Below are 57,671 nucleotides of genomic sequence, written 5' to 3' on the forward strand. Positions count from 1 at the left end.
TAATCGTCAATTCGGTGAGGAACTCGTCGTACACGGTACCGATAACACTAACTACACCCGCGTTCGTACGGGCTCCTTCATCAGGAGAAGTCAGGATCAGACCCGGTTTAGTCTGATCGAGCGTCACAACTACCGTTTCGGAACGATCCGTTAATTTGCCGTATACCGCTGCTTGAACACTTAGCGGATTAGCACCTGGCTGAAGATCAACCGACAAACTGAACTGACGATCCTTCACTTTCGTTGTGCCAGCCAACTCCTTACCGTTAAAGAGCTGAATATCGGCTCCTTCTGCCGGGGAAGTTCCTGTTACGGTAATCGACTCTTCCTGCGTATACGTAGCCTTCGTAGGAGTCGTAATCGTTGGGGCATTTACCGGATATCTGACGATAGCCCGGATCATGTAGTTCCCTTCCTCCTCAGGTGATTGGCTCCATGCTCCGCTTACACCTTGCCAGCTGCGAAGTGCATTCGGGCCACTCTCATCTGTAGCAAGACCCGGCGACTGTGTGCCTACAGCAGACTGTGTATATACGATGTAGAAGTCACCTTGAACCGTTACCGGCTCTGGAAGCTGCACCGTCGTCCATTGTGTCTCATCCCTTACGGCAGTCCCATCGAATGGACCAGCCAATAATCGTCCAGGTGCTCCTGCCGCACCAGAGGCGTCATAGATAGAATATTGGAATGCCGTTCCTCCCGGATTCGGGAAGGCAGAGTTCCAGAACAAAAGCGATGCTCCTGTCACTTGAGCCACTTCCGACTCAGGCGTCATTCTGACTGCCCATGAATTGCCTGCCGCGTTAAAGGCTCTAGCATTTTCTCCTGTCCCGTCATCGTAGGCAATGCCTCCCTGGAACCCGATGAAAGGTTTCAACGTGACATTCGCTTCCACACTACCGTTCGCAGGAGCAGTAACGGATACACTGTCACTATAATAATTCTCAGCTGAAATGGACAATGTGTATGTTCCTTCCAGCACGTCCAGCGTAAATTCTCCAGCCTCATTCGTCTCTACCGGAGCAATACGCGCATCCTCCAGCACCAACACTTTCGCTTTTTGGATCGGTTCACCGGATTGCTTGTCGGTAATGACCCCGTGAATCGTACCGTGAGGTACGGCCTGAAGACTAAAGTTTGCTCTGATGACTTTGTTATTCTCAATCGTGACTGCTTTCGTTTGAGGCACATAACCATAGGCTTCAGCCTTCAGCGTATAGTCGCCCGCTACATGGGTGAAGCTGTATTTGCCCGTGGTCGGATCCGTTTTCACCGAACGTCCGGTTTCCAATACCGTAACCGTAGCGCTGGCTGGAAGACTGTCGAGCCCGACACGTCCACTATCCACCGTTGTTTCTGCCGGCTTCACTTTCTCCTGGAATTCACTCTTTTCAGTGCTTGTAATTTTGTACAGCGGGAATTGTTCTTCCGCTTTTTCCAGCTTGATATTCGACTCAGGTACGATGTCCTTGGTCACTGTCGTAGCTGGAATGCCCAGCACACGGAAATCGTCAATGTACCAGCCGTTCTTGTTCACACTGTTATCCGATTTCAAACGGAAGCGAATTTGAATCTCATTGCCGGTGTAGCTATCCAGATTGTAATAAACTGGAGTCCACTTTTTCCCGTTCGTGTTGTGAGAGAACTTGCCCAGCTCGCTCCACGTGTCGCCATTGTTTTTGGACACTTCCACATAACCGTAATCATAGCCGGCCTCAATTTCAAACCAGTGATTGAAGGTCAGTGTTGCGTTGCGTACAGCCTGCAAATTAATTTTGGGAGAAACCAGCGAAAATTCAGCTCCGTTCTCATAATTGCTATCAAGATCGGTTGCCCACACATTGGGTCTGGACGCTGCGCTCTCTGGTCCTACTTCCTTGGGAATGCCGCGTTCCCACTCATCCTTGGTACCGGAATGAGTCCAGCCATTATCCGAGCTGCCGTCAAAATGATCGCTATACAGCGTATCCGGCACGTCTACTCTCAGAGAAGCCTCATTCGACTTGATTCCTTCATTGCCACTATAATCCTCAGCCGCCACTGCATAATGATAGGTTGCTCCACCGACCGTGATGGTATCTGTGAGTGTCAGTGCTGAGGTTGTACCGATGGAAGTATAATTTTTGCCTGATTGGGTAGAACGATACACCTTGTACTGCTTTACATCCTCATCGGAGGAAGCATTCCATGCTAGTGTAACGTTGCCCACAGTATCTGCTTCAGCAGTCAAATTGCTCGGCGCAGCAGGTGCAACGGTGTCTGGCTCCTGAATCGACAGATCGTCAATATACCAGCCATCTTTCACAACCGTATTGTCACTCGTAAAGTTGAACAGGAGGTATACCTTTTGACCCGCGAATGCCCGCAAATCAAGATATTGTGTTTTCCAGCCGTTGCTGGTGCCGGTAAACGATAATACCTGCTCAAACGCATTCTGATTGTTTGTGGTTGCTACGTACACTTTGCCGAAATCAGAATTGTTTTCAAGATCGTACCAATGCTTGAAGCTGACCAGTGCCCCTTTTGAGCTCTCGGTCAGATCAATCGGAGGGGCCATAAAATAACTGTTGGAGTTGGCCTGATATTGGCCTTCGAGATTAGTCGCGATGACCTTTGTACCCGAATGTGCGTTTTTAGGGCCGCTTGTCGGAGTTCCCCATTTCCAAACACTGCCCTGTCCACCGATATTAATACCGGCAATGTCTTTTTCGAAGTCTTGTGTGTAGCCTGGTTTTACGCCTTTGGAGATTTTAACCTTGTATACTTCAGTTTCAAATCCATTATTACCATAATCATTTACACGAATATAGTATTCCAGACCAGCGCTGTCCACCAAAAAAGTCGGGATAGACGCTTGATATGTACCATCTTTGCTGTCGCCGGAGGTCCGTTCTAACGGAATATATACATAGTTTGACGTACCTGCTGTTTTGGCAAATGCCTCAACGGCTGTCACGCCGACATCATCCGTTACATGAGCAGTCAGAGGTATATCAATACCCTCGAATGCCGCTGCGGGCGGTGTATGCTCGAGAACAGGTGCTTCCAGATCGTCGCCCCCCGTTACAACTTTACCAGACACGGAGCCCAGACCTTGCATGACCGAACCGACTGCATCCAGCGCATTAATAACACCATGTCCGTAGCCATTATTTGGCGAAGTAGGATATGTGCTGTCCGTGCGCGGTGTAGCTGTGTTCATCAAAATTTCCTCAAGCTGATCTACGGTAAGCGAATGATTCGCTTGCAGCAACAGAGCTGCAAGGCCCGCAACATGAGGTCCCGCCATGGAAGTACCGTTATACCCGCCTTTATAGGCGCCACCAGCGACAGATGACCGGATATTAACACCCGGTGCGGAAACTTCTGGCTTCACCTCACCATAGGGTGATGGTCCTAACAATGAGAAGCTGGCCAGATTATCATTGCTATCCGTGGCTCCAGTAGCGAAGGATTCCGGATAGTTTGCCGGATTGGCTACCGAGGCAGGTCCGCCCGGATTGGAAAGAGAGGTATTACCTGCGGAGAATTCGGGGAAGATTTGAGCATCCCGCCATGCCTGAACCACAGGCCGGAACCATTCATCAAGACCCGGTCCACCTCCCCACGAGTTGTTCACTACGTCTGGAGCAAGCTCGGGATGAAGATTCCCTTGGGCATCTTTTGGCGCAAGCAGCCATTGACCGCCATCCAGTATAATTGCATCCGTCGTTTCCGGATTAAAAATCCGAACCGCAATCCACTTCGCACCAGGTGCAACGCCAACTCGATTCGTTCCGTTTTCCTCAGAGCCGACCATCGTGCCCATCGTATGTGTACCATGGGAATCGTCTTCCTGATCGACCGGAAGCGTCGCATGACTATGCGGATCGTACCAGCTCAGCTCGGGATTGACGACATTGCCTGCCGCGTCCAAACCCCGCCATTTACGATGAAGGGCCGGATGTGTATAATCTACACCTGTATCCAGATTGGCAACCACGATTCCGGTTCCGTCAATTCCCTTTTCCCACACTTGTGGTGCGTTAATATGGGATATGTTCCATTCCACCGTAGATGGGTCTACAGCGTTCTTACCTGCATTGCCAGGTTTAGCCGATGTTTTGCCATCGTCCTTCTCCAGCTCTACAGCCTTCTCTACCGTTGCAGACTTTGCCGTTGCTGCTGTGGCTGTTTCAGCTGTTTCAGCTGTTTCAGCTGTTTCAGCCGTTTTGGCATTTGCTCCCTCTGCTTGCTTGTCAACCGTCACCTTTTGCAGATAACGCGTTTCATTCGGCAAGACTTTATCGACCTCAGGCAACTGCGAAATATGATCCAGCACCTCCTTGGTGCTTGTTACAGCCAATGCATTCACAATAAAAAAGCTTTTATATTCCTTCACTCCGCCGCTCTCTGATTGCTTATCCAAATAATTTTCAAGCCCATATTGGGTTCTTGAAGCCGTTTCACGCAGAGAACTGATCACATGGCTGCGCGCAGCCATTTTTGCAGCGGAAGGTGTTATTTTCTCAAGTGAGGCCTTTTGGAGTGCATTTTTAGAAACCTTGTTGGTGTCTACCTGTTCTTTTAATTTGACCAGATAGGTAACATAGTTATTTTCCTCAAACTGTTTGGTCAGTTTCGGGGATACCTTCGCGGTCGTGACCTTGTGCGAGGCGGATTTCAGCTCCAACTTGGAGCCATCCGGTGTGTTATTCGCCAAAGCAGGTTGAACAAAGGAAAAGGCCATTAGCAAAGATAGTCCGATAGATAGTGGTTTCTTGAATCGTTTAGGTTTAATCAATTACTTCTCCACTCCTTTTACTAGGTTTAATGTTTCTGGAATAACCTGTACAGAGTAAGACCTCATACCTTACACATCAAACACACGGGTTGCGCAACACGATATGGTTGGCGACCACCTCCTTCATAGAATATAGAGGCACAAAAATATTTGGCTGTTCATAGGTGTTGGTACTTCATAGGTGAGTTTACTATCCCAATAAGAAGCGATGAAATTCAGTAGAAACCAAGGAGAAAAAGCAGGAGAACTTCGAAGAAAAACATGTTATATCATTACAGTTTATATTAAAAATTGATATATAATCATATATTATGGAATAGTATAAAGTTATCAAAACAGATATACAAGTCATTTTTTTGCATTTTTCTTGAAATTCTATGACTTTTATATTCTTTTATGTACGAAAACCCCTTTTTTGCGGCTACGTAATAGTGCATTACACGGTTAACAGGTGTATGCAATCTCTGTACGAGCCGCTCAAAGGGATTTTGGGGGTCTTTCTTAATCCTATCTTTCGCTCTATATCTTGTTCATTGGAAGTCGCTTATGGGATTTTTGCAAAATCCTCACTTAAGTACGGAGTTCACCGCAGCAAGCGCGTCGATCAGACCATATCCGTAACCATTGTTCGGTGAAGTCCGATACTGGCTATCTGTCAGCGGCGTCGCTGTTTTTGAAATAACATCCTCCAGTTGATCCACAGTCAAAGATGGCTTGGCCTGAAGCAGTAATGCTGCTAATCCAGCAGTATGCGGACCTGCCATGGAGGTACCGTTCCATCCCCCCTCATACACCCCACCCGGTACAGAAGAACGGATGTTGACACCAGGAGCCGAGATTTCAGGCTTCACCTCGCCATAAGGAGAAGGACCGCGCAGCGAGAAGCTGGCCAGCTTGTTGTTAATGTCCGTGGCTCCTGTCGCATAGGCTTCCGGCAGATTTGCCGGATTGGCTACAGACCCAGGTCCGCCCGGATTGGACAATGTTGTGTTGCCTGCGGAGAACTCAGGGAAAATCTGAGCCGCTCTCCACGCCTTGGTGACTGGTCGATACCATTCATCCAGGCCAGGTCCACCGCCCCAAGAGTTATTCACCACATCCGGTGCAAGCTCAGGGTGCTTTTTACCGTTTTTATCTACAGGAGCAAGAATCCACTGTCCACCGTCCAGTAAGATGGAGTCGGTCGTATCTGGATTGAATACTCGAACCGCAATCCATTTGGCGCCAGGGGCAACACCGATTTCATTCGTACCGTTGCTGTCCGAGCCAACGCTCGTACCCATTGTATGTGTACCATGTCCATTTGAATCAGTCGGCAACGATGCTCCATCAACCGCATCATACCAGCTCAGTTCTGGATTAACGACCTGACCGGAAGCATTCAGACCACGCCATTTTCTTTTCAACGCCGGGTGAGTATATTCAACGCCTGTATCCAGATTGGCGACAACAATGCCTTTGCCGTCAATGCCTTTGGCCCAAACCTGTGGTGCTTTGATTTTAGAGATATTCCACTCGACACGGCTTGGCGTTACCGCATCCTTATACACGGATTCTTCCACCGATTTTTGCGCATTCTCTTCCGTCACAGCCGTATCTACAGCGGCCTGATCTGCAACCGCTTGGTCAGCTGTAGATTCCTCAACTACGGGCTGGGCATCCTTATCTATTTCTACCTTTTGCAGTTCCCGCTTTTCATCCGGTAAAATTTTGTCGATCTCAGGAAGTGTGGCGAGATTATCCATGACCTCTTTGGTGCTGGTTACCGCAAATGCGTTCACGATAAAGTAACTCTTGTACTTTTTGACGTTTCCGTTATTGACTTCCTTCTTTAAGTATTCCTCCACGGATTGTTGCGTTTTTTCTGCTGTATCCATGAGAGAGTTCACAACCGTTGTACGTACAGAAAGCTTAGTAGCAGCGGGTGAAATTTGCTCTGCAGAGGCCTTTTGGAAAGCATGCTTGGCAACTGACTCCGTATCCACCTGATCTTTTAATTTAACCAGATAGGTGACATACTCACTGGCACTGAATTGTTGGTTCAGCTTGGCAGAAACCTTGGCGGAAATCGTCGATGCTCCTGCTGAGGTGGTTGTGCTGGAATCACCATATACCGGAGAAATCAGAGAAAAAGCAAGAAGAGCGGTAAAACTGACCGACAGCGTCTTTTTGATATTTTTCGACTTAATCAATACTTTTCACCTCCCTTTACTTGGTTTTTTTAATTCTCAAGGACAACCTTCCAGGCAGCTACGTCAAAAGCTCACAAAATAGCCTCTGGTACTCACCTCCTTTAAAAAATATAGATTCCGCTGGGGTGAAATCCATAGGTCATCATTCTGAGGTGAACAATCCTTGGTGCAGACCGCAAAGAACAAGCATCGGGTAGAAACAGGTGAACAAGTTTGAAAATAGTAAGTGAAAAAAATGAAGAAAAAGGTAGGGTAAGAAACTAGAAGTGATCGAGGAGGTTGATAAGCAAGTATTAAAATACAATTTAAAACAAAAGAATGAAACATATGGTATCTTTTGAATCTAGTATAGGGTCATAAAATCAGATATTCAAGCATTTTTTTTGAATTTTATTCCTTTTTTTCTTTAAGAAGAGAAAAATCTCTTCCATTTTCGAAGCAAATGCAAGTCTTCATTATGCACTTGGTTTCGGGGATTAGAAGAGATTTTTCGGCATTCAGCAACAAATTTAAAAGAGTGTTATCTGCCGCTATTTACAGGTATGGGAACCGAAACGGCTCCATCTGGAAAGGAAGATTTGGTTTGCTGCGATCTGCGGCACAGACTCGTACATTCTCGGAAAGCCATTTGCCTGCATCCATAGCAATGATCCTGATTCACCAGCGCAAGGGCAGCCGTCAGGGCCTCTCCTGTATGTTCGAAAAAATGCTTTTGTCCAATCATGTCGTAGCATCCGGTTTTCTGTAGTAATGCCAGCGGTTGAGGCTGGAGCCCGGAAACAAGCACCGTTCCGCCAGACTTCCGGTATTTCTGAATTAATGCGGTAAAGTTACCTTCTCCCGTCATATCCATAAAAGGGACCTTCCCCATACGCAACAACAAAATCCCTTGTAGGTGGTCAGTCCGACCTCCCACACCTGAGTTTTCCAATACCGAGGCTGCACCGAAAAATAAAGGGCCTTCCACATTGTAAATAGCCACCTGTGGACAATCATGCTGATCTGTGACCATATGGGCTCCTACTTTTTCATGTTTTACAGAAGGATCAGGAAGTACCTTATCTACTGAAAGTGTACTGCTCATACGTTTAACAAACAATACAACTGCCAGAATTAAACCTACCTCCACAGCCGTTGTCAGCGTCGTAAAAACTGTCAGCAAAAAGGTGACAACCAGCACAATAGAATCCGCTGTCCGCGTTTTGAGAATGTGCGCAAAATGCTTGCGCTCACTCATATTCCAAGCTACTACCATCAGCACCGGAGCCATACTGGCCAACGGAATGTTAGACGCATAAGGTGCGAAAAGCACCAGGATGAGGAGCACCACGAACCCATGTACGATGCCTGACATAGGAGAAACAGCACCGTTACGGATATTTGTGGCGGTGCGGGCAATTGCACCTGTCGCAGGAATGCCACCGAACAGCGGTGTCAGCAAATTAGCTATCCCTTGTCCAACCAGTTCACGATTGCTGTTATGCCGGGCTCCCGTCATACCGTCAGCTACCACCGCTGAAAGCAAAGATTCAATAGCTCCCAGCATTGCAATAACAAGTGCTGGCGGCAAGAGTTTCACGATCAAATCCCACGTCATCGCAGGAATATGTAGCTCAGGCAAAGATGCTGGAATTGCGCCATACGCAGAGCCAATCGTAGCCACCTGCCCTGGAAAAAGTAAAGCTGCCACCAGTGTTGACAAGAGTAGACCAACCAGTGAGCCGGGTATCTTGGGCCATTTTTTAGGCACCAAAATAAGCGCGGCAAGACAGATACAAGCCGTCAGGATACTATATACATTCAGTGAAGGAAGTCGATGGATGAGCTCTGCCATGGAAGGCAGAAAAGTTTCATGCCGCTCTACCCCGCGCAAGCCGAGAAAGTTAGCAATCTGACCACTGAATATCGTCACGGCAATTCCGGCCGTAAAGCCAATTGTTACTGGCTTGGGAATAAACTTAATCAGTGCCCCCAGCCTTAGCACACCCATTAAAATGAGCATAATGCCCGCCATAAAACCGGCTATGAGTAAGTTCTCATAACCGTATTGCATGACAATAGCCAGCAAAATCGGAATAAATGCACCTGTAGGTCCTCCGATCTGGAATTTGGACCCTCCCAACAGCGAAACCAAAATTCCCGCAACAATGGTCGTATACAGCCCATATTCCGGCTTTACTCCCGATGCAATAGCAAACGCCATACCGAGCGGAATCGCCACAATCGCTACAATACTTCCGGAAATGAGATCCTTTCGCAAAGCCCCTGCGTTATAGCCTTCGAACCTTCCTATCCACTTCATTCCTGTAACCCTTCTTTTCTGTAATAGCATTACTTCTCGTTACGTATACCTTCCAGCAACGAGATCGCTTCGACCAAATGATTGTCAAAAATCCGCCGCGCCACCGCAAGCAGCTCCGTCAAAAGCGGATCACGTAGTGAATACACAACCGATGTACCTTCCTTGAAGCTGTTCACCAAATTTTTGGCCCGTAAAACGGCCAATTGCTGCGATACGGCAGAACCTTCGGAACCTAGCGCAGTCTGCAGCTCGTTCACATTCCGTTCTCCTTCACTCAGCACCTCCAAAATGCGGATGCGCAGAGGGTGAGCCAATGCTTTGAAAAAGTCGGCCTTAAACTTCTGGAGATCTCCTTCCACGCCTGCTCCGTCCCCCTCACAGAATTGTCCTATAAACGATCAACAATATCTGAATATTTGAATATTCAGTACAATAACAGCTTTGGGCCAATTGAACTATGATGTTACTCACACTTCACCATGAGTAAAGGCACATTCTCCCACACTTCTATCTTTCAGGGTTGACAGCTTCCACAGGTTTCCATTAACATAGCAATTAACTTTAAGAAAAGGGGGCCGACAGACATGACTGAGCTTTACATGATAACGACAGACAGACAGCACGATACAACCACATATTTGAGTTTTCGTCTCATCGGCCCCGTTCGGGCGACATGATGGGTGATATCACGCTGTCTGACGGCGTGATTAGCCAGGCTTTTTTATTTTTTTATGCTATTGGAAGAACAGGTTATTTTACGTATTTATGATGTGTTGATCATAAAATGTAATGACACTTTCGGTGCAGGAAGCCGTAGACGACAAGTCTGCGGTTTTTTTTGTTTTTTTAATCTTTTATGCAAGTATTTATGAATTTACTTGAAGAAGGGAACTACCCATTTATATGAATATACAACATACAACCGACTCGTCCTTGCATGAAGGAACATACAGCCATCTGATGAAGCTTCCGGCAGGTGATCTGACCGTATATGCTTCTCAGCAACTTTTCTCCTCACTGGATTACAAGGTGTTCGAGATGGCTAATAACAATTTACAAATTCCAGGTATCCGCTATATGGGATACACACCAGATGTACATGTAGGCGTCGGAACCTGCATCGGTACGACTGCTGTATGGGGAATGGAGGACGGCTATGTATCTCCCTCCATCGTTGGCAGTGATATTGGCTGCGGCATGCGCGTACACCTGACCAATCTGCACAAGGATGCTTTGAAGGAAACCAAGCTGCGCCGTAAGCTGGTCAAAACCATTGACAAATACTTGCCCATGGAAGCCCACCAGCGCGGGCATTATTCGGATATCCGACTGGGGCATATTGTACGCAAGGGTCTGCACGGCTTACCCAACAAATATATTCCGGACAGCTACACTCCTAAGAAATCCACCTCACTCACCCATGTAGAGCACAGTAAGTTCTCCTTTGACGAGGAGGTGCTGAATCTTGTCGAAGATCGTACATGGCATCGGGCTCACCGACAGCTCGGCACGCTGGGTGGAGGCAATCACTTCGTTGAAATTCAGGCGATTGAAATCGCGGAGGAAAACCGCGAAACAGCTGAAGCTTGGGGGATGTTCGACGGTCAGGTGGCTGTGATGATTCATTCGGGATCACGGGCTTGGGGTGGAGCAGTCAGCCAGGCCAGCTCATCTGCCATTGCCAAGGCAATGAGCCGTCTCGGGCTCGGTACCTCCGACCCAAGACTAGTATTCGCACCGCTGGATCACCCCGAGGCTGCACATTATGTCGATATGATGTATTCGGCACTGAATTACGCTGTGGTGAACCGACATCTCATCGCATACTCGGTGCGTGAAGCCTTCCGCGATGTCTTTGGTACAAAGTGCGAGTTGCGTACTTTGTACGATCTAATGCACAATTATGCTTGGGAGGAATCCCATCCGGATCACGGCAGCGTGTTTGTGCATCGTAAAGGTGCTACGCGTGCTCTTCCAGCAGGACACCCCGACAATCCGCGGCCTTATCAGGCGACAGGGCATCCAGCCCTGATCCCCGGCTCTATGGGGACAGCCTCTTATATTATGGTAGGTTTACCGGGCGGTCAGGATAACTTCCACTCCATTTGTCATGGAGCAGGCCGTATTCGTTCGCGTTCTGCGACCAAACGACTCGTCAGTGTGGACGATTTTGCAGGGGCCCTGGGTGTAGGGACAGACGACGAAATTGTGGTCAATCAGGCATCACTGGAAAGCATTATCGACGAATCTCCGCAAGCCTACAAAAATGTAGATGATATTATCGAAAGTGTCACCGGGGCAGGACTCGCAGCAGTTGTAGCCAAATGCAAGCCGCTAGCCGCCCTGAAAGGAGCCAAATAATTTGAGTATAGACATCCCAGCTATTTACGAATTTGATGAACGTACAGATGGACGCATTACCGGTTATGCCGCTTATGCCCGTCTGATCGACGGTATCAGTGAAGCACTCTATAACCGCTACGGCGTAAAATACGTGCTGTATGCCAGCGATGATCCCAATATTGAGTATTGGGATCTGCTGGAGGAAGATATTCGTTCAGGCAGTCCCGATCTGGAGCATGTGGCACGGGTCTTCGATCGTTTGGAGGAACGCACCATCCAGTATGACGATGACGGACCGACTCCTGAATACGGCGTGCATCTGTCGATGCGTAATAATGTATTCGCCTACCCCAAGTGGGGCATCGCGCTGGCGCGAGTTCCCTTTTTCCGTGAGAATGGCGTGTACAATGAAGATTACGTATTTGCGATAGGCGACCAGGAGCTGCAAGGCTTCCTCGCGGGAGTACGCGGTCGTGAACGTAAGCAGAATATGAAGCGTGTCACCGTTTTTACCGACACAAGCCGTGGACTTTCTCGGCAGGCAGAGCCGATAACCCGCGCAATTACGCGGGATGACGTGATTTTGAAAGCGGAAATCAAACGGGATATTTTCCGATCACTTGATCAGTTTTTTGAAGCGGATCGTACCTTCTATCAGACTTATAACATTCCTTATAAGCGTGGTATTTTGCTATATGGCCATCCGGGCAACGGTAAAACAACACTTGTAAAATCTATTGCCAGCAGTGTACCGGGCCCGGCAGCCTACTGGCAAATTACGGAGTATACAACCAGTGAATCGGTCAAAGAGGTGTTCGAGGCGGCTACTCGCCTGGCTCCAATGGTGCTAGTCATTGAGGACATTGATTCCATGCCTCAGGAGGTGCGTTCCTTTTTCCTGAATACCCTCGACGGTGCTACATCCAAGGAGGGCATCTTCCTAATCGGAACGACCAATTATCCCGAAAAAATCGACCCGGGTCTGATGAACCGGGCAGGGCGTTTCGATCGGGCCTATGAAATCAGTTTGCCTGACGAAGCGCTGCGACTGGCATATCTCAAGCTGCGCAACTTCCTTGTTTTTGCAGGGGAAACAGGTACACAGAAGGCGGCAGCCATGACTGACGGGTTTTCGCTGGCACAGCTCGGAGAACTGTATGTCAGCACTGCTCTGGAGTGGCATGAGCAGGGAAAAGCCGATATTGAGCTGATTATTAAAGGTATGCGAGGCGAGCTCGATAAGAGCCGTAAGCAGGACTGGTTAAAAAATGTGGCCGAAGGACGTGTTGGGTTCTTCTGATTTATCCTTTCATTGCCTTATAAAGAAATTTATGTTATGTTGATAAACAATAAAGTATCGAAAGGGTGACCTTAAGCCAATGATCTACTAATCCTATTCCACCAAAGAAAAAATCGTAATTTTACGAATTTTCTGGATAGGATTAGTGTAGGCTTTGGGTATTAACAATAAGCGCATTGCTTCTTTGACGGGAGCAGTGTATCTTCTTGTTCGTACGTCTACCTCCTATCCAGAAACCAATGGATCAGGAGGTTTTTTGCATGAAAAGAATACTTGGAATCCTAATGATTAATATCTTCATCGTTATGGTGGGCGTTGGTTTAATTACCCCCATCCTGCCAGAACTGATCATTGAATTTGGTGCCAGTGGGCGGGCGATCGGTTTATTGGTAGCAGCCTATGGAGTGACACAATTCCTGCTCTCTCCAATGACTGGGCAACTGTCTGATCGATATGGGAGAAAAGCATTCATCGTCGTAGGTGGCATTATTTTTGCTGTAGCTAAATTTATCTTTGCTATCGGAGATGAGTTATGGATGCTGTATACCTCAAGACTTCTGGAAGGAATGGCAGCAGCCCTGATTATTCCGCCCATGATGGCATATGTGGCGGATATTACAACAACCGAAGAACGAGCCAAAGGAAATAGCCTGCTAGCCGCAGCCATGTCATTCGGATTTGTCATCGGTCCTGGACTTGGTGGTCTTCTTGCAGGATATGGAACGAGAGTGCCACTGTATATAGCAACGGGTGCGGCTATTATTGCAGTTATTTTTTCAATGATTTGTTTACCTGAAAGTTTGACGAAAGAACAAATGAAGGCAGCTCGGGCAAGAATTACTCGGAAGGAATCTATGTACAAACAATATGTGAGATCGTTAAAGTCAAAGTATGCGATGCTCTTTGTACTTGTCCTGGTGATGACCTTTGGGCTCGCTAATTTTGAATCTGTTCTTGGTTTATATGTAACGAACCGCTTCCAATTCTCGCCGCAAGATATTTCAATTATTCTAACCGCAGGTGCTGTGATCGGAGTCGGTATGCAAGCACTAGTTGTTGCTAAAATAATTAATAAGTTTGGTGAACAAAGGGTGATCAAAGGTTCGCTTCTTTTCACCTCAGCTGCTTATATTTTGTTTCTCTTCACCATAGATTTTTGGAGTATCTTCCTTCTCACTTCCCTTATTTTCTTTGCTACCGCTATGCTTCGTCCAGCTCTTAATACACAATTATCGAAGATGGCAGGGAATGAGCAAGGATATGTAGCTGGTATGAATAATGCCTATATGAGTGTCGGAAATATTGTCGGCCCCACTCTAGCGGGATTTTTATTTGATACAAATATGTTCGCACCATTCATAGCAGGCTGTTGTATTCTATTGGGTACTTTTTTGCTTACATTAAAAATGAAATAAAAGAGGACAACTGATGAGTAAAAGGCAGCTACGGGTGTGGGGCTTATTTTTCAACGCCCGCCTGTAGCTGCCTTTTTATTCAGTTAATCGCTTATATTTAACAAACACTCAAATTCCCTTTATTCTGCTTCCCCGCTTAGACGATTCAAAAACTGAATAGCCCGTGGACTGGTGGGTTGCTCCAGGACCTCATGCGGCGTACCCTGCTCAACGATTACACCCTGATCCATCAAAATCACATGGTCTGCCACCTCGGCTGCAAATTTCATTTCATGGGTGACAATAACCATGGTCATCCCTTCAGCAGCCAGTTGCTTTATGACCTTGAGCACCTCGCCTACTAACTCAGGATCAAGCGCAGAAGTCGGTTCGTCGAACAATAGTACCTCAGGTTCGACCGCCATTGCCCGGGCAATACCGACCCGTTGCTGCTGTCCTCCCGATAACTGATGCGGATAGGATTCCGCTTTATCAGCCAACCCCACTTTTTTTAGCAATTCCAATGCACGTTTGCGCGCCTCGTCCTTGCTCTTTTTCTGAACCGTGACTTGTCCCTCCATCACATTTTGTACGGCTGTCATATGCGGGAAGAGGTTGTAGGATTGAAATACCATCCCTGTCCGCTTGCGCAGCGCCAATATGTTTTCTTGCCGGAGCTTCGTTCCTTTCGCAAAATTCAGTGCAATATCCCCTACTTGGATCTCTCCTTGGTCAGGAACCTCCAGCAAATTCAAGCAGCGTAAAAGCGTTGTTTTACCAGAACCGGAAGGACCGATGATAACAAGCACTTTCCCCTTACCCAACGTCACGTCAACACCCTTAAGCACTTCCAGCGAGCCGAACGATTTGTGTATATTCCGAATTTGGATCACCGGTACAATCTCCTTTATCTGACGGAAAAACGGCCTAGTCGCTTCTCCAGGTAATTTTGCAGCACAGTCAAAATGGTGCTAAATAGCAGGTAAATAACTCCCGCCTCGGTATACACCAATAGCGGTTCGTATGTGGTAGCTACAATCTGGTTAGCCGTTCTGAACATTTCCACATAGGTGATGGTCGCTGCCAGTGAGGTATCCTTCACCAAGCTGATGAATGAATTAGCCAACGGAGGTACGGACACACGGGATGCTTGCGGAAGCACGATACGACGCAATACTTGCCAGCGCGTCATCCCCAGAGAGTACCCCGCCTCCCATTGGCCTTCCTGAATGGATATGATAGCCGCACGCATAATTTCAGAGCTATAAGCCCCTACGCTGAGGGTAAAGCCGATCACTGAAGCAATAAACGGGTCCAGTGTAATACCTACGGAAGGTAAACCATAGAAAATAATATACAATTGCACCAGCAAAGGAGTTCCTCGAATCACCCATACATAGAAGCCGAAAATCAGCTTGAGTATTCTCCATTTGGACAGCCGGGCCAACGCTGTAATCAGCGCCAGCACGAGTCCAAGAGCAAAGGAGATAAGCGTGAGCGGAATCGTAAAAGAAACCCCTGCTTTTAGCAGAGGCAATAATGAATCGATAATGATTTGTATTTGGCGATCATCCATTGTACAGACATCCTTTGAAAAGATAGGTTTGAGAAGATTCGGTTCGACTTGGCGAACGTTGGGTCTTCATTTATTATTTGGATACGTCGGCTCCAAAATATTTTTCGGAAATTTTCAGGTACGTACCGTCAGCCTTCATATCAGCCAGCGCTTTGTTTACTTCCTTGATCAAATCTTCGCTGCCCTTATTGAATACAGCTGCGCTGTGTGAAGCATCTGAAGATTCGTCCACCTTTTTAATTGGTGCGTCAGGCTTTTGCTTTTTCAGATCAAGATAGGATAATCCATCATTGACGGTCGCATCCACCCGCTTGGAAGTCAGGAGGTCAATGGCTTGGTTGAATCCCTCTGTTGCCACAATTTCTGCTCCGTTGCTTTTCGCGATTTGAGTCAGGTTACTGGTCAGGGATTGCCCAGCCTTTTTCCCTTTTAGATCAGCAAATTTCTGGATATCTGTATTGTCTTCGCTTACGATCAGAACTGCCTTGGAGACAATATACGGATCAGAAAAATCATATTTTTGCTTGCGCTCATCTGTAATGGATACTTCATTGAACACCGTGTCAAACCGCTTGGAGTTCAACCCTGCGAATATGCCGTCCCATTGCGTCTCGATAAACTCCGGTTGTACACCCAGGCGTTTGCTCACTTCAGTCGCAATATCGACATCGAAGCCTGTCAGTTTACCTGCAGCATCATGGTAGGTAAACGGAGCATAGGTGCCTTCCGTGCCAATTCTCAGCTTGCCGCTTGCTTTTACAGATTCAAGAGTAGCTGTAGCAGTAGTATCTGCTTTTCCATTATTAGATCCGTTATCTCCGGTAGATGCATTATTGGTACTGGCGCCTTTATCGTTGTTACCGCAGGCCGAAACCAGCAATGCCATCACGATGAGTACAATCGGCAAAAAACTAAATTTTTTCATGGTATCCACACTCTTTCCCTTTTTCTTGATAACCTAGCACGCGGCTGGTCATTGAATAGTACATCATTCATTTTCACGCGTCAATGCTTTTATCCAATAATCCCTATGCAAAAGGTAAGCTATATATCTTTTCAGCCTATAGTTATTCTAGGTTGACTCTTTCATTGGCAGGCTATTCATTACAGCTCCCCTCACAGCAACTTTTTCTGTACCCTTACGTTAGAGATTTCGTATAATAGGTTTTAATATGCAGTTTAGAAATATACCGGAGTGTGATCATGGATACCCAAAATTCAACCTTATCCTCTACATCACCTGAAGGAAGTCACTCGGCCTGGGCTACCTTCACTTCACCTTTAAAACAATCCAAAGCGTTCACCTTGTTGTGGCTTGGACATTGGATCGCAATGTTGGGGAGCTCAGTCACCACAGTCATTTTGCCACTGGTTATCTATTCCCTAACAGGCTCAACTACTATCATGGGACTGGCGATGACTGTTTATATGCTGCCTAACGTACTTATTCTGCCTTTCGCAGGCATGATCGTGGACAGAATTGACCGAATCCGTCTCCTTCTGTTTACGAATATCGCCCGGTTTGGACTGATGTTCATTGCGGCGGTGCTGATGTTTACAGGCGGGATGAAATTGCCGCTACTATTCGTTGGCCTAGCGTTGTACGGATTGATGGACGGTATCTTTAATCCTGCTTATTCTGCCTTACGTGCACAGGTGTTCACACCGGACATACGTAATGCAGCCAACGCGCTTAGTCAGATCAGTATACAAGCCGTCCGTCTACTTGGCCCTCCGTTAGGAGGCTTCATTGTATCTTTTTCCTCACCTGGTGTCGGCTTTGGACTGGATTCTATCGCTTATCTCATATCTTTTGCCTGCTTTTGGATGCTGAGCGCTCATTTGGCCTCCATCATCGGCAAAGGTCAGGTAGATCCAGAACAGCAAGATCAGGGTGGACAGCATTTTCTCAAGGATTTTATCGCAGGCTTTACCATTCTCAAAAGCCATCCTTGGCTATGGATTACGATTCTTGCCTTTTCCTTCATTAATATTTGTTATTCAGGCATTATCGCTGTACTCATTCCGTGGCTGTTCAAGGTTCATCATGGCTACAATCCAGTCGTATACGGCATTGCGATGGCAAGTAGCGGCATTGGCGCTATGCTGGGGGCCTTTGTGTATGGATCACGTAAGCATTGGAAGCATCGCGGTCTGCTCGCTTACTTAGGAGCTTTTGTCAGCGGTCTTGCTTTACTACTGTTGTCTGTAGTCACCTGGATGCCAGGACTGATTATGAGCATGATGCTCGAAGGATTTGGCATTATGATATTTGCGATTATCTGGGAGACAAGCCTTCAGGAATTAGTCCCAGCCGAGTCCTTTGGACGTGTAGCTAGTCTGGATCTAATGTTTTCCTTTGCCCTGCTCCCTGTCGGTTATCTGGCAGTAGGTGCTGTGGCGGACAAGCTTGGTGGTATGATCACAATTGGCATGTTTGCAACCATCGGCATGTGTATCGTACTTGGCGTCCTAAGTGTTCCGCATATCAGGCGGTTTCAATAGGAAAAATTCGTAATTTCCCCTCAAAAAAAGCTGCTCCCACAGGTTCATTTTCGAACCTTGCGGAAGCAGCTTCTTTTCCATTTTAGCCTTGCGCCCCATAGGGCTAGTCTATTCAATGATTCGTAAAGTTAGCCTCTACTCCGTCCAACGGAACGGAAGATCAAGCTTACAATCACGACCAGCACAATCGCACCAATTAATGCAGGAACGATGTAGAACGATCCGATCTCAGGACCCCAGTTTCCCAGAATCAAGCTACCCAACCATGCGCCGATAAAACCAGCAATGATGTTACCGATCACGCCACCCGGGACATCACGACCTGCAATAATTCCTGCCAACCAACCAATAATACCACCAACAATCAATGCCCATAACCAACTCATTTTGCGTCACCTCGTTTAAGTTTTTATCGTTGTGTTCTATTATTAACCACTCGAACTCCTTTTGAACACACAAAATACAATTGGTTAATATTACCACAGAACGGAACACTAATTTAGGGACTTGATACCATCTTACGTGCCTCTACGACTATTTATACCCCTTGTGTGAAAAGTGTGTCTAATATGCGTTTATCCTTGTATTCCTGCTTTTTTTGTGCCATCCTCACATTATGGCTTCATTAATGCCACTTCATGCATAAGTTACAAAAATAACAGATTTTAAGGAGTGACCCCAACTGGAGTGTCGAGTAGGATGTGCCGCGTGCTGTATTGCCATTACGATTTCTTCCCCTATTCCCGGCATGCCAGATGGAAAACCAGCTGGTGTTCCTTGCCCTCAGCTCACTTCCGATTACCGTTGCCGATTGTTTGGCAAACCTGAGCGCCCAGTTGTATGCAGTGGATTCCATGCTGATGAGGATACGTGTGGAAGCACTAATGAAAGAGCATTTGAACTGCTGAGAGAGCTGGAGGAGTCAACTTTACCGGGTAAAGCTTAAGGAGAAGTTCATTCTATATGAAGGAGAATTTTAATTATGAATGTTATTGAAAAAAGAATTGCCGAATTGAAGCAATATCGGCCCGATCTTACCGCCCCGAAGGATATCGATTTATTCTGGGCCAAAACATTGGAAGAAGTCCACACCAAACCTGTACGTGCGTTCAAAGCTCCCGTAGAAACACCATATCCTCATATCCTTGCCTATAGGGTTACTTTTGAGGGTGTTGATGATACGCCTCTGCATGCCTGGTATGTACGCCCCCAATTTGCCGGAGATCAAAAACTGCCGTGTATCGTTCTGTTTCATGGCTATACAGGCGGAAAAGGCTATCCTGAAGATTATTCCTCCTGGCTCATGCTTGGCTTTGCGGTATTGGCCGTAGATGTGCGTGGCCAGGGAGGAGAAACGGGAGACCGTCTGGGTGATCCTCATGGTACGGTTAAAGGCTGGGTAACGAAAGGAATATTGGACAAGGATACCTGCTACTACAAAACGATTACAACCGATGCCCTTAAAGCCGTAGATTGGGTAGCGGAGCAGTCGGATGTCGATTCGGCTAAAATCGCAATCAGTGGCGCCAGTCAGGGCGGCGGACTTTCATTAATGGTGGCTGCGCTCAGCGATAAAGCTGCCATTACGGTAGCGGATATCCCCAATATGTGTCATATGGATTTTGGTATGATGAATTCTACCAGTTCACTGACGGAAGCAGCTGAATTCGCCAACCGATTTCCGGAGCATTTGGAGCAGGTACTACATACATTAAGTTATTTTGACGTGATGAATCTGGCTCATCGCATTCGTACCCCGATCATGGTATCGGTAGGGTTCAAGGATACGGTGTGTATGCCAGAGACGATTTTCGCCGCTTATAACCGTATTGAATCACCGAAAACGATTGAAATTTATCCGTTTACCGGACATTGGGTTGAAGGCTTTCAAAGACGCAAAACGGCAGAATTTTTAGTTCAGCATTTTTCATAATTCCTCCGGTGCACAAAAAAAGAACACCACGCATCAAACTGCGTAATGTTCTTTTCTACTGCATCGGGGCCAGTCCCGCTTACGATAGACAAACTCCTCGACACTTCACACGAAAAAATCTTCTAAGATTACGATGCAGCCCGCTGTTCTGCTGCCGAATCCCCTGTCCATTTTCGCACCCAAACAAAATCCATAATCATCAGACCAAACGGGATGAAGGAGGCAAACATAATAAAAAGAGGCCGCCGTATAGACCATTGCAATGCTGTTTTTCCATAGATTAAAGCAACGAGGAGCAACAAAAAGCTTACTCGGTATATGTTACCAATCACCATAACCGCCTGGGTCATGCCCGCGGCTTGCAGGGGCTGGTGGGTGAATAGTATCGCCAAATAAGCTATAGCTTGAATCCAGAGCATGAGTCGGACACGCCCCAAAGGTGTTCTTAACACAAATTTAATCCCCTCTCCATAAGCAAGGATGTTCTCTCATCCTTTACACATCCTTTATTATAACGAAAAGATCCCCAAACTCCAACCTATCCATTTTTGAGTTTTGACCTAATGAGTTGTGTCTGATACAGTTGTGTAAGAGGTGATTATAAATGCTTAAACTGGGTATACTGGACCAGTCTCATATTCCTGAAGGCGGTACTGCTCAGGATGCATTATCCAATACAACAGATTTAGCGCGTGAAGCTGAGCAACTGGGATATAGCCGTTATTGGGTATCCGAACATCATGCGTCCAAAACACTAGCGCACTCCAGCCCTGAGGTGCTGATTGCGCATTTGGCTGCTCACACATCACGCATTCGTGTGGGTTCAGGCGGTATTATGCTGCCACACTACAGCGCGTATAAAGTCGCCGAAAACTTCCGCTTGCTGGAGGCGCTCCATCCAGGACGCATCGACCTGGGAATAGGACGTGCTCCCGGTGGTTTACCCCTGGCTACTCGTGCCCTGCAGGAAGGCAAGTATCAATCTGTCGAACAATATCCACAGCAGATTCTCGATTTAATCGATTACTTCCATGATTCGGTGCCTGACAATCATCGATTTGCCGGTCTTCATGCCTCCCCGATGATATCGACCGTTCCTGAATTATGGTTGCTCGGCTCCAGTGGAGAAAGCGCTAGATTGGCTGCGATGATGGGTGCCTCCTATGCCTTTGCCCAATTTTTCGGGACTCCAGGTGGTGTAGAAGCTACCGCACGTTACCACGAGCAATTCCAGCCTTCGATCCTGGGTGATAAGCCCCATTCCATGGCGGCAGTTACGGTGGCCTGCGCGGAAACCGAAGAGGAAGCTGAGCAACTGGCGTCCAGTGCTAGTTTGTATTTCCTTTTGCTCATGCAAGGTAAAGAAATGAGTTCTCTTCCGTCGGTGAAAACAGCAATGTCTTATCCGTACACGGAGTTGGATCGTGAGCGGCTGCGTCAGTCCGCAGCCTGGCGTGTTGTTGGTACCCCTGAACAGTGTAAAGAACAGCTACTAAGACTGGCTGAGCAGTATCGTACCGATGAGTTACTGGTCGTTTCATCCATTCATGACTTTGATAAACGTGTTCAGTCCTACCGTCTGCTGGCCAAAGCTTTTGCTTTGGTATAGACGCAATTGAACGGAGGCTGAGCTTCAGAAACATAAAAACCCCCGCCTGCCTATGATGGCAACAGCGGGGGTTTGTCGTAGAGAGGGTCCATTGGAACCAACCCCTCTGCACTACGGAAGTAATTCAAGCACTACAAAAGTCGAATATCATATGGTACTTTGGTAGTACATAAACCGACACTGAAGGGTGGGTCGTCCCCTCCTAAAGTTCCAGTATCCATATACCAAAGACGTATGCTTTATACTCCAAAGCTTGGAAAGATTGTACCCTAAAGTCCCATATCTTTACTCGTTCCGATAAAGTTAGTACCGGTTGGATTCTAAGGTTCTATGCCCCAAACCAGCTTACCCTGTTGATATACGGTGCCATGGTTCCAGTCTACGAATGCTGTTTGGGTAGCGCCATAGGAGTAATCGTTGGTCTCATCAAAATTGCTCCAATTTGCAGCATGAATACGGGGTTGAATTTCTCCACTTTCCCCGCCGGGCTGAATCGTTCCAGCTCCATCTGTAAAAGAAATCTCCACATATTTATCAGCCTTGGCCTTTGGATTTGGCAATGTTACAAATGTTGCTTTTACCTTTTCATTGCCAATCCTGGCCCAGTCTACAAAAAACTGCTGAGCTTGTTTGCTTTCATCTGTGTAATAGTAGCGAATTTTTAGATCACTCAACTTCACAGCTGCTTTTCCTGTGTTTTTGATATTAAATTCAGGACGGATTGCGTTATCCTTGACATTTGTGTCACCGCTGCGATACTGAAGCACAATTCCTTGATCGTTACTGCCTGGTGTACTTCCTCCGTTGCCGTTATCGCCGCCGTTGTTGCCACCACCGTTATTACCGCCAGTGTTGCCATCTCCACCGTTATTTCCGCCTCCACCATTGTTGCTGGAGCCTTCCAGAATCGCCTGTTTTACGAATTTGCCAGAAGCGGATAATTGTGAATCAGGCCATCCGCCTTTACGGTCAGCACCAGGCAACAGCGCAGCAGAGGTCTCATTTTTATCTGCCAGCGACCAGTTAGTCCAGCTGATTCCACGGCTTGCAAGAAAATCAGTCCATATTTTGGATTCATTCAGGAACGGACCACCGTTACCCGAAGCATCGCTTGTACCCCACTCGGTAGCAAATATGCCCACGCCTTTGTTCAGCGCATAATCGACCCGATCGCGCAAGTACTGTCCATGCGTACCCGCATAGAAATGTACGGTATACATTGTATTCTTGTCTGGAAGTGGATGGTCTGCTGCATCATGTACATCCTGACTCCATGTGCCTGTTCCTACAATAATAATATTGTCCGGGTCCTTAGCTCGAATAACCTGAGATACCTCAGACGCATAAGGTCGGATTTGATTGTTCCAGTTCACATTCCCATTTGGCTCATTGGCAAGTTCATAGATTACGTTAGGCAAATGGCCGTACTGAGTCGAAAATTCATTAAAGAAAGCTTTGGCTTCATTTTTATGAATGTTCGGATCGCCATCTGAAAGAATGTGCCAGTCAATAATGACGTACAAGCCCAGTTTCTGTGCTGCCTCAATCGCTTCCTTCACTTTATTTTTCAAAGAAGGGTTGGCAATATAACCATTTTCTTCAGTGTACAGTGCAACCCGGAATACGGAAATGCCCCAATCGTCCCGTAGCCATTTCATAGAGTCCTGATTTACCAGATCCCCAAACCATTGGACACCGTGAGAGCTAATACCTTTGAGTTGTACAGGTTTACCGTTTTTATCCACCAGTTTACCATTCTTTACCGAAAGTTGTCCGTAACGTTCCACAGGGGTCGTCCCGGCAGCCTCTGCTGTTTGCGTATTCCAGTTGAATCCGTTCGTTAACGTTAATAGCAATACTGCTGTTAGCATCACCGCTACTCTTTTTGCGATCCTTGGCAGGACCCATTGCCCATTCATCATTTACACATTCCTTCCTTTTTATAAAGTAGATGAGACTTATCAGTACGTTGTTCTCCGCTCTTTCGCCCCCTCCTTCATACAACAAGAGGATCAGGTCCAAACATCGATGTCACTTACCTGTATATGGATGATACTACTATTATAGTTAGTTTCATGTTACATTTCGACTTTATGATAGAAAATGAACAGGAAGTCACGGTTTTGGGATGTGTTCTGCTTAGTTGGCTACTATAGAGTACTAAAGGGACAAAAGACTCATTTACCAATTGCGAAATTTGGATAATTTTAGTTGTTTAATAAAAAAAGACTGCTTCCCGATGCCTTGGCTCGGTATAGCAGTCTTATAAATGATCTTATATGTGATCGAATAATGTTACAAATTTCGTCTTAACGTAGGATCTCCCTATTACCCCTGAGCAGTTGCTTGAGGTTCTTTGGTCGTCTGATCTTCCTTCATATCGCCGCCATCCGTCGCTTGATCTGTCAGTACAGTCTCAGATGAGTTACCTATTACCTTGTCAATAAGTTGCAGCCAAGGCTCTTCACTACCTCCACAGCTCTCAATATCACCGAGCAGGGACTCTAGCGTGGTTCCTTCTTCTGGCAAATCAATAACTAAACTGTCTTCGTCAACTTGGATGGTGCAGCAGGTTTTCATTGTAAATCCCTCGCTTAATTCATATTTGAGCATGCAGTAAGCTAGCTCAGATGGGATGAACTCCCATGGATTCCGGGATAAGCCCTTTGAATCCGTCTGAAATTATAAACCTAATGCACATCAATTGCAATGAACAAACCTTGAATTTTTAAGAATTAGCGAGTGTTACAGGCAGGAAGGATATCTAAACGAAGTGTTCGCGCCAGTAATTTTAGATTTATAGAATTAGTTCAAACATGCAGCAAGCTCCGTAAAAATCACTCCAAGCGCATAAGCCCCCGCGTCTGGATAACCAAGGCTTCTCTCTCCTACCGTTCCAGCACGGCCCATGCGCGCCACGATGTCTTCCGTCTTTTTGGCCCCTGATACAGCGGCTTGAGCACCTCTTATAAAGGCTGTCTTCACGTCAAAATCTAATTTCGCGCTCTCCACCCAGCTATCCGCACATGGCACTAATGCATCTATAAGCGTTTTATCGCCAACGGCGGCTCCTCTGCCGAAAGAACGTTCGCCTGTCGATTGTATGCCTTGCACCGCATCCTGCATCATATCCGCGAATTCAGAAACGGTGAGTTCGGTTCGTTCGCCCGCAGATCGTGCCGCTGCCCGAAATGCTGAGCCCCAGATCGGACCCGACGCGCCACCGCAGTACTCCATGATGACGAGCGAGCATGAATGAAGAAAGGCTCCCATCGTCAAAGAATCTTGATTCAGGATGTCTCTCCATTCCCGTTTCAGCTGACGAAATCCCTTAGCAACGCTCATGCCAAAGTCTCCGTCGCCTGCATGAGAGTCAAGATCGCAGAAAGATACCTCATTCTTGATTATAACCTCACTCATCTTATCGACTAGGTAGATAAGATTGTTCAACGTAACTTTGTTGTTCTTAATAACCGCGAAGGCAGGGTCCGTTTCTACCTCAAAGGATACTTGCCGATTTTCGTCTGCTACAGTTGAAATATCCGTGAATACGACATGATCAACAGGTCCAGCCACCTTGAACGCAGGTGCGTTGCTTTCATAGGAGAGGAGCGTTTTCAGTTCGTTGTCCAGCTTCATGATGGAAACCGAGATACCTGCCATATCGATACTCGTCATATAATTGTTGACAAAAGTGCGATCGATCGTGATCCCCTTCGCTGCTAGTTCGCGAGTGACCGAATGGTTGAAAAGGTACAGTTCTTGCAGAGGCGTACCGCCGAAACCATTGATCAACAGGGCGATTTCTCCGCTGAAGCCAGTTTCGATCTGCATGTCTCTAAGGAGATCGGTTACCATTCTGCCTGCCAGCGTATCCGCATCCGTCAGCTTCTCGCGGCTGGTCCCAGGCTCGCCGTGAATGCCGACGCCGTACTCGATTTCATCATGCCCGAGCTCTAATGTTGGCGTGCCCTTCGCCGGCACGGTACACGAAGTCAATGCGAATCCGATACTGCGTACATTCGCAGCGGCTTTCTCGGCCACTGCTTTAACTTCCGCCAGACTCCGGCCCTCTTCCGCCGCTGCACCCGCGATCTTATGGACGAGTACCGTTCCCGCCACCCCGCGCCGTCCGACTGTATATAGGCTGTCTTCTACAGCGATGTCGTCCTCAACCTTTACATAGTCCACTTCCAGACCGTCTTCAGTGGCCAAATGGGCGCCGTTTCTAAAGTTCATAATATCGCCGCTGTAATTTTTAATAATCAGCAGCGCACCTTTTTTCCCGGTTGTCGCTCGGATGGCCTGATATACTTGAATCTGTGAGGGAGAGGCGAAGACATCACCGCAGACCGCGGCATCGAGCATCCCTTTGCCAACGAAGCCGGCGTGGGCGGGCTCATGCCCGCTACCACCGCCGCTGATGAGCGTTACTTTCTCCGCGTTCAATTCCTTTTTCTTGAGCACTTTGTATTTTGGCAGAAATTCCAATTCGGGATGAGCAAGCGCAATACCACTGCACATCTCAAGGACCAAATTTTCCGCACGGTTGATGACCTTTTTCATGCTACTTTACCTCCGCTTTGTACTGGCTCCCGATACGGTCGGCCGCAGTGATTGCCGCTGCAACCTGCTCCACTGTGACCGGAAACGGCATGGAATGAATCGATTCCTCCAGAATGCATGCCTTTGCAGCTACTTCCATGAGTTCTTCCTGGCTGATATGATCGACGCCGATATCAGCCAAGCAGACCGGTAAACCGACGGCTAAACAGAAATCAAGGACCTGATGTAATTCTTCCGTCGGTGCGTTTTCGAGCACCAGCTGTGCGATCGTGCCGAATGCAACTTTCTCTCCATGATAATAATGATGTGTGCCTTCCAAAATCGTGAGTCCATCATGAATTGCATGGGCCGCCGCAAGTCCGCCGCTTTCGAAGCCGAGGCCTGAGAGTAAAATATTAGTTTCAATGATATTTTCGAGTGCTTGCGTAACTTGGTTTTCATCACATGCCGCTTTTGCTTTGGCACCGTCTTTCAACAGCATTTCATAGCATAGCGTCGCAAGTGCAATCGCCGCATTTGTACCTACTGCTGGCGCACACTGTCCTTCGCGCACTCCGTTAGGCAGTCCGGCATTGACCCTAGAGTAAGAACGGGAGGTCGCACGGGCTTCAAAGTAAGTCGACAGTGCATCACCCATACCTGATACAAGGAATCGGGTTGGTGCATTAGCAATTACGGTGGTGTCGACTAATACGACACTCGGACTTTGCTTAAAATAGGCGTAATCGTCGAAAGCGCCTTCTGGGGTGTAAAGAACGGCCGAGTGACTTGTCGGTGCATCCGTCGCAGCAATCGTCGGACAGATGATTAGCGCTTCCCCTTGAGCCACGCATTTCGCCGCGTCGATCGCTTTCCCACCGCCGAGACCTACGATACAATCGCATCCATTCGCAGTAGCAATTTCCTGAAGTCTAGACACTTCCTGTCTGGAACACTCACCCATAAAACCGCTTTCAATAAAGGTTACGTTATATTTACCCAAAGTGGAATCAAGCTTATCTTTTACCCGCGCCACATCATCAGGATGCGCAATCAGTAAAGCGGATTTGCCGAAAGTGCTCACATAGTAACCCAAATTCAACAATTCGTTTTCACCTTGTACATATTTGCTTGGGCTGATAAAAGCTTTTCTCATCTATAATTCCTCCTTATGATTGTGTTGGCTTCGTTCTGATTAAAACTATAACCGAACCATGTAAACTTTACATTGGAGGAATCAAGGAATATATTATAATCTACAATCGTATTTTTTTGCACTGAAGATCACAAATTGTACTTTTTTGTTATCGCTTACAGGATAATTTACCATTAAGGGATGAGAATCTTGATACGTGAACATTTGAGCATCCAGAAAATCTTTGATTTGAAAAAGTGGGAGCAGTTGCAGGATTCATTAGCATCCGTTACCAAATTAGCCATTCTCACCGTCGATTATAAAGGGAATCCCGTAACTAGCCACAGCCAATGCCAATCGTTCTGCAAAAAGGTTCGCCAGGATGAGAATCTCCTTCCTTACTGCCAAAAATGTGACTCTCGTGGTGGACTTGAAGCGGTGCGTTCCAACAAACCTTATATTTATCTCTGTCATTATGACATCGTCGACATCGCGGTACCGATCATTATCGACGATAAGTACATCGGCGCCGTCATGGCAGGTCAGGTCCGCTTAGCCGATCCTTCGAGCGCCTTACAGCTCGAGCAAATCCTCACCTCAAAAAATGAAAAACTGTACAGTTCCAAATGGGAAGAACTTAAGAACGACTACGCCGATCTGCCATCCATGACCTATCAGGAAATCCAAACGATCTCCAGCATGTTATCCTTATTGTGTAATTATATTGTTGAAGAAGCGATGAACAAAAATCTTCTCGCAGAAATGTTCGAGAAGGCGTCGGCCACACAGTCTACTCCGCAGTTGTCCGAGATCCTTCCTGGCTACTCGCTGGAACATATCGAAAACCTTAAGAAAGAAATGAATAATTTCTTAGCAGATGCCTATCTGAATTCCTCAGGAGATGTGGATATTCCGTGCGGAAATCCCGTACTAAAACCCGCCTTTGAATATATTTTTGAGCACAAGGGTGAAACTTTTTCTCTGAAAGCCATGGCTGACTTGTGCCACATTAGCCCAAGCTATTTTAGTCGGCTGTTTGCGAAGGAAACGGGGGAGAACTTTTCCAGCTATCTTTCCCGCCTGAAGATTAAATGGGCGAAGCAATTGCTTGAAGCTACAGATATTCCTGTATCTCAGATCAGTAGCGAGCTCGGCTTCAATGAGCCGGGATATTTCATTAAAATATTCAAAAAATATGAAGGCACAACGCCCGCGGTGTACCGAAAGTATTACAAGGGATAAAATAAACGAAAAACAGATGATTCACGGGTCTAAGGTCACCATGATCATCTGTTCATGTAAATTAGTTCTGCTCAGCTACTTATGTCCTGGTGTGCTTCTCAAGCTGCAAGAGATGGTGATTTGCGCTCAATCACCATCCCCTTTTTATCAGCAATTTTATGTTGGAGTGTTTTTTATCTTTACTGTAGTGTTTCTGACTGATCCTGAGCGTTCATTTCATTGTGCATGGATTCCGATTTTTTCTTACGAAATAATTTGGCAAAAAACTTGCCTATCACACCAAACATACCTGCACAAGCTGCACCGATAAGTATGATAACCTTAATTCCCGCGCCCTTAAAAAAAGCAATGAGTAATGCCAACAAGCCTACTTTTTTAGCTACTGCCAAGCCTGCTCCTCCCAAAATCAATCCGGTTAGGCCGTATTCGGAAATTTTGTCCGTTGAAGCATTAAAATCCTCGTACCGCTCACCTGATTTGACTGTCAGCTTGGGTAATATGTTCTCATTCAAAAACTTCTTATCTGCGTCCAAATGCGCAGGATCGGACACTAATATTGCAGAGATATAACCCTGACGAGTGAGCAAACGAACATTATAATTGATCAGCTTTTCCTTGTTCCCATCCTCCGCCAGCATAGACCAGGTTAGATTATGGGTCGCTTCATTATAAAAAGGCTCCACATCCCAACCCGTAACATACAGGCGATCACTTTCCGCTTTTTCCTTGTTACTCTCTTCCGTACCCTATTTATAACTATCTAGAATGCCATCCGCATCGATGTCTTCTTTTTCATCATCCTTGATGTGTCCAAGTTCATAGTATTCAAAAACAACTTCCCAATTTTGATTTTCATCTTTCGGAAATATACTCCCAATCTCCTTACCAGATGGCTTCTCATGATTCATCTCGCTTACCTTTGCTGTGTTAGCTGCATCCAAGAAAAGAAGAGATGATTCCAGTTCAACCGTAGCCATTTTTCCCAGGTCTATCTTTCGGCCACCCTCAATCCATTTTAATTGTTCATTGGATGAGGCCCACGCCTTGCCCCCACTGAGCAACACCAGACTAAGCGCCAACAGCGCTCCAAAAATCGTTTGGCCCCATTTCATTTTGTTACTACATGTGTTATCTAGTCTCTTGTTCAAAACTCACTACCCCTTTATAAATTCCAATATCTCCCGTGTTCCCAACCATATTAGCCACTGCTTCATATTTTGTCAATTATCAGTAGAAAAGGGAGTTTCTGAGACTTAATACTCATTTTTATACATATGTATGCAAATATTCTAATCTAATCGAACTGAATTAATAATATGTGAATGAGCGATAAGAAAAACTCATAAAGGACAAGCACAATTGCGCAATGGCACTACTTCTCCGTTCCGGTTTCTACTTATGAATTCCTAAAAAGGGCTTATTCCTTGATACGACAACCCCATTGACTTCTAGCTTAATTTCGGACAATCTATCTAGCATAAAAAATTCCGAATTTCATCAGATTAAGGAATGCATCATTCATCTAACAAGTGAATTTAGTCTTAGTGACTTTTTTCCTATTTCTAAATATATGTCAACTTTTTTATTTAAAAGAATGTATAGGCTTTCATAAGATTGATTGATTAGAAATAAGCTAATTATTGAAAAGCCCCCATACAAGTTTACTGCTTGTTTTGGGGGCTAGGAGTTATTCACCAGTATTTGAATGAGCACACAACTGGTCATTCTCTACAAGTAAAAAACTTATTCCTCTCATTTTTCGAGTGAAATAAGTTTTTTAAAGATCAATTATAATTTTTGGAGTCAATTAATTGTGTAACTTCATTTCACAATCTGTTGTTTTTGCTCTCTTTAATTAGCTATTAACATCCTTGCTTACATGTATTTAATCTATTAACTTTAACAATATCATTTACGTTATATTCATCAAACTTTTCAAGAAGAGCACCAAAGCCTTGTGATAATTGATATTTCATTTCTTCCCGATATATTGGAAAAACAACCAAAAATTGTATTGTTTTATCCTCACTTAACATTAACGAACTAAATCCTTCATCTTCACGAATTGGAGGTAATAATAGCATACAAGTAAAATCATTGTTATTTGCAATTGGTTCTGGAGGATCCCCATTAGGTATAGTGTCTCCATAACAAAACCAAGTGCTTCTTTCATTCGGGAACTTGCCAAGTTTTCTTAGCCAACCAAATGGCCAATAATCTTTAAAATCTTTAATGTCTTCTTTAGCCACAGGCCATGATGTCGGAAGATACATGATGAGTTCTGTATATTCCCAATCTTTATTATCCTCTGAAACTTGTGCAGGTAATAAGCTCATTCCTGACGTTATAATAGTATGATAGTCTCGTTGTTCGTTTGCTCGAAAAATTATTAAGTTTATATTTAGACTTTCTGAAACGGTCTCTATGTTTATTAAATCTGGCTCACCAATGTATTTCTTATAATGTTCTAATAATTGATCATTTATATCCAATATTTTCACTTCCTCTTCTAAGCAATCTCTTTATATTAAAGTTCCCCCATAGGTTGTTAGAATACCAACAGGCTTCCTTGAGGCCACTTACCTTTCCAACCACAAGGTATATGTCCTGAATTATATATTTCCAATAATTCTGTATGAAAACCTGGTTTTACATACGTGCTATATGCATATTCCATCAATGCAGTAAGCAAATCCCACTCAACGCTCTCATATATACAATTATTTAATTTATTTTCTTGTATAAATGTAGAAATATTTCTAAGGACTCCTTCCTTAAGTAATAATTTAGCCTCCATAGTAATATTATTCCACTGTCTGTATTCTTCTCGCCAGTTCTCATGCAGAGTCGAAGTTAATTGATTTCTTATTTGGAGTCTAACATTATCCCAAGTAGAATTAACTTTTTTTTCAACATCAACCCAGTTGCGTACTTGCGTAACATTAACATTGAATGTAGCATTAATAGCTTCCCCACAGTTACTGAAAAAGTTAATTTTAGATATTTTATTATCATAAAAATCCTTTACTTCGTTCATTGTCTTCCCCTTATTTTAATTTTATTTTTTGAAACAAATATTTATATATAGAATTTATTTGACCTGGTATTTTTGGTATTGGATCATCATCTTGCAAACCATATTTTAATCGTTGGTTCCTGGCTTTCTCAACCACATCTAACGTTTGTTCTTTAGTTAATCCTGCCTTTCTCAACGATTTATATAATGCTACGTTATATTCAGCATTTGTAGGGATTAAACCTTTTTTATCCCCTTTTCTATATCTATTAAAAAATTCTTCCATAGTTTTATGTGCCATAAAATGTGGTGAACCAACATCCTTAAATGCGTTGCCCTCTAATTCTATAGTATATCCTTCATCTGACGGGATTACCTGTTTTCCATTTCCATCTTTTTTAAATGCAGCATCTTGATTAAGGTGATGCTTTTGCTTCCCTGATTTATCATATTTCCATTCACCATACTTCTTAACAGTTACTTTTTCTTTACTTCCTACTGGCCCCTCAACCTTTTTCGCCGCGCTCTCTTCCATTTCTTTCATGACCTTGTTGTAATTCTTCTGCACATCCGTCTGTGGAAGTGGTCCGCTGTCCATCTTATTAACGTGCGGAACTGGCGCTCCATTGGCTGTGGACAACTTACCTGGGCTGAGGCCGTCTGCCATTTTACTTAGTTGCTCATTGAACTTCTGACCCAGTTTACTGCCGGTCTGCTCCAGTTTGGTTACAGCTTTACCAAAGCCTGCCCCGACTGCATCTACACCTTTGCTAATCCATTGCGGTGTAACTTTACTGCTTACCTTTTCCGCGAATCCGCCGATGGCCTTGCCTACTTTGGAATCCAGTACGCCCACGGTGACAAAGCCCAGTCCTGCGTCTTTTGCTACTGAACCCCAGTTGATCTTTTCACCACTTAGCACCTGACTCGCCAAATTTTCCGCGGCATTTGTTACACCGCCGATCGCTGCTTTTCTTAGCAACGTTCCTCCTACACCGAGTGGACCAAAGATCGCTCCAGACACTGCCCCGATCCCCGCTTCTTTTAAACCGGTCAGGGCATAGTCACTAAAGTCGCTCACTTCTCCTCGGGCGATATCCGATGCCGCCAAACTCGCTACGCCCAAGCCGCCTGCAAGCAGTGCTCCTCCGGCTACCGCCGCAATGACCACCGTACCCGCTCCAAGCGTCGCTACCGTAACGGCCGCCACCACGGCTACAGCTGCCACAACCGCCAAACCGCCCAAAATATTCATCCCCAGCTTGCCCCAGTTAAACGGTTCAGGGGGTGGCGGCGGTGGAGGTGGCTCGCCTTCCTTCGGTTCATCATCAAACGGCGGGTATGCAGTTCGGTCGCTACCGTCCGCCCAGACGTTTCCTCCCAACACGTGGTATTCGTTTTCTACCGAAAGCCCCGTGCTTCCTCCCGACTGATACGCCATGACTTGACTAGTTCCGTCAATAATGATTTTCTTCGGCGTATTCAGAATGATTTCCTGCTCTGCTTCTAACGATAGCTTCTTGGGACTAGTTATTTCAATCCCAGTAGCATCGTCCAGACTCATCTGCAATGTCCCACCCGGATCACCCATGATATGGATGCGACCCGGTGCCATTTTCAGCTCACTTCCATGCTCCGTACCAAAATATCGATCATTGGGATTACTCGTTTTCGCGCAACCGTCTCCATTTGTACGAACCGCACCCAAAATCATTGCTCTGGAACCAGACGCATCTGGAAAATACAGGCTTGCCTGTGTTCCCACCTTCGGCATACTGTACATCGCACTTCCCGTTGGGGGAGCGAACGGGTACCAATGCGGCTCAGATACCCCGTCATCCTTATCAATCGCCAGCCGCAGCTTCACTTCCTCTCCCCGTACCGCCAGAACCTCTCCTTCCAGAGAAATTCCGATTGTTTTGGGATTGGGGATGAAATCGCTGCGAATGCCCTCCGCGCGGGCCAACACATAACTGAATAGCAAATGCCCCTTTTCCATGCGGCTTCGCAATTCAGTTACAATCATCGTTTTCTGGCGAAATTGCACCTCGTCTCCAAGAGCATACCGTTCTCCGCTTTCGATCTCGTATTTGAAAAAGTCGGTATCATGTAGCCCGGCTGACGTTCCGCCTGCCCGCTGATAGCCCTTTAAATCTTTACTTGCCGTATAAGGCATATCCTTCCGAATCGTTCGCTGGGTGCCAGCTGGCATGCCGAAATACAGCTTCGGCGCTGCGGACTCCCATATGTCGCTGACCACCACTGTATGTAAACGGCTCGCCATCCGTTTCATAAGCTCCCAGTCGGTTTCATCATATTGTAAAATGGCTTCGCCTACCGACTGCTCTCCGGTCTGGAACAAGACATCACTTCGCTCATAGCCTTGAGCAAGCTTATTCACTAACTGTTTATATGTTTGTTTTTCCTCAGGAAAAGACCGCTTTCTTTTAACAATATCCAGCTCAAATGAGCCACTGATTCCTTCCAGGGTAAGTGTATATACTCCATTATGGTTCTCAACTTCCACCGTATGGACGACACCCTTAAATATGCTGATTTCCTCTTGTCCATTCTGCGCATACACATGTAGCTGATCCTCTGAGGTCGCATCTAGCGCAGCCGTGGCATGACTCGACTCCTTACAAATGCCTGTGAGTGTAATACGCCCATGCTCCCCCGGCTTCCACTCGATCTGAACATCCTTTAAGACCTGAATGGGGTAAGGGGAATCTATTCGAATCTGATCATATCCTATCATGTTTTCAAACCTCCATTCCAGCTACTCCTCCTGCTGGCCATTCGTATGAAATTCGATAAATCCATGATATAAACAAGTCTGAAATGAAGAGGTCGTCAAGGCTGGCTGGCCTTCCACCTTTGTCGGTTCTTTTGTGTTTTTCCACTTATCCGTCAGCATCGGCAGGCATGGCTTCCCTGAGATTGTGGAGCCATCTTCAGCGATCAGATATATAGTCTCGGCACTCGGCTGTTCCGGACTGTTACAAATTCCAAAATGAGGGACATTTTCAGGAGAATAATCTCCTTCATTCATCATGGGTTTACCATTAACAAAAGCCCCGTGGCTGTTCGGCAAATTGATCTTTCGAGGATGCGTCCCGCAAGTGCAACGCATACAGGCCCCCCGTACGACATAATACTCATTATCTGACATGTTCCATTTCCCTCCCTATTTCACCTGGACTTGTTCCAAAGCGATCCCGGTATAATCACGCCGCAATATACTTTCCGCCACGTCTAAACGGACAATGATCATCGAGGTAGCACTCTCCTGGATTCTAAATATCTTGTGGCCCCGAATAGCATCTGCACGTAATACCAGCTTTCGAAGCACACTTTGATCCAAATTCCATTCGCTTTCTGGATGTACTGCTGCAAGCCGCTCCATAAAAGGAATATAGTAATACTTCTGTATCCTCTGTTCGATCTGAGTAAGTATCGTTAATTTCATAGGCATCTCCGGCACATAGGCCTGGACAAGACGCTTTAAAGCATCTGAAATAAGAGGAATGGGACCTTCTAGATAATCAATAAAAATACTTTCTGCATCTGCCTTCACGTGAAACATCAATGGCTTGACAATATCCTCCGGCTGCAAATCATACAGCTTCCACGGATCAATCGTTTCCATCACCTTTTGTAGCCTAGGAACATTGGTATACCGCACATCCTGCTTTAAGAGAAAATAATCCATGAAGATTCCCCCTCTCGTGTCTCGGCTCCCTCACTATGCGTAAAACGGCACAATATTTCGCTATCATCTCGATACTCTCCGGCAAATATCGTGCATATGTCAGCTTTCGGCAACCTTTCTAGTGAAGGGGAAGCAACGAAGGCGGGCATCTGACTTTTCAGAAACTCAACGGTGAGCAGATGGTATTTAACCGCTTCAATTTGTTGAATTTGCTCAATATCCATCGTGGTAATCTTACGGGCATAATCGGACTTGAGCTTTTCCAGCTTAGCCATGCGATTGAACAGAGGCTCGAAAACAAAGTTTGCCGACCATTCCACAGCGCATTCAGCCTTATCCAGAAACCAATTCTCATCATAGGCATCTATACGATAAACCGCTTTATTTTTCATAACACGAGTTCTGAGCAAGGAGATATAAATATATCGAATATCCCCCTTACGACCTTGCTCGTGCTGAAGGGTAGCGAGCTGGCATAGCGACTCTAAAGCTGCTATAAGCTCGTCTTCAATGGCTTGCTGGCGCGTCAGAAAGTTGTTTTCAATAAGAGCCAAATCATGTATCCATTCCGTAAATACGTGCTTTTCCAGCAAATCCTGCAACGCAGCATCCCGATCCATGAGCTTCATTCAATGTTCACCTTACCCCCGGTTAATCTCACATCGTCCATGATGTCGAGTTTGGCTCCGGATTGAATAAAACTTACGCCTTCTTTCCCCTCCATAATAATTTTCGCTCCCCCTGTAATTTGGATATCTTCCTGAGCAGACAGGGTTATTTTTTTGTTACTGTTAATTTCGATCCCGCCTTCATCCGTGAGACGCATGAGCATTTGCCCACTGTTGATAATTTCTACTGCACCAGGCTTGAAAACGACTTGTTTGCCGTACTTGGTGCTGATACTTTTTACCGCAGGATCACTTCTTTTAACGGGATCAGAGGAGGCAAGATCGACAGAACTGGCGGCAAAAGCATTCTGCTCCCGTTCATCCGGAAAGTACAGACGAATTTGATCCCCTGCTTCCGGCATAACATACCAGCCGCTGCCATCAGGAGAAGAATAAACCGTAGAATAGGGAAACCACATAGCCCCGGATGCAGTCGAGCCTTGATCAATTTCCAGCTTGATTTTCACTTTTTCTTTGGAAATATCAATCACCTTGCCAAACAGAGAGGCTCCTGACAGATCATAGGCATAGACGGTTGGGCATTTTAACCCATGTGCATCCCGTAAAATGTAACGATTCACGATCAGATTTCCTTCTGTGGTCGTCTCCGCCCTAGTTATGTAAAGCGTTCTTTTATGAAAAATGACGGAGCTACCGAGCTCTAGCACTTTGTTGCTGGTCACTTCATAGCTCAAGCTGTTAGACTCGCCATATTCCGGCAGTCCGTTACGGGACATGAGCTTGTGCTCCTTCAAGTCTTTTTTTATGGAATAGTTATGTTCGTTCAGCGGTTGAGGGGCACTAGAATGGGGGACACCAATCACATATTTCAGTCCTTGTTGCATCGTAATTGGAATTAAAGCAGCATGTAGCCGAGAAGCAATTCTTTTGACAAAAGCCCAGTCTGTTTCATTGTATTGCACTAATAATTCACCGATAGCTGCGCCATGAGAAGCCTCATCAATCACTTCTGCATCAGTATATGAACTTGTAACATGCGAAAATAGATTGTTATATGAATCCTCTGTTTTTTGGAATGAACGACGTTTGGGGCGAATGTCCATCATTAAGGTTTCACTGCTAGCCTCAATCGTAAGCTCGCGTACTCCGTTTACAGCTTTTACAGCAATATTCGTAACGATTCCCTGAAAAAACCGGATCTCCTTGCCTTCACTTTTTAAGAAGACTTCGATGCGCTCATCTTCATCTGCTTTTTCTACGTATTGATCCAGCTTGTCCTCCGAAACAATTCCACGTATGCAGAAGCTCACATGTTCGTTTAACTGTTTAATGAGATGGATACTTAATACACGCTGAAACTGATAAGGGGCCACCTGAACATCTGCTGTGGTGTAAATGGGGTTACTCATTCATATCCCTCCTTTTCTGCCTCGTCAACCGTTTGAATGGTACGAATCATCTGCAGGGCGACATCCCGCCATTCAGCATACTGCTTATACGGACAACAAAATGTTCCCATGACCGTCTTTCCTTCCAGCTCAAAGTAGAACATATTGTGGTAGATGGGCTGGTCCAGTGCAGGACTTTTAAAGTCAAAATAGCCAATCTGCTTACCATGTACCTCTTCTATTTTTTCTTCATAAAATACATGGGCAGGATTCATATTTTTCATCATTGCCTTCATGCCAGAAGTGAGCTGTTCCACCCATTCATCTTGTAGCGTCTGGTCCACCCGATTCAGGGTAACATCCACACTGCCCAAATCATTCGTCAAAATCATTTCTGGACGTTGCTCATGAGGATATTTAATCTTTTGCAAATGCTTGGGCATTGGACTAAAGATAGAGGGGACATGCATTTTCAGCCGATCTTTAAAGAAAGATCGCTCTTCAAACACATAGGTTTGACCGTCAATGATTATGGGTCCTGCTAAAATATTGTTAGGCCTCTTCAGCTTCTCCATCTCGCGGAGCTGATCCAAAATCTTTTCATCCTCATATTTCATAATGCACACTCCTCTACCTGATTTTCTAATCCACAATCATCCGTCCGGCTCCGCCGCCCTGCCAACGGCCTGCTGTTCGTTTTCCACGTCCGGCGCCTTCTAGAATAAGAACTAGCTGTCTATGCAACTGAGCATGAGAATAATCTCTGTATTCCGCACCATTTCGGTTTGCAATGTAATGCTGAATGGAATCTCTGTCTACGGCTTCTGAGTTCAGGCATATGAGCGCAAACATACAATCCATCGGATCTGTGGCACCACTTTTAAGCAGCTCGGATGCGAAGTAGCGCATCGTCTCTGGCCGCAATGTACTCTGCTTCAAACCCGCAAAAGGAGCATGGATATCACTCCATGTATTGAATTCGGTTGCCATGTCGGCAAAATCCTGATAATCCGAGCGAAGCACGGCTCCATCTTTGAGCTTGAATCGGCCCAGCTCCATCTTATCCAGACCAATCTCTGCCTCATCCTCCAGCACGATATCTGCATGATGGGCTGTGAAATCCGGGCGATCTGTTTGTTCCAAAAAGAGCAACTTCAACACCGATAGTCGGCCTGTAGCCGCATACGGCACTTCCTGCTCCTGCTCCAGCAGGTATAGTCTATCCTTGTGCTTCACGATGCCTCTACCAACGGTCAGCGTGTTCTCCCCGACAGTTACGTTCATTCCGGTGATAATGCCATCCGAAAAATCCTGATACCGGATATCCAGAAAACTGCGCGGGTAGTCTCGCAGGTTCTCCAGCATCTCGGTTTTTAGAATACGGCCCTTCTCAAACTTCGGAACGATATGCGTTAACATGGTGCTCCCCTCCTTTCTCTATTCTTCTTTATTTAGGGGAACTGATAGCCGATTCACACCGGGCGCAGGAGGTGGAACAGGAACTGTATCATCGATGGGTTGAGCTTTGCTTACTCCAAGTAGTCCAGTAAATAGGCGAAAATTCTTTTCTAAAAATCTGCGTATATCCATCTTGCTCCCCCTGTTTGAAGACTACGGTTCATTATGATCTTAAAATCTATTTATCCACCTTTACATCCCGGCTCCGCGTTGAGCTTGCTCACGAAGGATATAGTCCAGCTCGCGTTTGTCCACAACATAGGTACGAGCGATTAGATCGTGGAGGGCCTGTTTTCTAGCCGTAAAGGCTGCCATGATAAAACCGATCCACAAAATGATACTCGATAAAATTTTACTCCAGTAGCGGGCACTCGCACGTCCAAAGCTCAGCTTTTGGTTAAATTCATCTACTACAACGATACCAAGAGCCAGCTTGCCCACCGTAGCTCTGCATTTGGACGATTCCATGATCGCAAAATACAGCCATGAAGCCCCCAAATTCATCAGAGTTTGCCCCAATAATTGCATGGTGAAAATAGCAGTCGACCCGTCTGTCAGCATAGAGGTTTCTGCCGGAGATGGCGCCCAGTTCCCAAAAAGCTGAATTACACCCCAGATCAATCCAATAATCATAAATACAAATCCTAAAATAAGGCTATCAATGATATAAGCCAAAGTTCGCTTCCAAAAACCTGCATACAGCACGTTATCCCCTCCAATGTGTTGTGTACTTTTCTGATTTCAGCATTTTGTGAAATCCTTAATTTACTATTTCGTGCCGTCAAAGAAATCCAGCTCGGAGAGATCATTTTCGAAAGCAAAAAAGCGTTTGGGTCCCAGATGCAGCAATTCATCTCGGCGGGTAATCGGGACTACATAAAAGCCCCAGCGGCTATCCCCGACAAAAACAAAATATTTCGTTTCCCCATTACGAATGGAGTCCGTATCATCCTGCGGGATATCCCGCCCGTACAGCACGGCAATTTCCTCATACGGCATGGGTTCAAAAGCTTCTGGCCGACTACGATACACATGGCGCTGACGCAGCTTGCCACCGTCGGCCGTCAGGAAGAACTCCACCTCAGCCGCATGAGACGGCCGGGAAATAGAACCGCGTACCCGGTTGCTTTCCAAACTCGCAATCAGCTCCTTCTCGCGTCCCGTATGTGTCCATGCGCTGACCGTGTACGGAATGGCCGGAATATGATTGGTAATGACAGGCTCAATCGTGCCCATTTTTTTAGCGTTCAGGTAACGGATAGCCCCGCGCAGACAGGCCATTTTCAACTCAGGTACCCGGCTGAGGTCCTCTGCCTTTTGACGGAACTCAATACTGCGCCCTGGTACAAATTCCTTGAGTGCTTCGCGAAATACGTCAATCCGGCAGGACTGCCCGGTTAGCTTGATAATCGAATAATTCTGCAAGCGCCCCTCCAGATAAAATTCATCCAAAAACTTGCGCACAATATTGTAGATGTCTGCCTTAAGAAGCTGCTGTATTTCCCGAATGTTAAACACTACATCAGGCAAACCATATTCATCACGAAACCGTCCGTTCTCAATGACTGATACCAGCCAACGGTCCATCACTGCAATGTTCAGGTCGCTTTCAGCAGATAATACCTGCTCAGATTCGAAGCGACTGCGCAAGATCCCCGTACGTAGAAAAAATTCCTTTTTCATATTTTCTGCCGCGCTCCATAACAGATGAAAATTACTCAGTACCCGCTGATATTCATCCCGTGTAGCATGCTCATACTGTTTGAACTCGGTAGGCAAGATGGCCTCTGCCTCTCGGTAGCGTTCCTCCAGTCCCGCATATACAGCATCTACGCCAAACTCATCCACATGACGGTACAAATCTCCCGAAGGAATGCCGATCAGGGCATCAATATCGGTGTCAGGCAAACGAGTCTCGGCAGCATAATAACCTGCAAATACAATTTTCATAAACTGCATAATCCGATACGTCAGATTGTTTCCACCAAAATTGGTATCCCCATTTTCATACGTTGTGTGAATATCCAGCTTGTAAGCAATACGTCCGTCCTCAATTCGGAATCGGCAGGAAGACAAATCTGTCGTGCCTCCTCCACAATCAATGACAAGTGCCTGATACTCCTCACCGTCCGCAAAAGTCCCTCGTTCCATCTGGTCTGCCAGCGTGTTGTACAGCACAGCCAGCCCTTCGTCCAGCGCATCCTCCGCTTCAATCTGGTAATCCGGCAAAATATCACTAAACATCTCTATAAACTGGGGCTGCAGCTTTACGGGAGCAGAAAAGTGCAGGTTGCGAAACCGACACTTAAATTGCTGCTCGGCTGTGGCAATCACATAACGGATAAAAGCAGCTAAAATATCACTGCGGGAAGCGGTTGCTGTATTCCCCTCGGAATCCATTAATTCCTCGATTCGCTTATAATCGTTGACCCACCGCTTGATCCCTCGCAATACTGTCGCACGGCTGCCTGCCACGTCAGATCCACGTAGTGCATCCTCCCCAAATACATAAAGGATATGTTCTGGATTGGAGCAGTCTGCGACGCGAATAACAGTCGGCAATACTTCGATCCAGTCGCCTTCTGCCCCTTCTGGGCCGGGGAATGACACATAATTGATGGCGTTCAGCCTTACCGTGCTGCTCATACCTGTATCAGGGGCCGTAACGTAGGAACTATCCAAATAAGCACCTGCTGTGGTGTTCGAGGTGCCAAAATCAATCGCAAGTACCGCATCTGTTGTTTCCGTACCCCGAATGATCAACTCTGCCACCGGAACCCGGTGACCTTGAAGCTTCAGCGGCAGCATTGGCTTATCTCCATAGTAGAGGTTATAAAAATATTCTGATTCCTGTCTTCGCAGAAATAATAGGCTATAACTATGATTAGACGTCTCTCGCAGTTCAGCATCACGATGACGAGAAAGATAATATACGCCTGTTCGTCCCTCATCCTTCACCAAATTCAAAACACCGCACAGTTCTCCTGTCGCATTCACCAGCAGCACATTAGATGAGCTCAGCCAAGGCAAATCGGATTCAATCCGGTAGTTGTCCATGCGACCTGTGCGTACACCCTGATACAGTGTGATTTTGGCGGGAACCCGGATACCGCTGCTCTCCTGCCGACGGTCGTTCCAGTTTCGCTGTAGTGCCGATTCCATGCGTTCAAAACCGACAGGGTTCGGCCTTGTGATGAGTAGATGCTCCTCCGCACTCCGAAATCGCAAAATCACGCGAATCAATTCTTCACGTGCCAGGCGATTGGCAAATCCCTCGACCAGTCGTTCCTTATCGCATATCCCGCGTAACTGAAAGGTCGTCATTTGCTCCAATTCCGCCCGCGTGTATTTCGCCGTGAAGCGTATGCTTTTTCGATCGGTGAGCAGGTCTAGCAACCTGTATGTATAGGGTCCGTTCATCGTTCACATGTCCTTTCTTAGCCATTTAGCCTTAATAGAGGGCGATAGCGTCTATTTTCATCGTAGGATCTTCCTCTAAAATGCCGAAATGACTTGTCCAATACAATTCCGTCGTAAAACGTGCCGGAAGAAACAAATCCAAAATCAAATCCACTTTAATCCGTGACAATGGCGTCTCCTCTTGGCCGATATAGATGAGTAATTCGTCTTTTTCCTCACAATTGGTGTAAATGATTGAGCGATGAAAGACGCGCCGCATCGTTTCTTTTAGCAGATGTACGGCTTCTCCCGTCTCATACAGGCGCAGCAGTCCTTCAGCAATCGCGTCCTGATCCTCACGGTTTAATTGTCCAAAGCCTTCCTTTACCTTCGGGCCAAAAATGCCCTCTGCAATATCACGCCGAACAAACTGGATATGGTACTCCCGCCGATTCATCCCTTGATACAAGTCCATTTCCGCCAGAAAATGCATCATAATATCAAATAGCGATTCTCTCAGCTCCAGATACTCTTCAGCATCCGGTGGAAATAGATCCCGAAAAATAGAATAAAAGCGGTAGTACGGATTGATTTCCACTACCTGCTCCAAATGGGAAGTATTCAACTCTGCCAGACTAAGCTCCATATACGGAGAGTAGCTGACAGCGGGTACGAAGCGGAATTTATCTACATCCAGCCCCTGTTCTCTCGCTCGCATGAGCAAATCCCAGACGTAATTCACACCCATTCTCCTTCACACTTGTACTCTGGAAAATACATCTGCACTTCCGATACCAGAAAGCTCATTAAATCGGATAAAATATAAGCAGGCGCGGTGGGCAAAACATCGTCTGAACCACGTCTGAACCCCAAACGCATGATCTGCTTGCCTTCCTCTGTCCGTACGTTATCGCTGACAAACGGATTTAACGGATACGTCTGGGTTTTGGTTAAAAGGTTGCTTACATCATTTCTCCCTGCACCTCCCCAGATTTCCACACGTTCCAGCTCCAGCCCCTGCGCTGCTTCAAACGAGTTTACGATGCGCATGATTTCCGCCTTGGCACGGACGATCACGGCCTGTTTTCCTGCATAGCGGCCCAAAAAGCTGTCCTGTCGCCGATTGGACAATAACGGATAAGTCTGACGACTAAGTCTCGTTGTAACAGGCTTCGTAACCTTCAACACATTCCATTCGCCAGACTTATCACGTGGTGTAACAATCGTCAGTTCCTCTTCTGTACGCTTGATATACCGGATATCGCCTTCAGTCCCGTCAATCAAATAACCATGCTCAGGACCTGTTTTTCGCAAAGGCAGCACATGCTCATAATTCACACGATCCGTAGCGGGTATAGGAAAACCGCTGTTCTTTAGAGATAGCCTTTCAATGTTCCAAAGCGGAAAAACGTCGCCCTTCTTAAAAACGTCGAATTCCTCCAATGAAATTGTAATTTCATGAATTTCTTCGTGGGCAGCCGGCTCGCCGTCTCCACCAATCAATACACAGTCCACAAACTTATAAGCGTACGGGTGATTAATTGTTTTCCACGGCATGCCATTTTGCATAAACGTGTGATATAACTGTTCAATCTCCAAAATATAAGAACGGTTATGCTCCAGACGAAAACGAATCGGATAATTGCCAGTTTCCGTGACCAACATTCCCGAGAAAATTCGCTTGCTGCGCACTAACGCTGAGATTCGTTCGGTCTCCATCTCAAGAAAAAGCGTAAACAACGGCATCGCACCGCCTTCGCGTACCACCTCTGCCACACGGCTGATGTCCATCTGCTTTTCCTCCGTATCAGACGGTAACACAGGATATAAAAATTCATGAATCGGGTCATAGTCCTCACGCGATGTCAATGACACGTACACATCAATCTTTTCTTCTGTATTCTCAATTTCCTCAAATACCCGCCGTTCTAGCTGGCGGGTCATTTCTTCCTGATATTCGACGAGGTTCATAAATACCCCCGCCATCATATTTTTCAGTAAACGTCTCTGCTCTAAATCGTCCATCTTGCTCAAACGGTCCTGTACCAGCTCTTTCACGACGTTTCACTCCTTTCCGGCTCCAGCATTCATTGAACATGAAAAACTTAACTTCCGTTCGCAGCAGCCCGATCTTGATTCTCTGAATCAGACGCCCCTGCTGCTTTAGAAGCGGAATCAGCAGTTCCTTGCTCTTTGTTGGTATCCACCTTGGCCGAAGGGGCAGTTCCATCGCCTGTACCCATGCTCTTTGCAGCCGAAGTGGCTTCCTTCTTCGCGGGTGTAGTTCCCGCTGAAGCCGTTGGCGCAGCCTTCGTTTGCGATTCTGCAGCAGGGGTTGCAGCAGTGGAAGATGAAGCTCCACCCGCTGTGTCCCCTGCGTCCGTGTCGTTCAACGCTCCGTCAGACAATCCCAATCCAGCAGGAAGCTGACCATTTTTCTGCTGTTCCGCGCTCTGCTTTTCCTCCGCCTTGGCAATGTTCCGCTCCAATGCCAGAACACTTTCGAGCTTATCAATCTCCTGATAAATTTCCTGTGCCCCGCTATAGGCATCAATGGCCCCTTCATAATCGAGATCCTTCATCATCCGATCCCCTTTGGCCTGAAGTTTTCCAGCTTGAATCTCCTTGAGCTGCTGCTGAATAGCTGTCAATTTATCGTTGGCCTCGGTAATTTTCTTCTCCAGTTCTTTTTGCGCGGACGTATAACCGGATTCCATCGCAGCCTTGTTTGCTTTCTTGTATAGCTTAAGCGCATTCGTGTAATCGCCGCCCTGAAATTTTAAATCTCCGTCCTTCATCCAGCTCGCTGTCTCGGCATAGCTGTCCAATTGATCGATTTTATGCTCAATATCCTTCACATTAAATGGTGGATATAGCCCGGCGCTTTTCCGTGCTTTCTCGTAGCTGGCTTCAGCTTTGGTAAAGTCCGCCTTTTCCACGTAGCCGTCTCCGTCCACCAGCAATTGAGATAGTTTCTGCTCGGCTGTATACAGTCGCTTATGAATCTTATCGTTAATTTTAACCGCCGCGTTTTTCGCTTCGCTGTAGGACTTGAGCGCCTTCGCATAATCTCCTGTCCTTGCATAATCGTCTGCGGCTTGGGCTGATTCGATCATCGTTTCCAGTGCAGCTGCCTTATTCGCAGCCATACGAGCCAGCGTAATCCATGCTCCCCCGCCCACAACAATAAAAACAAGCAACGCAAGCAAAATCCGTTTGATCAACTTGCGGCGGTTTTTAGGCTTTTCCTGAAAAACTTTATTTACATAAATGGCCGCAGCCGTGTAATTATTCACCGTCCGGTGCTGTTTGCTTAGCAGAACCTCTTCCAAGGTGTCCGTCAGCATGACCGGGTCCTTCGCTTCCTCCAGCGCCCCCAGCATTTCCGCCAGCTCAACGTCCTCCCACATCCCTGAGGTGGCAAGCAGGATTACATCTCCATCTGCAAGCTGCGTCTTTTTGGCGTAATGGGCATGAACTCCATTCGGATTTCCCAAGTATTCCAGCAGATTACCTCGTTCCTCATGTGTGCTGGTCGCTTCGTCTGGAATGCGTCCATCATCTGCCAATGACTGAGCCAGACTATGATCCTTACTGCGAAAATTAAGCCTTCCATTACGAAAATGATAGAGCCGCACATTACCGCACGAAACATACACCATTTTGTTATAGTTGGTCACTACCATCAGCAGACTGGCTTTAAGCCGAACACGACGGCTTTCAAATTGCAGCCATTCCTGCGCTTCACGCAGATCTCTCATCAAGCGCCGTTTGGACATCGAGGGCTTCTCCATGAAGTTTTCCAGCACCGTTTTGACAACCATTTCTGCGCTGCGCAGCTCCTGATCCGAATCCAGACCGTCTGCGAGGACATAACAGGCCATGTCGTCCGTCTCCATGAATGCAAAATAGTCCCGGTTGTCTATGTAAGAGCCCGCTTCCGACACAAAGGCGGTACTAAAATCGCTGTTGTCCTTGCGCATCGCTACCCCCGTCTTTCTTGTTTCATCCTATCGCCAAAATAAGTACTGTCGCATTATCCTGACTTTTAAAGCCTTTATCATTAATGGCGTCGATCATGGCATCCGCTGTTTCCTGCGGTGTTCCACCCTTGCGCATAATCTCTTCCAATTCAATCTCCGTCAGCGCCTCCTGAATGCCATCGCTGCACAGCAGCACATGATCGCCTGAATACAAACGAATCGGTGCATTACCCATTTCCATGCTCTCAAAGCCCTCATAGCCCAAGTAGTTGACCAGTTGATTGCGCACTGGACTCGTTTTGGCTTCCTCCGAGGTCATTTGTCCAGCAAGCACTCGTTCCTCCAGTAGTGTTTCTGCTGTATGCTTGGAATTGACTGTTTGGAAATGACCATTGCGGTAAATCGTAATCAAGCTGTCGCCCACCGCTCCGTAATACAGCTGATAGCCGCACACAATGACCGCAGCCAGCGTCGTTCCTCCGCCCTGTCCGTTCAAATTTTGCAAAATGCCGCGATTGCTTTGAGTTGCCGCCTCTGCAAAATATCCATTCAAATTCGTTGCATCTTCCAGCTTGGCAAACGCCTTCGTAAAAGTCGTCACAGCCAAGGTACTGGACATACGCCCATTGGCCAGCCCACTAATACCGTCTGCGACAACAGCCAGCGTACCGACAGGTGTCGTCATACTGGAAAAATAATCATCCTGCTCGCTCCGGCTCCCGATCGTTTGACCATTTCCGATCTCAATTCCACTCACGGTACGGCTGCCGGAACTTCGCGTCAGTCGTATACGGATCATGAGCAGAACAGCGAATAGTACCGCAGCTCCACTTACAACAAAATAAGGCTGCATATCGTTACCTCCCTGCACCATTGCCCAATTCCGTCCTAGTTTTCGTTATCCCACTCAAAATGGGCGCCACACAGCGGGATAAAGATAAATTTGCTGTGTCCCAGCTGAATCACGTCATAGGCAGCCAGCTCTGCTGGTGAATATACCGCCTCGTTATTGTGGTACGCCAAACCTGATGAATCGCCTGGCAGCAAGTAAAAGTTACGTTTCTTCGGATCATACACAATGACCGCATGATTTCTACGGGAAATCGTGTTGTCCCCGATAATGCGGACATGCATTTCCTCTGCGCGCCCGATAAAGTTTTTCTCCGCCATAATGCGATAATCCTGACCCACCTGTGCTCCTTCGATGCATACCAGCCATCCGGTTACCGGATGAATGCCCACCGTCTCGCCCAAATACGGCATTGTTTTGTCGTTATCTCCTGCGACGTTTGTTTTCGCCACTGGCTCTGCGCTCTTGGGTGCAGCTACATTTACTACCGTGTTGCAATAAGGACACGTATTTCCGTGCTTTCGTGTACTGAACATGTGTCCGTTCGGGCATCTTGTCAAACTCATAGTCGGTTCCTTCCCCCATTGTCATGATTGTCTTTTCAGCGATCTGAGGATTTTGCAGCATCCTCATCTATTTAACGAGCAGTCTCGTATTGGCAATATATAATAAATCACCTGAGTAAATCCGGTATGGCTCACCGCTTTCCAACTTCTTGGTTACACTTTCGTTGGCAGACCGCAAGCCTGTACCATTACCGGAATCCACATCCTCCACAAACCAGTCGCTGTTCACCCGGTTGAGTACCGCATGCTCCACACTTACCAGGGAGGCATAATCTGTACCTACCAAATCAATATCCGCCTCCGAACGCGACGTTGTTTTACCAATTAAGAGCGACGTTTCGCCTTCGATATACCATTCTTTAATGGACTCGCCCTCTTCATCAATCAACACCAGCTTGGCAATCCGCTGACGTTGCGCCTTTGGCTTGGCCACGGGTACAACGGACACCAGATTGCGCAATATGTATACAAGCACGCCGATTCCAATACCTATCGCGACCACGGTTTTCAAACCGCTGTAGCCTGTACGATTAAACACATAAAAGGCGATCGCCAGCATCAGCCCGAACATGGCAACATCTATGATGAAAACCCATCTGTTCTGCGCCGTTTTCACTGCTTGCTTCCCCCATTTCTATCCTGAAATCATCACTTTTTACGAATACCGAAAAATTGGTTAAACATCGCTGAGGTATCCGTCGGATCACCGGGTTTTTTCGTTTTTTTCCCTGGTGAGCCCTCCTTCGTTTTCGGATGAAAACCAAAAAATTGCTCAAAATCAGTTCCTATATCAGCCGGATTGAAACCTTTGGCTGCCGTACGTGCACTGCCGGAGGATGCAGCCCCTCTCCCTCTCTCTTGCTGTTCCCCGCCAGCTCCCTCAGTTTTTCGGATGAGCTCGGCATCGTATGCCTGCCGCAATGCTTCGTCACGCAAGGTATTGTAAGCCTCGTGAATCAGCTTGAACTTGCGCGTTGCTTCCTCGCTTCCCTGGTTGGTATCAGGATGATACTTTTTGGCCAGTTTACGGTAAGCCTGCTTAATCTCTGCCTCCGAAGCATCCCGGCTGACACCGAGCAGCTCATAGTAGTTGGTCATTGTGTGATGTTCCCCTCTCCGAAAAAAATAAATATTAAGAGACCCGTAGGCCTCTTAATATTTATCCACCCTGCACTTGTGTGCCGGATGAGTGTGTGTTTAAGCTGCACTTAACGTGAAGACGTTAAGCTTAAACCGGATATCCGCCGTCGATTGTAGCCAACTCGGTTTTGTCTTTCTTTTGTTTGATGTAGAGTGTAAATGCACCTACACCTTCTGTGTCGCCGAAGTGCTCGGTGTAGTCTACAACGAAAGCATTCGGGAAGTGGATTTTACGCACAACTTGATCAGCTGCGATAACTTCCAGTGTTACTTTACGGTAGCTGTCTGCTTTTTCAGCAGGAACCAGAGACCACAAAGCCAGTTTCAGCGTGTCATCCGCGCTGTCACCGTCTACTGCTGTGATGATTTTACCGCTGATGCGCAGCGTGGAGCCTACGTCAGTGGAACGTGCATTGGAATCGTCCGGTGTATCGGTGTCATAAATAACCGTTTGGATGTTATCCAAGCCCAGCTCGATTGTTTCTTGTCCTTCTACTTTCAATCTGAATCCCATGTGTGTTGCCTCCTTGAAATTAGGTAATATGATGGCGGGAGATGCAGAGCTTCTCCGCGATTTATGTATAAAGGCGGTTCTGGATAGAAACGCCTCTAACATCTTTCGTAGTGCTCGGATCATGATTTGACCGAGCTGGTTCCCTTAGTGATCATGACTTCCAGGTTCTTCACATTACCGTTGAAGACCAGATCGATATGGCACATATTGCTTTTCTCATCAATAATGAAGCTCATATCGTCTCCGTCCTGAATGATCGAGTTAACAGATCCTCTGCTGCTCAGCCACTTGCTCTTCTGACTGCTCGGATTGTTACTGAAGAAGCGGACGATATTTTCGTGTTTGAAGTCCCCTGTCTGGTAGCGCAAAATACGTTCAATGTACGTGCTGACCAGCGTCTTGTAGATGGAGTCAAAGCCGTCCTCGGACATCGCCATGCTTCTCGCCTTGTAGACGGTAATCCGGCGGATATCCTTATCCTGGATCTGAGCATTCTCCGACGAGAATACAAAGCCGAAGTTTTTACGGTTGATGGCATCCTTGATCGTGTTGGTGAATCCGGTGATTTCCTTGGCCATCGTCGTCACCGTGCGCAGACTGTTGTCTCCCGCTTCAATGTCGAAGCGTACGCCAGGGAAGTTCTTATTGACCGTTTTGAACGTCTCACGCAGGTATTCAGGACACTGATAGGAAGCGACCAAGCCGGCGGCAACATAGGCTGCACCCACATAAACGCCCTCGATCCACAGCTTGAGAATATCCTCTTTCTCCTTAGAGAGCTGTACACCATCTTCGGTCTGTAGCATTTTGCTGTCGATAATGACACCCGATTTGTCCTTCGGAATAATCGTAAAGTTCGGTACACAAGGAATGGCAAATTCGCTATATTCTCTGCGAACGAGACTGGCGCATTTATCGACATATTTATCGATGCCTGCTGTCGCCATACTGTTGAAAGTCGTTTCTTCACCGGATTCAAAGTTAAAGAACATTTGAATTTTGTAATCCTTCACGACTTGCAGCAGCATCGAGAGCGATTCCATAGAATTTCCGCCCTGCTTAACGACCTTCTCGTTACCCTTGAAGCGTTCACGTGAAACCTTTACCTTACCGGCTGCTTCCAGCTCAACGGATGGAACGATACCGAACCAGATCGTGTCGCTGAATTCATTCTTAGCATTCACAGTGTTCAGGTACGTTTCCAGGCGCGGGATATTGCTGCTTTTCACCAGCATGTCCAGCTTGTTGTTCGCCACCAGCATTGTCGGCAGCATACCTTTGCTCTTCGTTGCATATTGATCGAAGAACATTTTGACACCGAGGATTTTTTCCACAAGCGGCTTAACCGCCTTTACGAAATCGTCCTTGGCATTTTTATAGAACTCCAGATACGTGTTGTAGTTTTGAACTTCAACCGCTGTATCCACCTTCGTCTGAACAGCTGGCAGTGGCACAAATGTGCGAACCACTAAATCCTTCACATAGTCAGAAGGCGTATCTGTGATGGAGTTATAATCTTCTTCGAATACTTGGGAGAGATCGCCAGTGCTGTTCTCATCCAACAGCATCAGCTCAGTACTGTCGCTCTTCGGCGCTTCAATAATTTTCAGTTCGCCGCTTTCCCCAATGGAGAGCATACCCACCTGGATCAGCTCACCGGAGTTTTCCTCTTGGGCGCCACCGAGCAGAAGGCGGGTTTTGATGTCCTCAATTGCCAGTGGGAGCATAGCCATAACGTTGTTATAGTTCTGACTCGCTTCCTCGAACATTCCATTCAGCTTGTCACCCATGTCGAGTTTCTTCGGATCGCCATCATCCAGCTTGTCGTATTCACCGTACATATAGTGAATCTCTTTGCGGACTTGACGAATATCATCCATAACCTTTTTCGGTGAAATCATATCCAGCAGATTTTCAAATTTGAAATCTACATTGGTGATTCCTTGACTGCGCTTGGTATCAATGAGCGTAAACAACATTTTCAGAAAATCATTACTTTGATTTACACGAATTTCAGAAATACTATCCTCATCAATTCCCTCTGGCTTTTTAAGGGTGTAGACGACTTTTTGATTGGCCGCGTTAAAAAACGAATACACGGTCGGTGAAAACTTATCCAAAAATTCGTCAAAGCTGCGCACCAGAAGGTGCTGATTAATTTCCTTGATCTTCTCATCGCTCAAGCTGTCAATACCCTTCACATCACCTACAATGGTGATCAGGTCCAGCTTTTCCGGGTTAATCTCTTCAAAAAGCATTGTCCGGTTGGTTTGATAAATGATTTCCATCGCTGTCGGCAAATGAACAAAGTATGAGTTATAGGTCCATTGCTCCATATACGGACATGGGATGTCCAATTTGAAACGGACGAAACTCATTTTTAGTTCTTTTGCCTCCCCCCCCCTACTTAACATTTAAATTCGTCAAAGGATTGAGCTTATACCACATTTAAGGTACAGGCATGTAACCTCGAAAATCGGTCCGAAGCGTTATTCGGCTTTTAACGGCAAAGCATGCAAATGAGATGTATTTCCAAAATGAAAAGTCAGATAACACAGAAATTTTAAATTTATGATTTCGTATTCCTAACTTCAATCCCAATTTTTGCCGTTGATACGAGAGCTATCATACAAAGCACCCTTCAGTTTTGTCAATTTCTGTAGTCTCAGATTGAAACAGGGCATTTTGACTCATTTTATGCGTGAATACGTAATTTTCATGATATGTTAGACCTGTTTCTTCAGGGAAATATTCACAAATGGAACTCAATTACCGATAGAAGTCCATTGGATATTTCTGATAAGCGTAAAAGAATCAAATTCATGGCTAATGTGAGGGTTATCAGCTATTTTGATCCTTTATCCCTTATATCCCAAGGATTAGGAGAGCTGATCCCCCCACGTTGGCCTCGGCGATGGAGGAGCTTATGTTCAGAATAAGGAAACTAGGGATTATCGTTTTCATGACTTTTGTACTATTTTTACAAATGAGCCTAAACGGGGTCATTTGCACTGTAAATCAGGCTAATGCAGCATCTTTAGGTGCTGTCCCGATCGAGGGTTACGATGCCGTTTTTGTACTGGATACCAGTTATTCCATGAGGGATACCGATCCTGAAGGCATTGCGGCCGAAGTCATCAATATGTTTATGGATTTGAGTGATGCAGACCGTACGCGCGTCGGATTCGTTGCCTACAATCACCATGTGGTCGCCTCGAAACCACTGACTTCGATTGCCGTGGCAGCGCAAAAATCCCAGATCCAACAGGAAATCAGAACGCTAAACCGTTCCGGTTATACGGATTTGGGACTTGGGCTGCGCAAAGGCTCAGAGCTGCTAGCGGCAGGAGCATCCCAAGGGCGTCAGCCTTTTATGATTCTGTTGTCTGATGGAGAGACTGATTTTGGTGCCTCCTCTGGTTCCCGATCCAAAGGTGACTCCAATAACGATGTGTCCTCTGTCATCAAATCTGCACAGACCAAGGGATATCCGGTGTACACAATTGGTCTGAACCATGATGGCACAGTGAATCGACAAGAACTCGAACGGATCGCTTCTCAAACGGGTGGAGCTTCTTTTATTACGAGTAGTGCTGAGGATCTGCCGGAAATTCTGAACCGTATTTTCGCCAGTCAAATTCGTTCCAAGCTCGTCCCAATTGCTGCAATTACGACTACTGGCGAGATGCAAGAATTAACTGTAACTCTACCTGATTCTAGTATGGAGGAAGCCAATTTGGTGCTTTTGTCGGAGCATCCCCTTCTGGAAACACAGCTATATTCCAATTCAGAAAATGTCCGCAGATACAAGTCGAGCCGCTATGCGATTTTAAAAATCGAGCATCCACAGGCAGGTAAAGTGAAGTTGAAGCTACGGGGCATACGCGGGGATTTGGTGAAAATCAATTTACTTGGCAGCTATCGACTGGAAGCCGAAGCTACCATGGGAGCAAAGCAAGCAACGGCAACTGATGGCGACAAGCCTGTGCAGTTGCTGAAAGGTCAAGCGACACCGTTTCAAGCTCAGCTTCTGTTGCCGGACAATCAAAAGCTTACAGATGAAGCCGTATATACGTCTCTCCAAGCCCATATTGTAGTTACTCCCAAGGGGGGCACAGCCAAAAAGGTGCCTATGACCTATAAGTCAGGAGCCTTTCATACCGAATATGCGTTCCCTCAAACCGGGGATTATACATGGCAGCTATCTCTGGATAGTCCGCAATGGTACCGTAAGGGAATTGTACATAAGGTTCACGCGGCCAATGCAGCACCACAGGTCTTAAAAGACCTGACGATTCACCTGGTAAAGGAAGACGGTGATTCCCGTCGAAGTTTATCAGATTTTATTGTTGACCCGAATCATGACAAGCTGAACTATAAGCTGGATTCAGAAGCCTCTGGGGATACGATCCATGCTGAGATTAACGGTAATGATCTGCTGCTATCCGAGCTCCACACAGGTGACTCTCAGCTGAAGATTACCGCTACCGATCCGGAAGGAGCATCCAGCAGCGCTACACTAACCGTTTCCGTACAATCCCGATATACAGCCATTAAATGGACGGTAGCCATCAGTGTCGTAGTAGCTGCTCTTCTGTATTGGTTCTTGCGGCCGAAACCGCAGTTTGCCGGAAGAATTGAAGGATATTTTCTCGCTACAGCAAGTGGACAGGAGATTCCGGTAAAATCTTGGCCGCTCACCTCCTTTCCGGGCCGTAAGGTCAGCTTGCAGGAATTGTTCCGTACGCTTGACGTTCACGAACCGTTGCCAGAAGCGGAACGGATCGTATTTTCCGCAGGTAAAAAAGGGAGCCTAATCGTAAAACATGATACACGCTGTGCCTTACAGCATGGAAAGGTCAGATTAGCCCGTAACAAAAAAGCGGTCATGGAGTACAGCGACAAGCTGTACATTACATTCGAGGATGGTGTCACTGAAATCGAGCTGCGATACAAAGCGATTAAACCGAATACTTCAGTGTACACCGACCATATCCAAGCTCCGACAGGATAATGTCCGTCACAACGTAAAAAAAAGAGAAGCACCGTCTCTTACGATTAATGAACCGTAAGAGTAGGGCGCTTCCCTTTTTTTATCCAATATTCCGCACGTAGTGCGGCTTTAAACCATCGAAGTGAGCGACAACGCTTGTTAGCCTGTACCTCCAGACCACGCCGAATGACATACGGCAGCAGAGAAAGTCCTGCATTTTCAATCTGAATCCGCTCGGAATGATCTGTAAACAATCGGCCCGGCACATCTGGCGGAGGTGTTCCTTTTCGGCAATAATACAGCGTGGCGGCCAAACTATAGATATCCGACACAGGTCCCTGCTGCGAACGATTAGAGTAAAATTCCAGCGGAGAATAGCCCGCCGTGGTAAAGATCGGATGCTCTTTGCCTTCAAAATGCACAGCCGAACCAAAATCAATCAGCTTGATGTTGCCATTTTCCCCAATCATAATGTTGCCCGGCTTAATATCCCGGTGAATAATTCCTTTGTCGTGAATATACTCCATGGCATCAATTAAAGGTAGCACCGTGTGGTACAAAAAAGTGGGATCAGATGTTGGCACAGCTTCTTCTTTCATCATTCGATCCAATGTCTTGCCTGCACAGTATTCCATGACCAGATAGGCAGTTCCATTTTCCTCAAAGTGATCTATATAACCGACAATTCCCGGATGACTTAACTCCTTCAACATTTGCCCTTCACGCAAAAAATAATGCATAAACTCCACGTATTTGGATTGCATAGAAGCACCGCAAGTGACCGTTTTTCGATCCATCCCTCGCAAAGCCAGGGCATTCGGAAAAAATTCCTTCACAATGACCTTTTCTCGGTTATCCAACAGCCTTGCCGTATACACGATGGCCAGCTCACTGCGGGACAAGGCGCTTCGAATTTGATATGTATTTCGCAGCTTCGTATTACGGGCAAGCAGATTCCCGCTTGTATCCACGATCATGACTCGTCCTCCTGTCAGGTTCTTAGCTTATGTCTTTTGTATATATCGGCTTATTACACATCTTTTTATTATACCGTAAAATAGATTATTGGAAAAACAAATAACCTGCCATAATCTCCCTTAGAGAAATGATGACAGGTCTTTTGGCATTCATCTGGTTCTTTTTTCTCAAATCGTTTAACCCAGTTTCGTTCCAGGCTTCATGCTGCGCACACTGTTCGTATTTTTCTTCCGTTCACTGCGCAGTTTGCCTTTGCCTTGTTCTGGAGTGCGAATGGTGAGGGCAATTAGGAACGATACGACACACAGCACAGCAATCGTGGTAAAGGTCGGGATGAATCCACCGAGCAAGGCTGCAATAAATGACCCCGCCAGCGCACCGAGGCCAAAGCCTTGATACACAATACCATAGTTTTTGCTTTGATTTTTCAGACCGAAGAAATCAGCTACAATGGCAGGAAAGACTGTAATGTTGCCGCCGAAGCAAAAAGCAATTCCTGCTACACAGGCAAAGAATAAACCATAATTCAGCGGTACCAGACTCAGCACTGTGACTGCGACCGCCGTTGTCAGCAACGCACCCGCTACTACTTTCAGACGACCTACTTTATCCGATAGTGCACCCAGTATGATCCGGCCCGCCGTGTTGAAAATTGCGACCATAGCGACCGCATTAGCAGCTGTTGCTACATCTAGGCCGGCCATCCGTACGCCGATATCTTTGACTACCCCAATCAGGTAGAGACCACTCATACAAGCGGTAAAGAACATTACGAACAACAGATATGCCTGCTTGGTGCGCAGCATTTCTTTGACGGTGTAATCTCGCTGTACAACCCCATTTTGTACCGAAGGCTTGTTCACGACTACAGCTTCTCTTACCAGGAAAGAACCACCCACAATCATAATCAGCACGATCATTCCCCAATATAAAAACGCTTGTGATACTCCAACGGACTGAATCAACGAACCATTAATATACTTGAATATAAGACTGCCTGTTCCATATGCCCCAACCGAAATACCGGAAATAAGTCCTTTTTTCTCAGGAAACCACTTAATCAGATTCGACAGTGATGTAATATATGCCGTTCCATCCGCAAAACCTACGACAATACCCGCCAAAATGTAAAGCAGGGACAGCGATGTTACCTGCGAACTGAGCATGAGCCCTGCTCCTAACACGACACCTGCACACAAAATCAAACGACGTAGTCCCCATTTATCCTGTAGTTTGCCTGCGAATAATGTAGCAAACGCCAGTGCAAAACTGGTAATTGAAAATGTAATGGCAACCGAACTGAGATTCCAGCCAAAGCGGTCCACCAACGGTTGATTAAATAAACTCCATGTGTAAATGGTTCCTAATCCCATCTGGACAATTATCGTTCCAAGCACGACAAGCCAACGATTTCCGCTGTTTGTTTTCATTTCAATCTCCTCTTTTCATTCCGGCTCTACAGCGTCAGTTTGTTATCATGATAACCGGGAATCCAGTACGCTTTGCGCCTGTGGAGGAGCAAGTCTGTAAGGATTCTCTCTACATCGATTATTATAACCCTGCATGTTAGCCAGAAATCGTTTGAGGAATGAAATGCACATATAGCGGAATGAAATGCCTTTAAAGTCGCATAATTTGCCGGAATTCCTTGGCTTTACTACGGCTTACCGGAATTTCAGCTTCTAGTCCACGCAAACGCAAGAGATACGTATGATTAAACCAAGGTACAATTTCACGGATCTGCGACAGATTCACCGTGTACGATCGGTGACAGCGGAAAAAGTCCTGCTGCGGCAGCCGGGCATGAAATTCCGAAATGCTCATGGGCATCGTATATTCTTCGTGCCTTGTAAAGACACGGGTCACCTTTTCCTGCGCACACGCATAGTAAATATCGTTCGCATCCGTCACGATGATTTTGTCATTTTTCAGCAGATTAATACGACCTGGCGCAGCAACGGTGCTGGCCTCGGCAGCTCGGGGTTGCGCCGTCTGGACAGGCTCCTGTATTGGAACGTTCTGCTGCTCATAAGCATTTTCCAGCTTACGCAGCATAGATGCGATCCTTTTTTCATCATATGGTTTGAGGATGTAGTCGAACGCCTCCAGTTCAAAAGCCTGCGCCGCATGTTCTTTATAGGCGGTCGTAAAAATAATATAGGGCTTTTTAGCAAATTTGCTAATGT

General features: G+C 46.4%; 45 protein-coding genes and 1 pseudogene (2 of these 46 cut by a window edge). 9 read left to right on the top strand and 37 right to left on the bottom strand.

Translation table 11 applies throughout. From position 1 onward, the window contains the following. The 4 genes from MHI21_RS18565 to MHI21_RS18580 form a co-directional block, all read right to left on the bottom strand. Positions 1-4,783, bottom strand: partial view of a S8 family serine peptidase gene (locus MHI21_RS18565; protein ID WP_342418704.1) — the 5' portion only. It extends 749 nt beyond the left edge of the window; 4,783 of the gene's 5,532 nt are visible here — the first part of the coding sequence; it begins with the start codon at positions 4,781-4,783; its stop codon lies off the left edge, out of view. A gap of 566 nt (positions 4,784-5,349) precedes the next feature. Beyond that, complete coding sequence (locus MHI21_RS18570) at positions 5,350-6,975, bottom strand: S8 family serine peptidase (RefSeq protein ID WP_342418705.1); 1,626 nt, start codon at positions 6,973-6,975, stop codon at positions 5,350-5,352. 520 nt (positions 6,976-7,495) lie between these two features. Further along, complete coding sequence (locus tag MHI21_RS18575) at positions 7,496-9,277, bottom strand: SulP family inorganic anion transporter (protein WP_342418706.1); 1,782 nt, start codon at positions 9,275-9,277, stop codon at positions 7,496-7,498. A gap of 29 nt (positions 9,278-9,306) precedes the next feature. Then, entirely contained in the window at positions 9,307-9,636 is a 330-nt protein-coding gene (locus MHI21_RS18580) for a metalloregulator ArsR/SmtB family transcription factor (RefSeq protein ID WP_013311437.1), read from the bottom strand. A 544-nt stretch (positions 9,637-10,180) separates the two neighbouring features. Here MHI21_RS18580 and MHI21_RS18585 point away from each other — a divergent pair. From MHI21_RS18585 to MHI21_RS18595, 3 genes are all read left to right on the top strand, one after another. Next, positions 10,181-11,638 (top strand): RtcB family protein, encoded by a 1,458-nt coding sequence (locus MHI21_RS18585; protein ID WP_342418707.1) that lies wholly within the window; start codon positions 10,181-10,183, stop codon positions 11,636-11,638. Position 11,639: 1 nt separating this feature from the next. Beyond that, complete coding sequence (locus MHI21_RS18590) at positions 11,640-12,920, top strand: ATP-binding protein (RefSeq protein ID WP_250239969.1); 1,281 nt, start codon at positions 11,640-11,642, stop codon at positions 12,918-12,920. Between the two features lie 260 nt (positions 12,921-13,180). Beyond that, positions 13,181-14,335 (top strand): MFS transporter, encoded by a 1,155-nt coding sequence (locus MHI21_RS18595; RefSeq protein ID WP_342418708.1) that lies wholly within the window; start codon positions 13,181-13,183, stop codon positions 14,333-14,335. Between the two features lie 119 nt (positions 14,336-14,454). Here MHI21_RS18595 and MHI21_RS18600 read toward each other — a convergent pair whose 3' ends face one another. The 3 genes from MHI21_RS18600 to MHI21_RS18610 all read right to left on the bottom strand — a co-directional run bounded on the left by MHI21_RS18600 (position 14,455) and on the right by MHI21_RS18610 (position 16,815). Next, on the bottom strand, positions 14,455-15,207 hold the full coding sequence (locus tag MHI21_RS18600) for an amino acid ABC transporter ATP-binding protein (protein WP_322162236.1): 753 nt from the start codon (positions 15,205-15,207) through the stop codon (positions 14,455-14,457). Positions 15,208-15,221: 14 nt separating this feature from the next. After that, positions 15,222-15,890 carry an amino acid ABC transporter permease gene (locus MHI21_RS18605; RefSeq protein ID WP_023989825.1) on the bottom strand — a complete coding sequence of 223 codons (669 nt, stop codon included), beginning with the start codon at positions 15,888-15,890 and terminating at the stop codon, positions 15,222-15,224. A gap of 73 nt (positions 15,891-15,963) precedes the next feature. Then, complete coding sequence (locus MHI21_RS18610) at positions 15,964-16,815, bottom strand: amino acid ABC transporter substrate-binding protein (protein ID WP_043882305.1); 852 nt, start codon at positions 16,813-16,815, stop codon at positions 15,964-15,966. Between the two features lie 278 nt (positions 16,816-17,093). Here MHI21_RS18610 and MHI21_RS18615 point away from each other — a divergent pair, with 278 nt between their 5' ends. After that, a complete protein-coding gene (locus MHI21_RS18615; protein WP_342418709.1) occupies positions 17,094-18,395 on the top strand; it encodes an MFS transporter in 1,302 nt (433 codons plus the stop codon). Positions 18,396-18,523: 128 nt separating this feature from the next. Here MHI21_RS18615 and MHI21_RS18620 read toward each other — a convergent pair whose 3' ends face one another. Beyond that, the gene (locus MHI21_RS18620) at positions 18,524-18,781 is read right to left on the bottom strand and encodes a GlsB/YeaQ/YmgE family stress response membrane protein (RefSeq protein WP_023989828.1); all 258 of its coding nucleotides are present in this window, start codon (positions 18,779-18,781) and stop codon (positions 18,524-18,526) included. A 296-nt stretch (positions 18,782-19,077) separates the two neighbouring features. Between MHI21_RS18620 and MHI21_RS18625 the strand changes: the two genes are divergently transcribed. Both MHI21_RS18625 and MHI21_RS18630 read left to right on the top strand, forming a co-directional pair. Beyond that, positions 19,078-19,341 carry a YkgJ family cysteine cluster protein gene (locus MHI21_RS18625; RefSeq protein WP_013311446.1) on the top strand — a complete coding sequence of 88 codons (264 nt, stop codon included), beginning with the start codon at positions 19,078-19,080 and terminating at the stop codon, positions 19,339-19,341. Positions 19,342-19,377: 36 nt separating this feature from the next. Continuing rightward, positions 19,378-20,328, top strand: a complete 951-nt coding sequence (locus MHI21_RS18630) for an alpha/beta fold hydrolase (protein ID WP_342418710.1) — start codon at positions 19,378-19,380, stop codon at positions 20,326-20,328. Positions 20,329-20,456: 128 nt separating this feature from the next. Here the strand turns inward: MHI21_RS18630 and MHI21_RS18635 are convergent, their stop codons facing one another. Next, positions 20,457-20,780, bottom strand: a complete 324-nt coding sequence (locus tag MHI21_RS18635; RefSeq protein ID WP_250260713.1) for a DUF3817 domain-containing protein — start codon at positions 20,778-20,780, stop codon at positions 20,457-20,459. A gap of 152 nt (positions 20,781-20,932) precedes the next feature. Between MHI21_RS18635 and MHI21_RS18640 the strand changes: the two genes are divergently transcribed. Next, the gene (locus MHI21_RS18640; RefSeq protein ID WP_342418711.1) at positions 20,933-21,937 is read left to right on the top strand and encodes an LLM class flavin-dependent oxidoreductase; all 1,005 of its coding nucleotides are present in this window, start codon (positions 20,933-20,935) and stop codon (positions 21,935-21,937) included. Positions 21,938-22,257: 320 nt separating this feature from the next. Here the strand turns inward: MHI21_RS18640 and MHI21_RS18645 are convergent, their stop codons facing one another. The 4 genes from MHI21_RS18645 to MHI21_RS18660 form a co-directional block, all read right to left on the bottom strand. Then, positions 22,258-23,859 (bottom strand): cellulase family glycosylhydrolase, encoded by a 1,602-nt coding sequence (locus MHI21_RS18645; protein WP_342418712.1) that lies wholly within the window; start codon positions 23,857-23,859, stop codon positions 22,258-22,260. Positions 23,860-24,265: 406 nt separating this feature from the next. Next, positions 24,266-24,517, bottom strand: a complete 252-nt coding sequence (locus tag MHI21_RS18650; protein WP_025723818.1) for a hypothetical protein — start codon at positions 24,515-24,517, stop codon at positions 24,266-24,268. A gap of 225 nt (positions 24,518-24,742) precedes the next feature. Continuing rightward, positions 24,743-26,503: a dihydroxyacetone kinase subunit DhaK gene (gene dhaK, locus MHI21_RS18655; protein WP_342418713.1), complete on the bottom strand. Its 1,761-nt coding sequence runs from the start codon at positions 26,501-26,503 to the stop codon at positions 24,743-24,745. A gap of 1 nt (position 26,504) precedes the next feature. Next, the gene (locus MHI21_RS18660; RefSeq protein ID WP_342418714.1) at positions 26,505-27,638 is read right to left on the bottom strand and encodes a glycerol dehydrogenase; all 1,134 of its coding nucleotides are present in this window, start codon (positions 27,636-27,638) and stop codon (positions 26,505-26,507) included. Between the two features lie 189 nt (positions 27,639-27,827). Between MHI21_RS18660 and MHI21_RS18665 the strand changes: the two genes are divergently transcribed. After that, a complete protein-coding gene (locus MHI21_RS18665) occupies positions 27,828-28,859 on the top strand; it encodes a PocR ligand-binding domain-containing protein (RefSeq protein WP_342418715.1) in 1,032 nt (343 codons plus the stop codon). A gap of 179 nt (positions 28,860-29,038) precedes the next feature. Here the strand turns inward: MHI21_RS18665 and MHI21_RS18670 are convergent. The 21 genes and pseudogenes from MHI21_RS18670 to MHI21_RS18770 form a co-directional block, all read right to left on the bottom strand. Then, positions 29,039-29,971, bottom strand: a pseudogene (locus tag MHI21_RS18670) (DUF2167 domain-containing protein). A 750-nt stretch (positions 29,972-30,721) separates the two neighbouring features. Then, positions 30,722-31,351, bottom strand: a complete 630-nt coding sequence (locus tag MHI21_RS18675) for a suppressor of fused domain protein (RefSeq protein ID WP_342418716.1) — start codon at positions 31,349-31,351, stop codon at positions 30,722-30,724. 56 nt (positions 31,352-31,407) lie between these two features. After that, positions 31,408-31,896: a hypothetical protein gene (locus MHI21_RS18680; protein WP_342418717.1), complete on the bottom strand. Its 489-nt coding sequence runs from the start codon at positions 31,894-31,896 to the stop codon at positions 31,408-31,410. A 10-nt stretch (positions 31,897-31,906) separates the two neighbouring features. Beyond that, complete coding sequence (locus tag MHI21_RS18685; protein ID WP_342418718.1) at positions 31,907-34,633, bottom strand: hypothetical protein; 2,727 nt, start codon at positions 34,631-34,633, stop codon at positions 31,907-31,909. Between the two features lie 21 nt (positions 34,634-34,654). After that, positions 34,655-35,047: a DUF4280 domain-containing protein gene (locus MHI21_RS18690; protein ID WP_165178670.1), complete on the bottom strand. Its 393-nt coding sequence runs from the start codon at positions 35,045-35,047 to the stop codon at positions 34,655-34,657. A 15-nt stretch (positions 35,048-35,062) separates the two neighbouring features. Further along, positions 35,063-35,587 (bottom strand): hypothetical protein, encoded by a 525-nt coding sequence (locus MHI21_RS18695; protein WP_342418719.1) that lies wholly within the window; start codon positions 35,585-35,587, stop codon positions 35,063-35,065. Continuing rightward, the gene (locus MHI21_RS18700) at positions 35,569-36,216 is read right to left on the bottom strand and encodes a hypothetical protein (protein ID WP_342418720.1); all 648 of its coding nucleotides are present in this window, start codon (positions 36,214-36,216) and stop codon (positions 35,569-35,571) included. The genes MHI21_RS18695 and MHI21_RS18700 overlap by 19 nt, the downstream gene beginning before the upstream one ends. After that, on the bottom strand, positions 36,213-37,625 hold the full coding sequence (locus tag MHI21_RS18705; protein ID WP_342418721.1) for a phage tail protein: 1,413 nt from the start codon (positions 37,623-37,625) through the stop codon (positions 36,213-36,215). The genes MHI21_RS18700 and MHI21_RS18705 overlap by 4 nt, the downstream gene beginning before the upstream one ends. After that, positions 37,622-38,221 (bottom strand): hypothetical protein, encoded by a 600-nt coding sequence (locus tag MHI21_RS18710; protein WP_341163423.1) that lies wholly within the window; start codon positions 38,219-38,221, stop codon positions 37,622-37,624. The genes MHI21_RS18705 and MHI21_RS18710 overlap by 4 nt, the downstream gene beginning before the upstream one ends. A 25-nt stretch (positions 38,222-38,246) precedes the next feature. Beyond that, a complete protein-coding gene (locus MHI21_RS18715; protein WP_342418722.1) occupies positions 38,247-39,023 on the bottom strand; it encodes a DNA and RNA helicase in 777 nt (258 codons plus the stop codon). Positions 39,024-39,254: 231 nt separating this feature from the next. Beyond that, the gene (locus MHI21_RS18720; RefSeq protein ID WP_342418723.1) at positions 39,255-39,767 is read right to left on the bottom strand and encodes an RDD family protein; all 513 of its coding nucleotides are present in this window, start codon (positions 39,765-39,767) and stop codon (positions 39,255-39,257) included. A 63-nt stretch (positions 39,768-39,830) separates the two neighbouring features. Next, on the bottom strand, positions 39,831-42,482 hold the full coding sequence (locus MHI21_RS18725; RefSeq protein WP_342418724.1) for a molecular chaperone: 2,652 nt from the start codon (positions 42,480-42,482) through the stop codon (positions 39,831-39,833). Between the two features lie 31 nt (positions 42,483-42,513). Further along, positions 42,514-43,203 carry an iron-dependent peroxidase gene (locus tag MHI21_RS18730; RefSeq protein WP_103049362.1) on the bottom strand — a complete coding sequence of 230 codons (690 nt, stop codon included), beginning with the start codon at positions 43,201-43,203 and terminating at the stop codon, positions 42,514-42,516. Continuing rightward, on the bottom strand, positions 43,200-44,519 hold the full coding sequence (locus MHI21_RS18735) for a normocyte-binding protein (protein WP_342418725.1): 1,320 nt from the start codon (positions 44,517-44,519) through the stop codon (positions 43,200-43,202). Before MHI21_RS18735 ends, MHI21_RS18730 begins: the two co-directional genes overlap by 4 nt. Before the next feature lie 47 nt (positions 44,520-44,566). Next, complete coding sequence (locus MHI21_RS18740) at positions 44,567-46,444, bottom strand: serine/threonine protein phosphatase (RefSeq protein ID WP_342418726.1); 1,878 nt, start codon at positions 46,442-46,444, stop codon at positions 44,567-44,569. Between the two features lie 22 nt (positions 46,445-46,466). Next, a complete protein-coding gene (locus MHI21_RS18745; protein ID WP_342418727.1) occupies positions 46,467-47,297 on the bottom strand; it encodes a protein phosphatase 2C domain-containing protein in 831 nt (276 codons plus the stop codon). 35 nt (positions 47,298-47,332) lie between these two features. Then, positions 47,333-47,860, bottom strand: a complete 528-nt coding sequence (locus MHI21_RS18750; RefSeq protein WP_069290165.1) for an FHA domain-containing protein — start codon at positions 47,858-47,860, stop codon at positions 47,333-47,335. A gap of 67 nt (positions 47,861-47,927) precedes the next feature. Next, entirely contained in the window at positions 47,928-48,476 is a 549-nt protein-coding gene (locus tag MHI21_RS18755; RefSeq protein ID WP_023989858.1) for an FHA domain-containing protein, read from the bottom strand. A gap of 32 nt (positions 48,477-48,508) precedes the next feature. Next, entirely contained in the window at positions 48,509-48,958 is a 450-nt protein-coding gene (locus MHI21_RS18760) for a DnaJ domain-containing protein (protein ID WP_342418728.1), read from the bottom strand. A gap of 130 nt (positions 48,959-49,088) precedes the next feature. Beyond that, positions 49,089-49,514, bottom strand: coding sequence for a hypothetical protein (locus MHI21_RS18765; protein ID WP_025685506.1), 426 nt, complete (start codon positions 49,512-49,514; stop codon positions 49,089-49,091). A 119-nt stretch (positions 49,515-49,633) separates the two neighbouring features. Then, complete coding sequence (locus MHI21_RS18770; RefSeq protein WP_023989860.1) at positions 49,634-51,802, bottom strand: hypothetical protein; 2,169 nt, start codon at positions 51,800-51,802, stop codon at positions 49,634-49,636. 638 nt (positions 51,803-52,440) lie between these two features. Here MHI21_RS18770 and MHI21_RS18775 point away from each other — a divergent pair. Then, positions 52,441-54,528 carry a vWA domain-containing protein gene (locus MHI21_RS18775; RefSeq protein ID WP_342418729.1) on the top strand — a complete coding sequence of 696 codons (2,088 nt, stop codon included), beginning with the start codon at positions 52,441-52,443 and terminating at the stop codon, positions 54,526-54,528. 44 nt (positions 54,529-54,572) lie between these two features. Here MHI21_RS18775 and MHI21_RS18780 read toward each other — a convergent pair whose 3' ends face one another. From MHI21_RS18780 to MHI21_RS18790, 3 genes are all read right to left on the bottom strand, one after another. Further along, positions 54,573-55,484 (bottom strand): serine/threonine-protein kinase, encoded by a 912-nt coding sequence (locus tag MHI21_RS18780; protein WP_342418730.1) that lies wholly within the window; start codon positions 55,482-55,484, stop codon positions 54,573-54,575. Positions 55,485-55,661: 177 nt separating this feature from the next. Beyond that, the gene (locus tag MHI21_RS18785) at positions 55,662-56,915 is read right to left on the bottom strand and encodes an OFA family MFS transporter (RefSeq protein WP_023989863.1); all 1,254 of its coding nucleotides are present in this window, start codon (positions 56,913-56,915) and stop codon (positions 55,662-55,664) included. Between the two features lie 190 nt (positions 56,916-57,105). After that, positions 57,106-57,671: the 3' portion of a LytTR family DNA-binding domain-containing protein gene (locus MHI21_RS18790; protein WP_013311480.1), read on the bottom strand. Its footprint extends 199 nt past the window's final position; only the last 566 of its 765 coding nucleotides appear in the window; its start codon lies beyond the right edge, outside the window — the gene reads right to left on this strand; its stop codon occupies positions 57,106-57,108.

It is taken from the genome of Paenibacillus sp. FSL H8-0168 (assembly GCF_038592955.1).
Taxonomy (GTDB): Bacteria; Bacillota; Bacilli; order Paenibacillales; family Paenibacillaceae; genus Paenibacillus; species Paenibacillus polymyxa_B.

Bases quoted from the DNA above. Each gene is read 5' to 3' on its own strand.
- MHI21_RS18760 (WP_342418728.1), bottom strand. From the start codon at position 48,958: ATGACCAACTACTATGAGCTGCTCGGTGTCAGCCGGGATGCTTCGGAG.
- MHI21_RS18780 (WP_342418730.1), bottom strand. From the start codon at position 55,484: ATGATCGTGGATACAAGCGGGAATCTGCTTGCCCGTAATACGAAGCTG.
- MHI21_RS18680 (WP_342418717.1), bottom strand. From the start codon at position 31,896: ATGAACGAAGTAAAGGATTTTTATGATAATAAAATATCTAAAATTAAC.
- MHI21_RS18785 (WP_023989863.1), bottom strand. From the start codon at position 56,915: ATGAAAACAAACAGCGGAAATCGTTGGCTTGTCGTGCTTGGAACGATA.
- MHI21_RS18695 (WP_342418719.1), bottom strand. From the start codon at position 35,587: ATGGATTATTTTCTCTTAAAGCAGGATGTGCGGTATACCAATGTTCCT.
- MHI21_RS18650 (WP_025723818.1), bottom strand. From the start codon at position 24,517: ATGAAAACCTGCTGCACCATCCAAGTTGACGAAGACAGTTTAGTTATT.
- MHI21_RS18765 (WP_025685506.1), bottom strand. From the start codon at position 49,514: ATGGGATTCAGATTGAAAGTAGAAGGACAAGAAACAATCGAGCTGGGC.
- MHI21_RS18645 (WP_342418712.1), bottom strand. From the start codon at position 23,859: ATGATGAATGGGCAATGGGTCCTGCCAAGGATCGCAAAAAGAGTAGCG.
- MHI21_RS18770 (WP_023989860.1), bottom strand. From the start codon at position 51,802: ATGGAAATCATTTATCAAACCAACCGGACAATGCTTTTTGAAGAGATT.
- MHI21_RS18605 (WP_023989825.1), bottom strand. From the start codon at position 15,890: ATGGATGATCGCCAAATACAAATCATTATCGATTCATTATTGCCTCTG.
- MHI21_RS18750 (WP_069290165.1), bottom strand. From the start codon at position 47,860: ATGAGTTTGACAAGATGCCCGAACGGACACATGTTCAGTACACGAAAG.
- MHI21_RS18595 (WP_342418708.1), top strand. From the start codon at position 13,181: ATGAAAAGAATACTTGGAATCCTAATGATTAATATCTTCATCGTTATG.
- MHI21_RS18575 (WP_342418706.1), bottom strand. From the start codon at position 9,277: ATGAAGTGGATAGGAAGGTTCGAAGGCTATAACGCAGGGGCTTTGCGA.
- MHI21_RS18715 (WP_342418722.1), bottom strand. From the start codon at position 39,023: ATGTTAACGCATATCGTTCCGAAGTTTGAGAAGGGCCGTATTCTAAAA.
- MHI21_RS18615 (WP_342418709.1), top strand. From the start codon at position 17,094: ATGGATACCCAAAATTCAACCTTATCCTCTACATCACCTGAAGGAAGT.
- MHI21_RS18620 (WP_023989828.1), bottom strand. From the start codon at position 18,781: ATGAGTTGGTTATGGGCATTGATTGTTGGTGGTATTATTGGTTGGTTG.
- MHI21_RS18710 (WP_341163423.1), bottom strand. From the start codon at position 38,221: ATGAAATATGAGGATGAAAAGATTTTGGATCAGCTCCGCGAGATGGAG.
- MHI21_RS18630 (WP_342418710.1), top strand. From the start codon at position 19,378: ATGAATGTTATTGAAAAAAGAATTGCCGAATTGAAGCAATATCGGCCC.
- MHI21_RS18700 (WP_342418720.1), bottom strand. From the start codon at position 36,216: ATGAAGCTCATGGATCGGGATGCTGCGTTGCAGGATTTGCTGGAAAAG.
- MHI21_RS18660 (WP_342418714.1), bottom strand. From the start codon at position 27,638: ATGAGAAAAGCTTTTATCAGCCCAAGCAAATATGTACAAGGTGAAAAC.
- dhaK (WP_342418713.1), bottom strand. From the start codon at position 26,503: ATGAAAAAGGTCATCAACCGTGCGGAAAATTTGGTCCTTGAGATGTGC.
- MHI21_RS18725 (WP_342418724.1), bottom strand. From the start codon at position 42,482: ATGAACGGACCCTATACATACAGGTTGCTAGACCTGCTCACCGATCGA.
- MHI21_RS18585 (WP_342418707.1), top strand. From the start codon at position 10,181: ATGAATATACAACATACAACCGACTCGTCCTTGCATGAAGGAACATAC.
- MHI21_RS18740 (WP_342418726.1), bottom strand. From the start codon at position 46,444: ATGCGCAAGGACAACAGCGATTTTAGTACCGCCTTTGTGTCGGAAGCG.
- MHI21_RS18705 (WP_342418721.1), bottom strand. From the start codon at position 37,625: ATGAGTAACCCCATTTACACCACAGCAGATGTTCAGGTGGCCCCTTAT.
- MHI21_RS18610 (WP_043882305.1), bottom strand. From the start codon at position 16,815: ATGAAAAAATTTAGTTTTTTGCCGATTGTACTCATCGTGATGGCATTG.
- MHI21_RS18775 (WP_342418729.1), top strand. From the start codon at position 52,441: ATGTTCAGAATAAGGAAACTAGGGATTATCGTTTTCATGACTTTTGTA.
- MHI21_RS18640 (WP_342418711.1), top strand. From the start codon at position 20,933: ATGCTTAAACTGGGTATACTGGACCAGTCTCATATTCCTGAAGGCGGT.
- MHI21_RS18745 (WP_342418727.1), bottom strand. From the start codon at position 47,297: ATGCAGCCTTATTTTGTTGTAAGTGGAGCTGCGGTACTATTCGCTGTT.
- MHI21_RS18685 (WP_342418718.1), bottom strand. From the start codon at position 34,633: ATGATAGGATATGATCAGATTCGAATAGATTCCCCTTACCCCATTCAG.
- MHI21_RS18690 (WP_165178670.1), bottom strand. From the start codon at position 35,047: ATGTCAGATAATGAGTATTATGTCGTACGGGGGGCCTGTATGCGTTGC.